The 56077-nt window shown below is 48.8% G+C and carries 65 protein-coding genes (2 of these 65 cut by a window edge); 22 read left to right on the top strand and 43 right to left on the bottom strand.

Annotated elements, in window-relative coordinates; all coding sequences use genetic code 11:
* Both N3Z11_RS10290 and N3Z11_RS10285 read left to right on the top strand, forming a co-directional pair.
* Positions 1 to 1754, top strand: the 3' end of a protein-coding gene (locus tag N3Z11_RS10290; RefSeq protein WP_260657091.1) for a PAS domain-containing hybrid sensor histidine kinase/response regulator. Its footprint begins 1756 nt before the window's first position; only the last 1754 of its 3510 coding nucleotides appear in the window; its start codon lies off the left edge, out of view; the stop codon is at positions 1752 to 1754.
* Positions 1755 to 1830: 76 nt separating this feature from the next.
* Entirely contained in the window at positions 1831 to 2328 is a 498-nt protein-coding gene (locus N3Z11_RS10285) for a tyrosine-protein phosphatase (RefSeq protein ID WP_260657090.1), read from the top strand.
* Positions 2329 to 2461: 133 nt separating this feature from the next.
* Here N3Z11_RS10285 and N3Z11_RS10280 read toward each other — a convergent pair whose 3' ends face one another.
* Positions 2462 to 2932 (bottom strand): DUF1456 family protein, encoded by a 471-nt coding sequence (locus N3Z11_RS10280; RefSeq protein ID WP_260657089.1) that lies wholly within the window; start codon positions 2930 to 2932, stop codon positions 2462 to 2464.
* A gap of 172 nt (positions 2933 to 3104) precedes the next feature.
* On the opposite strand from N3Z11_RS10280, the gene N3Z11_RS10275 reads away from it, so the two are divergent.
* Both N3Z11_RS10275 and N3Z11_RS10270 read left to right on the top strand, forming a co-directional pair.
* Positions 3105 to 3578: an NYN domain-containing protein gene (locus tag N3Z11_RS10275; RefSeq protein ID WP_260657088.1), complete on the top strand. Its 474-nt coding sequence runs from the start codon at positions 3105 to 3107 to the stop codon at positions 3576 to 3578.
* Between the two features lie 332 nt (positions 3579 to 3910).
* Positions 3911 to 4120 (top strand): hypothetical protein, encoded by a 210-nt coding sequence (locus tag N3Z11_RS10270; RefSeq protein WP_260657087.1) that lies wholly within the window; start codon positions 3911 to 3913, stop codon positions 4118 to 4120.
* 104 nt (positions 4121 to 4224) lie between these two features.
* On the opposite strand, the gene N3Z11_RS10265 is transcribed toward N3Z11_RS10270, so the two are convergent.
* The 19 genes from N3Z11_RS10265 to N3Z11_RS10175 form a co-directional block, all read right to left on the bottom strand.
* On the bottom strand, positions 4225 to 4635 hold the full coding sequence (locus N3Z11_RS10265) for a hypothetical protein (protein ID WP_260657086.1): 411 nt from the start codon (positions 4633 to 4635) through the stop codon (positions 4225 to 4227).
* Positions 4636 to 4722: 87 nt separating this feature from the next.
* Complete coding sequence (locus N3Z11_RS10260) at positions 4723 to 5856, bottom strand: RNA polymerase sigma factor (protein WP_260657085.1); 1134 nt, start codon at positions 5854 to 5856, stop codon at positions 4723 to 4725.
* A gap of 6 nt (positions 5857 to 5862) precedes the next feature.
* The gene (locus tag N3Z11_RS10255; protein ID WP_260657084.1) at positions 5863 to 6810 is read right to left on the bottom strand and encodes an alpha/beta fold hydrolase; all 948 of its coding nucleotides are present in this window, start codon (positions 6808 to 6810) and stop codon (positions 5863 to 5865) included.
* 195 nt (positions 6811 to 7005) lie between these two features.
* Positions 7006 to 7191, bottom strand: a complete 186-nt coding sequence (locus N3Z11_RS10250; protein ID WP_260657083.1) for a DUF4177 domain-containing protein — start codon at positions 7189 to 7191, stop codon at positions 7006 to 7008.
* Between the two features lie 155 nt (positions 7192 to 7346).
* Positions 7347 to 7895 carry a DUF805 domain-containing protein gene (locus tag N3Z11_RS10245; protein ID WP_260657082.1) on the bottom strand — a complete coding sequence of 183 codons (549 nt, stop codon included), beginning with the start codon at positions 7893 to 7895 and terminating at the stop codon, positions 7347 to 7349.
* A gap of 336 nt (positions 7896 to 8231) precedes the next feature.
* Positions 8232 to 8675: a hypothetical protein gene (locus N3Z11_RS10240; RefSeq protein WP_260657081.1), complete on the bottom strand. Its 444-nt coding sequence runs from the start codon at positions 8673 to 8675 to the stop codon at positions 8232 to 8234.
* Positions 8676 to 8872: 197 nt separating this feature from the next.
* Positions 8873 to 9283: a hypothetical protein gene (locus N3Z11_RS10235; RefSeq protein ID WP_260657080.1), complete on the bottom strand. Its 411-nt coding sequence runs from the start codon at positions 9281 to 9283 to the stop codon at positions 8873 to 8875.
* Between the two features lie 58 nt (positions 9284 to 9341).
* Positions 9342 to 9665, bottom strand: a complete 324-nt coding sequence (locus N3Z11_RS10230; protein ID WP_260657079.1) for a hypothetical protein — start codon at positions 9663 to 9665, stop codon at positions 9342 to 9344.
* Positions 9666 to 9727: 62 nt separating this feature from the next.
* Positions 9728 to 10033, bottom strand: a complete 306-nt coding sequence (locus N3Z11_RS10225) for a putative quinol monooxygenase (RefSeq protein WP_260657078.1) — start codon at positions 10031 to 10033, stop codon at positions 9728 to 9730.
* A gap of 73 nt (positions 10034 to 10106) precedes the next feature.
* A complete protein-coding gene (locus N3Z11_RS10220; RefSeq protein ID WP_260657077.1) occupies positions 10107 to 10538 on the bottom strand; it encodes a hypothetical protein in 432 nt (143 codons plus the stop codon).
* An 88-nt stretch (positions 10539 to 10626) separates the two neighbouring features.
* Positions 10627 to 10941 (bottom strand): hypothetical protein, encoded by a 315-nt coding sequence (locus tag N3Z11_RS10215; protein WP_260657076.1) that lies wholly within the window; start codon positions 10939 to 10941, stop codon positions 10627 to 10629.
* An 85-nt stretch (positions 10942 to 11026) separates the two neighbouring features.
* Positions 11027 to 11398 (bottom strand): hypothetical protein, encoded by a 372-nt coding sequence (locus N3Z11_RS10210; protein WP_260657075.1) that lies wholly within the window; start codon positions 11396 to 11398, stop codon positions 11027 to 11029.
* 148 nt (positions 11399 to 11546) lie between these two features.
* On the bottom strand, positions 11547 to 12044 hold the full coding sequence (locus tag N3Z11_RS10205) for a hypothetical protein (protein ID WP_260657074.1): 498 nt from the start codon (positions 12042 to 12044) through the stop codon (positions 11547 to 11549).
* 111 nt (positions 12045 to 12155) lie between these two features.
* Positions 12156 to 12803 (bottom strand): hypothetical protein, encoded by a 648-nt coding sequence (locus N3Z11_RS10200; RefSeq protein WP_260657073.1) that lies wholly within the window; start codon positions 12801 to 12803, stop codon positions 12156 to 12158.
* 110 nt (positions 12804 to 12913) lie between these two features.
* The gene (locus N3Z11_RS10195; protein ID WP_260657072.1) at positions 12914 to 13144 is read right to left on the bottom strand and encodes a hypothetical protein; all 231 of its coding nucleotides are present in this window, start codon (positions 13142 to 13144) and stop codon (positions 12914 to 12916) included.
* A gap of 105 nt (positions 13145 to 13249) precedes the next feature.
* A complete protein-coding gene (locus N3Z11_RS10190) occupies positions 13250 to 13537 on the bottom strand; it encodes a hypothetical protein (RefSeq protein WP_260657071.1) in 288 nt (95 codons plus the stop codon).
* 92 nt (positions 13538 to 13629) lie between these two features.
* The gene (locus N3Z11_RS10185; protein WP_260657070.1) at positions 13630 to 13899 is read right to left on the bottom strand and encodes a hypothetical protein; all 270 of its coding nucleotides are present in this window, start codon (positions 13897 to 13899) and stop codon (positions 13630 to 13632) included.
* Positions 13900 to 14028: 129 nt separating this feature from the next.
* Entirely contained in the window at positions 14029 to 14529 is a 501-nt protein-coding gene (locus tag N3Z11_RS10180) for a hypothetical protein (protein WP_260657069.1), read from the bottom strand.
* Positions 14530 to 14682: 153 nt separating this feature from the next.
* Entirely contained in the window at positions 14683 to 15060 is a 378-nt protein-coding gene (locus N3Z11_RS10175) for a hypothetical protein (RefSeq protein WP_260657068.1), read from the bottom strand.
* 245 nt (positions 15061 to 15305) lie between these two features.
* On the opposite strand from N3Z11_RS10175, the gene N3Z11_RS10170 reads away from it, so the two are divergent.
* Positions 15306 to 16277 (top strand): integron integrase, encoded by a 972-nt coding sequence (locus N3Z11_RS10170; RefSeq protein WP_260657067.1) that lies wholly within the window; start codon positions 15306 to 15308, stop codon positions 16275 to 16277.
* Between the two features lie 424 nt (positions 16278 to 16701).
* Here N3Z11_RS10170 and N3Z11_RS10165 read toward each other — a convergent pair whose 3' ends face one another.
* The 3 genes from N3Z11_RS10165 to N3Z11_RS10155 all read right to left on the bottom strand — a co-directional run bounded on the left by N3Z11_RS10165 (position 16702) and on the right by N3Z11_RS10155 (position 21304).
* Positions 16702 to 18192 (bottom strand): sensor domain-containing diguanylate cyclase, encoded by a 1491-nt coding sequence (locus N3Z11_RS10165; protein ID WP_260657066.1) that lies wholly within the window; start codon positions 18190 to 18192, stop codon positions 16702 to 16704.
* Between the two features lie 157 nt (positions 18193 to 18349).
* A complete protein-coding gene (locus N3Z11_RS10160; RefSeq protein ID WP_260657065.1) occupies positions 18350 to 18997 on the bottom strand; it encodes a response regulator transcription factor in 648 nt (215 codons plus the stop codon).
* A 72-nt stretch (positions 18998 to 19069) separates the two neighbouring features.
* Complete coding sequence (locus N3Z11_RS10155; protein ID WP_260657064.1) at positions 19070 to 21304, bottom strand: TonB-dependent receptor; 2235 nt, start codon at positions 21302 to 21304, stop codon at positions 19070 to 19072.
* Positions 21305 to 21454: 150 nt separating this feature from the next.
* On the opposite strand from N3Z11_RS10155, the gene N3Z11_RS10150 reads away from it, so the two are divergent.
* The 3 genes from N3Z11_RS10150 (at position 21455) to N3Z11_RS10140 (ending at position 24932) form a co-directional block, all read left to right on the top strand.
* Entirely contained in the window at positions 21455 to 22780 is a 1326-nt protein-coding gene (locus N3Z11_RS10150) for a GntP family permease (RefSeq protein ID WP_260657063.1), read from the top strand.
* Between the two features lie 40 nt (positions 22781 to 22820).
* Positions 22821 to 24059 carry a homoserine O-acetyltransferase gene (locus N3Z11_RS10145; RefSeq protein WP_260657062.1) on the top strand — a complete coding sequence of 413 codons (1239 nt, stop codon included), beginning with the start codon at positions 22821 to 22823 and terminating at the stop codon, positions 24057 to 24059.
* Between the two features lie 102 nt (positions 24060 to 24161).
* Positions 24162 to 24932, top strand: coding sequence for a substrate-binding periplasmic protein (locus N3Z11_RS10140; protein WP_260657061.1), 771 nt, complete (start codon positions 24162 to 24164; stop codon positions 24930 to 24932).
* Between the two features lie 18 nt (positions 24933 to 24950).
* Here N3Z11_RS10140 and N3Z11_RS10135 read toward each other — a convergent pair whose 3' ends face one another.
* The 3 genes from N3Z11_RS10135 to N3Z11_RS10125 are packed head-to-tail and all read right to left on the bottom strand — an operon-like array spanning position 24951 to position 28687.
* Positions 24951 to 25997 carry an ABC transporter ATP-binding protein gene (locus N3Z11_RS10135; protein WP_260657060.1) on the bottom strand — a complete coding sequence of 349 codons (1047 nt, stop codon included), beginning with the start codon at positions 25995 to 25997 and terminating at the stop codon, positions 24951 to 24953.
* Positions 25997 to 27631: an ABC transporter permease gene (locus N3Z11_RS10130; protein WP_260657059.1), complete on the bottom strand. Its 1635-nt coding sequence runs from the start codon at positions 27629 to 27631 to the stop codon at positions 25997 to 25999. The genes N3Z11_RS10135 and N3Z11_RS10130 overlap by 1 nt, the downstream gene beginning before the upstream one ends.
* 54 nt (positions 27632 to 27685) lie before the next feature.
* Positions 27686 to 28687, bottom strand: coding sequence for a Fe(3+) ABC transporter substrate-binding protein (locus N3Z11_RS10125; RefSeq protein WP_260657058.1), 1002 nt, complete (start codon positions 28685 to 28687; stop codon positions 27686 to 27688).
* A gap of 230 nt (positions 28688 to 28917) precedes the next feature.
* On the opposite strand from N3Z11_RS10125, the gene N3Z11_RS10120 reads away from it, so the two are divergent.
* The 4 genes from N3Z11_RS10120 to N3Z11_RS10105 all read left to right on the top strand — a co-directional run bounded on the left by N3Z11_RS10120 (position 28918) and on the right by N3Z11_RS10105 (position 34377).
* Positions 28918 to 30954 carry a S9 family peptidase gene (locus N3Z11_RS10120; protein WP_260657057.1) on the top strand — a complete coding sequence of 679 codons (2037 nt, stop codon included), beginning with the start codon at positions 28918 to 28920 and terminating at the stop codon, positions 30952 to 30954.
* Positions 30955 to 31055: 101 nt separating this feature from the next.
* On the top strand, positions 31056 to 32168 hold the full coding sequence (gene zapE, locus N3Z11_RS10115; protein WP_260657099.1) for a cell division protein ZapE: 1113 nt from the start codon (positions 31056 to 31058) through the stop codon (positions 32166 to 32168).
* A 113-nt stretch (positions 32169 to 32281) separates the two neighbouring features.
* The gene (locus N3Z11_RS10110) at positions 32282 to 33343 is read left to right on the top strand and encodes a YjgN family protein (protein WP_260657056.1); all 1062 of its coding nucleotides are present in this window, start codon (positions 32282 to 32284) and stop codon (positions 33341 to 33343) included.
* Positions 33343 to 34377 (top strand): M48 family metallopeptidase, encoded by a 1035-nt coding sequence (locus N3Z11_RS10105; RefSeq protein ID WP_260657055.1) that lies wholly within the window; start codon positions 33343 to 33345, stop codon positions 34375 to 34377. The genes N3Z11_RS10110 and N3Z11_RS10105 overlap by 1 nt, the downstream gene beginning before the upstream one ends.
* A 10-nt stretch (positions 34378 to 34387) precedes the next feature.
* Here N3Z11_RS10105 and N3Z11_RS10100 read toward each other — a convergent pair whose 3' ends face one another.
* Together N3Z11_RS10100 and ilvC are read right to left on the bottom strand one after the other, a co-directional pair.
* Positions 34388 to 34819 (bottom strand): methylglyoxal synthase, encoded by a 432-nt coding sequence (locus tag N3Z11_RS10100; RefSeq protein ID WP_260657054.1) that lies wholly within the window; start codon positions 34817 to 34819, stop codon positions 34388 to 34390.
* 161 nt (positions 34820 to 34980) lie between these two features.
* On the bottom strand, positions 34981 to 36462 hold the full coding sequence (ilvC, locus tag N3Z11_RS10095; RefSeq protein WP_260657053.1) for a ketol-acid reductoisomerase: 1482 nt from the start codon (positions 36460 to 36462) through the stop codon (positions 34981 to 34983).
* Between the two features lie 185 nt (positions 36463 to 36647).
* Here ilvC and ilvY point away from each other — a divergent pair, with 185 nt between their 5' ends.
* Positions 36648 to 37532 (top strand): HTH-type transcriptional activator IlvY, encoded by an 885-nt coding sequence (gene ilvY / locus N3Z11_RS10090; protein WP_260657052.1) that lies wholly within the window; start codon positions 36648 to 36650, stop codon positions 37530 to 37532.
* Positions 37533 to 37596: 64 nt separating this feature from the next.
* Here ilvY and N3Z11_RS10085 read toward each other — a convergent pair whose 3' ends face one another.
* The 8 genes from N3Z11_RS10085 to zapE (N3Z11_RS10050) all read right to left on the bottom strand — a co-directional run bounded on the left by N3Z11_RS10085 (position 37597) and on the right by zapE (N3Z11_RS10050) (position 43998).
* The gene (locus N3Z11_RS10085; RefSeq protein ID WP_409566864.1) at positions 37597 to 38040 is read right to left on the bottom strand and encodes a ClpXP protease specificity-enhancing factor; all 444 of its coding nucleotides are present in this window, start codon (positions 38038 to 38040) and stop codon (positions 37597 to 37599) included.
* 19 nt (positions 38041 to 38059) lie between these two features.
* The gene (gene sspA / locus N3Z11_RS10080; protein WP_260657050.1) at positions 38060 to 38698 is read right to left on the bottom strand and encodes a stringent starvation protein SspA; all 639 of its coding nucleotides are present in this window, start codon (positions 38696 to 38698) and stop codon (positions 38060 to 38062) included.
* 67 nt (positions 38699 to 38765) lie between these two features.
* Complete coding sequence (locus tag N3Z11_RS10075; RefSeq protein ID WP_260657049.1) at positions 38766 to 39506, bottom strand: cytochrome c1; 741 nt, start codon at positions 39504 to 39506, stop codon at positions 38766 to 38768.
* A complete protein-coding gene (locus N3Z11_RS10070; RefSeq protein WP_260657048.1) occupies positions 39506 to 40780 on the bottom strand; it encodes a cytochrome b in 1275 nt (424 codons plus the stop codon). The genes N3Z11_RS10075 and N3Z11_RS10070 overlap by 1 nt, the downstream gene beginning before the upstream one ends.
* Positions 40780 to 41370, bottom strand: coding sequence for a ubiquinol-cytochrome c reductase iron-sulfur subunit (gene petA / locus N3Z11_RS10065; RefSeq protein ID WP_260657047.1), 591 nt, complete (start codon positions 41368 to 41370; stop codon positions 40780 to 40782). Before petA ends, N3Z11_RS10070 begins: the two co-directional genes overlap by 1 nt.
* A gap of 491 nt (positions 41371 to 41861) precedes the next feature.
* Complete coding sequence (gene rpsI, locus N3Z11_RS10060) at positions 41862 to 42254, bottom strand: 30S ribosomal protein S9 (protein WP_260657046.1); 393 nt, start codon at positions 42252 to 42254, stop codon at positions 41862 to 41864.
* A gap of 15 nt (positions 42255 to 42269) precedes the next feature.
* Positions 42270 to 42698, bottom strand: a complete 429-nt coding sequence (gene rplM / locus N3Z11_RS10055; RefSeq protein ID WP_260657045.1) for a 50S ribosomal protein L13 — start codon at positions 42696 to 42698, stop codon at positions 42270 to 42272.
* Between the two features lie 208 nt (positions 42699 to 42906).
* Positions 42907 to 43998, bottom strand: coding sequence for a cell division protein ZapE (gene zapE / locus N3Z11_RS10050; RefSeq protein WP_260657098.1), 1092 nt, complete (start codon positions 43996 to 43998; stop codon positions 42907 to 42909).
* Between the two features lie 128 nt (positions 43999 to 44126).
* On the opposite strand from zapE (N3Z11_RS10050), the gene N3Z11_RS10045 reads away from it, so the two are divergent.
* The 3 genes from N3Z11_RS10045 (at position 44127) to N3Z11_RS10035 (ending at position 47228) form a co-directional block, all read left to right on the top strand.
* Positions 44127 to 44582: a YhcB family protein gene (locus N3Z11_RS10045; protein WP_260657044.1), complete on the top strand. Its 456-nt coding sequence runs from the start codon at positions 44127 to 44129 to the stop codon at positions 44580 to 44582.
* Between the two features lie 58 nt (positions 44583 to 44640).
* Positions 44641 to 46002: a Do family serine endopeptidase gene (locus N3Z11_RS10040; protein ID WP_260657043.1), complete on the top strand. Its 1362-nt coding sequence runs from the start codon at positions 44641 to 44643 to the stop codon at positions 46000 to 46002.
* A gap of 137 nt (positions 46003 to 46139) precedes the next feature.
* On the top strand, positions 46140 to 47228 hold the full coding sequence (locus tag N3Z11_RS10035; protein WP_260657042.1) for a trypsin-like peptidase domain-containing protein: 1089 nt from the start codon (positions 46140 to 46142) through the stop codon (positions 47226 to 47228).
* Positions 47229 to 47399: 171 nt separating this feature from the next.
* Here the strand turns inward: N3Z11_RS10035 and murA are convergent, their stop codons facing one another.
* From murA to mlaF, 7 genes are all read right to left on the bottom strand, one after another.
* Complete coding sequence (gene murA, locus N3Z11_RS10030; RefSeq protein ID WP_260657041.1) at positions 47400 to 48662, bottom strand: UDP-N-acetylglucosamine 1-carboxyvinyltransferase; 1263 nt, start codon at positions 48660 to 48662, stop codon at positions 47400 to 47402.
* A 6-nt stretch (positions 48663 to 48668) separates the two neighbouring features.
* A complete protein-coding gene (locus N3Z11_RS10025) occupies positions 48669 to 48926 on the bottom strand; it encodes a BolA family protein (protein WP_260657040.1) in 258 nt (85 codons plus the stop codon).
* Between the two features lie 176 nt (positions 48927 to 49102).
* Positions 49103 to 49390, bottom strand: a complete 288-nt coding sequence (locus N3Z11_RS10020) for a lipid asymmetry maintenance protein MlaB (protein WP_260657039.1) — start codon at positions 49388 to 49390, stop codon at positions 49103 to 49105.
* On the bottom strand, positions 49383 to 50051 hold the full coding sequence (locus N3Z11_RS10015; protein WP_260657038.1) for a phospholipid-binding protein MlaC: 669 nt from the start codon (positions 50049 to 50051) through the stop codon (positions 49383 to 49385). The genes N3Z11_RS10020 and N3Z11_RS10015 overlap by 8 nt, the downstream gene beginning before the upstream one ends.
* On the bottom strand, positions 50051 to 50518 hold the full coding sequence (gene mlaD, locus N3Z11_RS10010; RefSeq protein WP_260657037.1) for an outer membrane lipid asymmetry maintenance protein MlaD: 468 nt from the start codon (positions 50516 to 50518) through the stop codon (positions 50051 to 50053). Before mlaD ends, N3Z11_RS10015 begins: the two co-directional genes overlap by 1 nt.
* A gap of 4 nt (positions 50519 to 50522) precedes the next feature.
* Positions 50523 to 51302, bottom strand: coding sequence for a lipid asymmetry maintenance ABC transporter permease subunit MlaE (gene mlaE, locus N3Z11_RS10005; RefSeq protein WP_260657036.1), 780 nt, complete (start codon positions 51300 to 51302; stop codon positions 50523 to 50525).
* Entirely contained in the window at positions 51302 to 52117 is an 816-nt protein-coding gene (gene mlaF, locus N3Z11_RS10000; protein WP_260657035.1) for a phospholipid ABC transporter ATP-binding protein MlaF, read from the bottom strand. Before mlaF ends, mlaE begins: the two co-directional genes overlap by 1 nt.
* A gap of 409 nt (positions 52118 to 52526) precedes the next feature.
* Between mlaF and N3Z11_RS09995 the strand changes: the two genes are divergently transcribed.
* From N3Z11_RS09995 to N3Z11_RS09970, 6 genes are all read left to right on the top strand, one after another.
* Positions 52527 to 53495, top strand: coding sequence for a KpsF/GutQ family sugar-phosphate isomerase (locus tag N3Z11_RS09995; protein WP_260657034.1), 969 nt, complete (start codon positions 52527 to 52529; stop codon positions 53493 to 53495).
* Positions 53495 to 54052: a 3-deoxy-manno-octulosonate-8-phosphatase KdsC gene (gene kdsC / locus N3Z11_RS09990; protein WP_260657033.1), complete on the top strand. Its 558-nt coding sequence runs from the start codon at positions 53495 to 53497 to the stop codon at positions 54050 to 54052. The genes N3Z11_RS09995 and kdsC overlap by 1 nt, the downstream gene beginning before the upstream one ends.
* On the top strand, positions 54049 to 54603 hold the full coding sequence (gene lptC, locus N3Z11_RS09985; RefSeq protein WP_260657032.1) for an LPS export ABC transporter periplasmic protein LptC: 555 nt from the start codon (positions 54049 to 54051) through the stop codon (positions 54601 to 54603). Before kdsC ends, lptC begins: the two co-directional genes overlap by 4 nt.
* A complete protein-coding gene (lptA, locus tag N3Z11_RS09980) occupies positions 54593 to 55081 on the top strand; it encodes a lipopolysaccharide transport periplasmic protein LptA (protein ID WP_260657031.1) in 489 nt (162 codons plus the stop codon). Before lptC ends, lptA begins: the two co-directional genes overlap by 11 nt.
* A 1-nt stretch (position 55082) precedes the next feature.
* Positions 55083 to 55808: an LPS export ABC transporter ATP-binding protein gene (gene lptB / locus N3Z11_RS09975; protein ID WP_260657030.1), complete on the top strand. Its 726-nt coding sequence runs from the start codon at positions 55083 to 55085 to the stop codon at positions 55806 to 55808.
* Between the two features lie 90 nt (positions 55809 to 55898).
* Positions 55899 to 56077: the beginning of an RNA polymerase factor sigma-54 gene (locus N3Z11_RS09970; RefSeq protein WP_409566863.1), read on the top strand. 1267 nt of this gene lie beyond the right edge of the window; only the first 179 of its 1446 coding nucleotides appear in the window; the start codon lies at positions 55899 to 55901; the stop codon falls past the right edge of the window.

Raw genomic sequence — 56077 nt, 5'->3', positions numbered from 1 at the left:
AAAAAGCGCCACTGAATTTACAACAAGGGGTGGAACGTACTTTGTCGGCCGTGGTCGGCGGCGCTTCGATGCGGCTGCTATTAAACGCCACCAGCAAAAACAGTCAGTTACCGCTGGAATCTGTGGCGCGTTTTGTCGACGAAGCCAGTCAGGTGTATTTATTTAATCAGGCGCTGCTGCGCGCCACTATCGACAATATCAGCATGGGCATCAGTGTGGTGGACGCTGACTTAAGGCTGATTGCCTGGAACCAGCGTTATCTGGAGATGTTTGCCTATCCCACCGGTTTTGTTGAAGTGGGTAAACCCGTGGCAGAGCTGATTCGTTATAACGCCGAACGTGGCTGGTTAAGCGCCAGCCCGGTCAGCCCGGAACTTTTAGAGCAGGAAATTCAAAAACGGCTGAATTATCTGCGTCAGGGCAGCAGTTATAAATTTCAGCGCCGCCAGCAGGATGGGCGGGTGTTTGAAATGCAGGGCAATCCGCTACCGGGCGGCGGTTTTGTCACCACTTACAGCGACGTCAGCTCTTTTATTGAAGTACAACAAGAACTTGAGCAAAGTAACAATACGCTGGAACAAAGGGTGGCCAACCGCACTTTTGAGCTTGAGCAACTAAACCAGCAACTGGCAGAGGCCAAAATGCAGCTGGAAGAACACACCATCAGCAAAAACCGCTTTTTTGCCGCCGCCAGCCACGACTTATTACAACCTTTTAATGCAGCAGCGCTGTTTTGTGGCCTGATCCGCGAAAAAGCACAGGACATTGAGATTAAACAGCTGAGTAAAAACCTGGCGGCTTCACTCAATTCCGCCGAAGAGCTGCTGGCCAGTATTCTGGAGCTGACCAAACTGGACTCTGGCGTCGTGCGCGCCGAACCCAGGCCTTTGGCGCTGCAACAGTTGCTGGAACAAAGTGGCCGCGAAGCTCAGGTGTTGGCGGCCGAAAAAGGCCTGCAATTTCGCTGTAGCTTAAGCTCGCTGACTGTGCAGAGTGATGGCAGATTATTAAAAAGAGTGATTCAAAACTTTATCAGCAACGCCATTCGTTACACACCACAAGGCAAAATTCTGCTTGGGGTACGCCGGGTGAAAAACCAGCAAGGCGAACGTTTTGCCCGCATTGAAGTGTGGGACACAGGCCCAGGCATAGATAAAGAAAACCAACGGCTGATTTTTCAGGAGTTTCAGCAAGGACCGCAGGCCGACCAAAAAGGCCTCGGCATTGGTTTGGCCATCAGCCAGCGCATTAGTCAGCTGTTAAACCATCCGTTGTCTTTGTATTCAAGGCCTGGCAAAGGCAGTTGTTTTGCCGTCACAGTGCCACTGGCCAAAGCTGCTGCAGTGTTGCCTGCAGCTTCTATGCTGCCGGAACTACAGGGTAATTTTGCCGGTAAAAAGATTTTATTGTTAGATAACGAACCCCAGCTATTGGCCGCAGTGACTGAACTTTTACGTAGCTGGCATTGTGAAGTGCAGCCGGTTGCTTCGCCTTTTGCTGCGGTCAGTGCGCTACAACAGGGTTTTCAGCCGGACTTATTGTTGTTTGATTATCATCTGGACCAGGGCGCGACAGGGGTGGAAGTGGCCAGTCAGCTGCAACAACATTTTGCCGTGCAGGCACCTGTGGTGATCCATTCGGCTGACCAGCAACAACAAACCCGCGACGACGCGCAAAATGCCGGTTTTCACTTTATGCTTAAACCACTCAAAGCCGCCAGCCTCAAACGTTTATTGCAGCGGCTGTTAAAATAACAACAGGCAGGGTAGCAACGTCACCAGAAGCGCAGTCGCCGGCCTTTTGCCATCATTCTCAATAGCAGGAGTTTTTATGCAGCATCCATTTGATGAACTGGTGATCAATCCAGGCACCACAGCCACAGCTGCCTTGATTTTTACGCCCTGCCCCGGCAGCAAAGGGGTGGATTTAAAAACCTCGTTACAACAACTAAAAGCCGCCGGTGCCAAAGTGCTGATTAGCCTGACGCCGGATGAAGAAATGATTGAGCTGGGTGTCACCGACCTGCCTTCGTTATGCCGCGAGCTGGATTTAACCTGGTTTCACTGCCCTATTGCCGACGAACAAGCGCCCGGCCTGGCCTTTGCCGAAGGTTGGGAGCAAGCCAATGCGCTGGTGCATCATATTTTGCGCCAGGGCGGTAAAGTGGCGATTCATTGCAAAGGCGGCTCTGGTCGCACAGGTTTAATGGCAGCAAAAATTCTGCTGGAGCTGGGGCTGGATAAAATAGATGTCAAACAGCGGGTGCAGGTGCTGCGCCCTTACGCACTCACGCTTAAAACCCATCTGGATTATTTTAATAAGTTATAGGCTTTGCGTTGGAACTGCCGCTGACGTGCAGCAACAAAAAAGCGGCTCTGAAAAGCCGCTTTTTGTGATTGAAGGCAAGATAAACAGCGCTTTATTCTTCGCTATTTATTCTTTGCTACTTTTTCTTCACTACTTATTCTTCGCTGTGTTGGCGTAGTTTTAACTGCACCCCTTTAATAAAATTGCGCAGCACCTGATCCTGACAAGCGCGGTAATGGTGATGATCCGGCCGGCGGAAAAAAGCGCTGAGTTCATGTTTGCTTAAACGGAAATCAGCCAATAACAAAATAGCCAGAATGTCGTCGTCTTTTAAATCCAGCGCAATTTTTAACTTACGAAACACAATATTGTGGTTCAGTTTGCTCTCAGGCTCTGGTTGTGGCCCTTCTTTACGGCCGCGTTTTTCAATAATTAACCCATTTAAAAACTGCGCCAGCTCCAGATCGCTAATCAGCACAGATGCCGGATCTTCGTCTTTTTTCAGCCAGTCACTGACCTGAGCCCGGGTCACTTCCAGGCCGGCATGGGCAAAAATGCGCATCATGCTGTTGTCATTAAAATCAAAGGCGTAGCGCAAGCGGCGTAAAATCTGGTTATTGGTCACAACAATGGTCCTGATATGAAGAAGGGTGCCGGTTTTTCAGCAGGCACAAAAATTGGCGACACTTTAACAGATTTTAAGCCGAAAATCCGCCGTACCGCCGTGTTATCATCCGGCCAACTTTATTGTTGTACCCAGGCTCGAGCAGTCTGGCACACACCGGGTGGTTAAGCTTTTGAAAACTATTGCTGTATTTGCCGACGTTCAGAATATTTATTACACCTGCCGCGAAGTATATGGCCGCTCTTTTAACTACCGTTTGTTCTGGCAACAGCTGCAAAGCCAATACAACATTCAATACGCCACCGCCTACGCCATAGAGCGCCACGACGACCAGCAACGCAAGTTTCAGGACGCGCTCAGGCATATTGGTTTTGAAGTAAAACTGAAACCTTATATTTTGCGCAGCGACGGCAGCAGCAAAGGCGACTGGGACGTTGGCATCACCATAGACGTGCTGACCCAGGCGCCGCTGGTTGATGAAATTTTATTATTATCAGGCGACGGCGATTTTGCCTTATTACTCAATACCATTCGAGAGCGGTTTAGCAGTCGCTGCATAGTACAAAGTGTGCCGGGCCTCACGGCCCAGGCTTTAATACTAAGCGCCGACGCCCACTGGCCTATTACGGCTGAGATGCTGCTTTAGCAAAACGCAGCCTTTAGGGCTCAGATGCCACCCTAATACTGTCTGTTGCTGCTTTGCCAGAGTTGCCCAAACCATCACCGGCCTCCACCTTTGCCTGTTTTTAACAACACGCCAGAAACTGCGTTTTATAAAACCAATACAGAACAAATGATTTAGCCATTGATTTAAATTTCTGAATTGAACCCACTGGGTAAATCCAGGCATTTCAGCTGCCCATAAAAAAAAGATCACAACAGCTGTAACAGTTGGGCTGCAGCAGACGACTATAAAGATAACTCCGGCAGCACAAAGGCCGGAGCACCACAAAATTGCAGCCAACCGGAGAATAAATAATGGATACAGTACTGACGACAGAGTGGGGATTTTTGCTGTTTTTTATCGCCATGTGGGTGCTCGCCACCCTTGTTGATCTGGCTGGCCGGCGCTGGCTTGGCAAAGACCTGATGAAATATCTGACCGGCGATAGCAGCTGTGGCTGCACTGGCGGTTGCTGTACTGGCAACAGTCGCAGTGCTCATAGCGGCAATCATAGCGGCACTTAATAAGCACAGTGATGGCGCAAACCGCGGCGTTTACTAAGGCCAACCCGCAGCGCGAACCAGCCAATCCGCTGCTTCGCGCCTCCCTCTTACTTTTAAATACCCAACTAAGCGCGCTGCGTCCAGCCTCTGATTTTTGCTGCCATCACAGGCGCCACTGCCACAACAAGCAGCACTAAAGGCCAAATGTTGCCGTCCTTAAAAGTGTAAGCCTCAAGCATCACAGACCATGACATACCCTGCCACCGGCCAATAGCGATCTCAAAAATAAGGGTAAGGGCAAGCCAGCCCAATCCAATGCCCCAAAGACTTGCCACCCGGCGCGTGCCAAGCCAGGGCAAGGTGAGATAAGCGGCGCTGAAAATGATCACCGACAGCAGCGCGCCACTAAGCAGCATGCCCCATGGCACACCAAGCCAGGGCAGCAACACCGCAGCCCGAAAGATGCCATTAAGAATGGCGAGCAGCAAAATAACTACCCAAACCAGCAGCGACCTGAATGCAACTGTAACTGTCACAAAACCCGTCCTTATTCTCTGATAAAAGTGGCTCTGCCCCCGTGCCAGCCCGCAACACTGACTGACATCAGGTGTTTTGCCGGCAGCTTATCCCCAAAACCAGCGGCCGCTGTTGATCAAACCAACAATCATGCCGCCCAAACCGGCACTAAGGCCACCCAAGATGCCAAAACAACACCAGAATAGCTGCGAGCGGTACTGCCGTTTTGCCTCGGCACTGGCAGCTGCTTTTGCCAATAAACGCGGTTTTACGGTTTGCCAGACCCGATATTGCAGATAACCCAGGCCCACGATAAAAAGCGTAAAGGCAAGTAAGGGGGCTACAGCGCCAGCAGTTAATTCGTAAGCCGCTGTCAGCAGCAGGCCACAACCGCCAACCCAAAGCAGCGCCTGATTGCGATAACGAATTAAACGACTACGTTCATCCGCGCTGGTCGCATTTTTGAGCGGAGCCTGCATGCCCAGCACCACCCCCAGCATACCGCCAAGTGCCCCCAATAAAGCGCCACTGAACAGCCAGCCAAATTTTGCTATGCCGCTACTTTGTGCCGCCATGGCGCTGGCCGTTGCTGCAGCAGCAGGTGGGCTGCCAACCAACAATCCGCTCAGCACCAGACTGCTAAAGCCAACACCAGGAGCAGTGGTTAAAATAAGCTTGCCGTATCTGGCCAGCAGCTGTTCTTTCAGCAGCTCACGTACCCGCTGCAGCTTTTTGCGCACATTGGCTTCACTAAGGCCCAGCAGACTGGCAACCTGCTGGCTATTTTGTTCTTCACGGTAAAACAGCAACACAATTTCACGGCTTTCGGCGGGCAATTCATCCAGTAAATTGCGGATAAGCCCGGCCTGTTCGCTGCGTAACAACTCCTCTGCCGGGTTGCTGTCACTGGCAAAACTTTCCAGCAAGGCTTCGGCATCGCTACCACGCTCAGTCTGTCCGTCTTTTTGTTCACGCAAAAAGCTGTAAGCGCGGTAGCGGGTAATTTGTCTGAGCCAGGGTAAAAAACTGGCCGGATTTTGCAGGCTGCTTAATTGTTGCCAGGCGGCAATAAATACCTGCTGGCACACTTCTTCGCTGGCATCCAAATCTTTGACAATTGCCAGCGCAATACTGCTGATGCCATTCTGACAGCGCTGCACCAGGCGGCTAAACGCTTGCAGGTCACCGGCCATGGCAGCCTGCACATCGGGTTGTAGTTGTTGTTCTATTGTCACTGACATGGCTGTTTACTCCTGTAAAGCCTGGCGCAACTGGCTGATAAACCACTCAGGTTCATCCAGCATCATAAAGTGGCGACTGCCAGTATTCATCAGTAAAGTGGCATTCGCAATGCCGGCAATTTGCTGCTGATACAATGCCTTAGCTTGTTCCTGATAAGCCGCCGGCAAGGCACCGCTGGCCCCCAACAACCAGACTTTACTTTGAATGGCGCCCACCTTTGGCCGTAAATCTGTGGTTAAAAGTTCGTACATCGCCTGACCCACACTGGGGCCATCAGAGGCCGCCGCCATCGCCAGTACCAGCTGTTGATGCCCAGCAGCACGGGCCTGAATGTCAATGCCGCGGGTTGCAGCAGCTTTGAGTTGTTCGCCCTTTAACTGCTGATAATAATTCTTCAGCTGTATCGCCTGGCTTTGCATATCGGCCACCTGAGTTGCCGGATCACGGCTGAAGATGGGCGCTAAATAAGGCAGGCCATCCACAGCCACCACAGTGCCGATACGCTCAGGTGCGGCACTGGCCAGTGCAAAAGCCATAAAAGCACCCAGACTATGGCCAACCACAGCAGGTTTTTGCAGTTGTTGTTCGTCCATATAATGCAGTAAATCCTGCTGCAGCCTGGGTAACAGCTCACCTTCGATGGCTGGGGTACCGGCAAAACCGGCCACACTAATCAGATGAAGCTGATAATCCTGTTTTAAAGCCTCCGCAGTGTGCTGCCACACCCGGCTATCAGACATCAGTCCCGGAATCAACAGCACAGGTTTACCTTCGCCAATCACCTCCACCTGAAAACTGGCGGCAGTGTTCAGCTCGGCGGCTTTGAGCTGAGGTGCAATCACCCCCGCCACAATGCTCATGGTAATGGCAAAATAAGTCCAAAAACCTACTTTGGCTTTGGCGTTTTTCGCATCGGCCGGGGTGTTGCTGCTGTGCTCTTTGTTGTTTTGCATAACGGTATCCTTTGTTAAATAGGGGTTACCTTAACAAGTCGCAGCAGCAGCGCAGGGTGTGACAAAAAATTTGAATTATTTTCGCATTATTTAAATTTATCTATAAATAACAGCAGCTTAAATTATAAAATAATTTCTCAAAAACCAAAAGCAAGAACTGGAGCGCAAGAGCTACTCCTGACAGAGCAAAAGCCGCTAAGACGCAGCTAAGCCCTCAAAAACAATGGTAAAACTTTTAATATTGCCAAAAATATCAGCCACAGGCGTAACAGACTTTACCCTAATACCGTCCTTACAATGTTCCGCCAGTTCTTTATTCATCTCTTCAATATTAATTTTGCCCCAGAAGTTTCTCTTTTCATAAACATAAACAAACACCATAAAAAATCTTCCTTGTTTTACTTAACTTGCTATTTAACCAGGGAATAATCAATAGGATAACGCCACGTGCAGCGCTGGCAGCGAAGCAAAAGTACGGCCCGCAAGACGCAAACTGTCGCACTTAATCAGCAGCCCCTGAACTATCAGGCCCAAATTTAATCCTGTATCGGCTCTGCCGATTCTGCTTTTTTGCTTGGGTAAGTCAGCAAATAGAGCAGCACCAGAATACCTGCCACAGGCGCTAAGCTAATCAGTTGCCACCAGGGGCTGAGTCCGGCATCGCGCAAGCGGCGGGTGCTGGCGGCCAGCCAGGGGAGCAACACCACCAATGACGCAATCTGCGTTGGTAAGGGGCCGAGGGCTTCACTAAGCAGCTGAGCAAAGGCCAACACCATGGCCACAGCAAGCGCAAACCACCAAAAATCGGCTCTGGGGGTGGTGCCGGTAAATTCCAGCCCTGACACCACACCGTCCCGCATTGCCTTTAAGGCTACCTCGGTGGGTGTTGGCTCGCTTATCAGCAAACTTGCGGCCGGTACTTCAAGCACAGCGGCAAGTGCCCGCAACGACTCATTCGATATCTTGGCCCCGGATTCAAGCCGCTGAATAGTGCGCAGGTTTAAACCACTGAGGGTGGCCAATTGCTCCTGCGACCATTGACGGGCCAGCCGTAACTCCCGAATCCGGGTGCTATTTACATACATGATTTCTGCTCCTGCAAAAGGTCTCTGCTGCCCGCTATTATCAGGCCCAATGGCACTGCGCCGTGACGAAAAAGAGACGACAAAACCCCGACACGGACCCGACTTGCGCCTGATTTGCCGGTTTTGCCGGTTTTGACTCTGCAAGGCGAAGGGAAAATGGGCTCTTTAACACTCTGCGCTTAACACTCTGCCCTTAACACTACCCTTAACACTGCCCTTAACACTGCCCTTAACACTGCCCTTAACACTGCGCCCATGCGCCCGACCCCTTAAGCACGCCTGAGCCAAAGGCGCCGGATTACGCGGCTTATGATGGCGGAATGAATCGACCAGAGTTTAATAACCAGCGGCGACCAACTTCAAAGCCATACCACCCACTTTGTTGTCTTCACTCAGGCTGATATCAACTAATGCACCACGCTCTTGCGTACCATAATAAATGGAGAAGGAAGCACTATTTATCGTTAATTGCTCATCAAGATTGCTGGCTGGCGACAAACATACAATTGCCTTTTTTACCGCAACGGCTGCGAACTCAGCTGACGCATGTTCCATCAGATAGCTGCATACATTTTTAGCCGCAGGATAATCACCATGCTCGCAACGCTTAGCAAACAACACCGCCCCCGGCGTGTCTTTAAAGTTGGCACCCCAGGACGTGCGAAAGACCAACTGCCTGGTTTCGTCTGGTTTGACTGAACCAACAAATGCCCGAAGCACATCACAAAACTCTGTGGATTGCGCTGCAGCAGCAACCGGATAAATACCGCAGGCCAGCAAAAAACACATTGAAGTTACAGAAACTTTTATTGCCCGGCTCACTATTACCCCGCTATTACCCACCTCGCTATCACCCACCCCAGTTTCATCTCAGTATCAACTCAAGGGCGGGCAACTTGTGACAAGCGCTGCGGCCAAAATCCGGAAGCTGCAGGAGCCGGCTCAGAGCAGATAACCACCTATTGAGACTATGTTGGTCAGGCATTTGCCGCTTGATTGCTGCGAACAATGGCGTAGTAACAAAGAGCCAATAACAAAAAGCGCAGGAGCATTGAAATTATCCCGTTTAATTCTGCTGACGCTGATAAAAGATAATAACCCTGCAATAAAACAAGCGGAGCAAGCAATAACAGATAAAACTTATGGTCGGTGCTTTTGAACACAAACTTAGCTGCATAAGCTAACAACAAAAAAGCCAGTGCCAACGGCAGCGCGATAATAAAAAAATCGACCACAACAAAGGCCAAAAAAGCGGAAACGGGCATAAGCATGTTAAGAAGATCTGCAGACACTGATGCTGCTGCGCCATAACCAAAAATCACAACAGAAGCAACCGCCAGTGCAATACCTAAAATGAGCGCCATTAAATAACTTTTAAACTTCACCATCTACTTATTCCTTGTATGCATAACATCATGCTCAGCGGCATTTTTATATAATTTTGCTTTATGAAACGGCACTATTGTATTTAAACCAGATTTTTAAAGTTGCGTTTATTGCGTATAAAGAAACCTTGTCTGACAACAGAGCCGAAGGTTCTGGCACTTGATTGTTTCCCTTAAAAAACGCCACCGGATTATTTTCTATCACAGCCTCCCAACTATGATTTTTTCCAGCCACAGATGCCAGATATCGTTTTTGCGCCAAATGTTCAAACACATCACCTAAGGTGCTATTGATTGAAACTTTAAAGCTGTATGAATGAGGAGCATCACAATCATCCCCCATACAAACGCTGTCCCTTGCTACTTTTACCAAAACTTCCGTCATAGCGATTCACCTAACGCCTGAATAAAACCAAGCCGCAAATTGGCTTCGGCTTGAATGAATTGTCAGACCCCATCGACCGGCTGCCAAAAGGAAATGTCCGGCGGCCCGGCGAGAAACTTGCCAGCGGCCTGTATAAAGGACTGGATATGTGGCTGTTGCATATGCGGGCCAAGAAAAACCTCCTGGCTTGGCCAGGTTTCAATCAAAGTGAATGCTGTCGGGTCCGAAGAATCCTGCAGCATGGTGATGCCACCGCAATCCGGCTCCGAGGCCTGCACTGTTGCAACCAAGGCAGCAATCTCCCGCCGTGCAGTGTCAACCTGAGCCGGCAATGCACGGTACCTGACGATAACGATTGAGTTATTCATGGGCTCTCCGGACTTATCTTGTGGTGCCTAACTTTGAATTAGCCGCGCTGGAAGCGTCGGCTCAAATGAATTGTTAGCCGCCACTACCAACGAGCGTATTGATCTTGTCGTCCCACACTATGGTATTCACTAGCCAGCTATCTTTAGGCTTGTAGAAAGAGCATGAAAACTTTAGAGCATGCTTCTCATGCTTTATCAGGAATACATGCCTGAGCAGGCTATCACCAGCTCTCATCGTCTGCACATACTCTGCACCAAGCGACTTACCGAAACGCGGACCGAGCATTTCAAGCTGTGCCTTGGATTGATATCCCAAATTCTGGAGCTCTTCCTTCGGCAAGGGCCAGTAAGGCATCATGCTTTCATAAGCGCGATCATACTGTCCAGAGGCGAACAGTGCTGCAGCAGCGCTACAAATTTCCTGAGTCTTCTCAACTGTAGTCACGGACTCCGCCGATGCCGCGCAGCTGATGAGCAGCGCTACAGCGATTGCATTTATTCTCATATAACCACCATTTTGGAGCTAACGCACGCCTAAACGGCGAGCAACTTGTTTCGGGTCAAGCGCCAAAGGCGCGTTGTGCTGGCATTTGTTATATGCCGGTTTCAATTTTTAAGTAGCGATTTTTGCCTAACGAAATGTAATAGAGCGGCAGAAATATAAATTTAAAAAAGTTAGATCCAAAAGAATTCTTCAGCACAATTCTTCCAGAACGAATATCACAAACATTAAATTCCGGGCTTGAACACCAATCGATAACCCCCTTCAGCGTTTTGCTACCTTCAGGCAGCGTTATTGTTTGTGTTGTGCCACGTTTTATAACAGCTATTTCTTTACCGTCCACCAACAAATGATAGTCACGAGCCATATCTGCAAATTGTTTTGGTCTTGTTACTTCGATTTCCATTACAACCTCGTAGGTATATAACTATCGCCTAAACGGCGAGCAACTTGTTGCGAGTCGAGCCGCAGGCGCGATGTGCTGGCGTTTGTTAGGTGTCATCACTACCAAAACAATAATATAAACCTACACATATCCAGACAAATATGCTTATCAAAAACGAGCCGGGCTTTTCCGCCAAATAAATGTCTCCACCTCGCCCAGGAATAACACCAAAATACAAAACAGCAATTATTGATATTGGCCAGATAAGCAAAATTAAAATTCGTGCTTTCTTTAAATCTGACTTTTGTGATTTGAACTGATTAATTTCGTTGTCACTCAAGTAAGGAGATTTTTTAGCATCTAATCGAGTGATCATTTTTTCAAGATTTCTTTTATCTTCAGCACTTAAAGTGCTGTCCGAAATCAGGATGTCTTTCATCTCATAAACAGAGTTTTTTTCAAAACGAGAGAAGATCATCTTAACCACCTAACTACCAAATTTAGCGCGGGAAAACGCGTATGCGTTTTGCCGTCGCAGCCCATGCGCAGCGTGGGCGATTAACATTTGCTTGTTAGGGTTAATAAATATTTAATTTTATCTATCCTGTGAAATGCAAAGTACACTTTCAATCGGCATAGTATTGGAAAACAATACGAGTTACTAAGTCATTGTTATAATGAAAACTAACCTCTTCGGTCTCACCGATATATCTGAGTATATTGTTTTCATCTGCTGTCGGCTTTCCTAACACCATTACTACTTTTGATTTTTTTTGACCAACATTTAAATCATATAATATTGGCCATTTACTTGAAGACACATATACAGAAGTAAATTGAACATGTGGACCAGACACATGGTCTTCAACGACACGGCAATAAACTTCAAGCCCATCTTTGAAAATAAAAATGTAGTTCGGAATTTTGGCGTTATCAATAAAAGGGTTGACCTCATATTCCTTCGATTCTTTTGTAACAACACCTAGATCTCTAATTTGATCAATCGATAGCCCCTTCAAAAATTTCGGACCATACCATGCAAATTTATCTATGTTTTTTTCCGTATTTTCAGCTTCGGCAACAAAAGAGAAGAAAATAATAAATATGAGTGAAAGGATTCTCATGATTCACCTAACGCCCCAAGCGGGGGCAATTTTAAGCTGGCCAAAATTAGGAGCGAAGCGACGGGAGCCAGCTTAAAATTGCCCCATTGACTTGGCTTGTTAGGCTTACTTTTATAACGATAGATAATATTCAGCATAAAAACTTTGCATAAATTCCAAAGCTTCATATTCCGACAAGTTGTATTCATCACTCATTAAATTTTTAAGATTTTCTTGGAATTTTGCAGTCTCTTTGAATATTTGAAATTTTCGTCGTTTATACGTTTCAAACTCAGTCTCCACTAAATCAAGATGTTCTATAATCACCCCTCGATTTATCCGTAAAACAATGTATTTTTCATAGCTTGACCCATACCCCATATGAACATAGTTGGTGATTTTCCCGTGGGGAATAATTAACACTCCAGAATACCAGTAAGCAATAATTTCTTTTTTATTAGGTAAGATACTATTTAAAATACTCAAATCATCATAACTGTGCTCTTTAGTTTTTGAGATAACACTTATTGTGACATCTGTTAAAAGCAAATTACCTGCCTCAATTTTCCAAGATGCTACATAACCTCTCCAGTTTGCTGATGAAATGGAGGCTTCTTTTGGTGGTTCCCATTTAATCTCAGTTAAATACTTTTCTAACGGATTTGTATTTAAACGATATTTAACATGATTAATTTCGATTGCGTCGGGTGTTTGAGCTGTAGCGAAACAGCCAAATGAAATAAAACTTAACAATAAAAATACTGCAATATTGAATTTCACGCTCTCTCCCTGATAAGCCTAACGACGCCCGCAGCGGCGAGCGGAGCGAGTCCAGCAGCCGAAGGCTGCGTGCTGCCGGGCCTTGTTATGTGACGAGTTACAAGCCAATTTTATTCTTGAAATTCCCACGGGATTTCCTTTTTAAACAGTGCAATTGCTTGCTCAACAAGCTCTAGATCGAGTTCCTTTTTGTAAAGAGTTACTTCTCTGGTCTTTTTAGTGTCATCGCGAAAGACTTCCAGAATCATATTGTTGCCAGAATAAATCTCAATTCCGATTCCATCCCGGCTACCAACATCACTCGCTACAACGTACTTTTCGATCTTGGGGTATTTATCCATGTTCGTTACTCAGCGATGCCCACATAACGCCCCGCGCAAGCGCGCGAACTTGTTAGCGTCGCAGCAGCCGAAGGCTGCAATTGACGCGGCTTGTTATACTTGCTCTTACTTTTTGAAAATAGACCAGAATTTATCACGAGCATTATTTATTGATGTAACTTCATTTTGGGAAATTAGATTAAGTAAAATGCCGATAAATATAGATACCGCGGGAAAAGCTAGGCTGATGAGTTTTGCCTCTGGATCTGAGCGCTTAACGTCATTGATGATGACGAAAAAGTCGGGATCGAAAAAGTTTTGAATTGCCCCGTAGCCACTTACAAAACCAAATAAAATACATAAATAGCCGAAAAACTTTAGGTATTTATACTTTGCTATATCACTTAAATGCATCTTAGTTTCCGTACTCTGTATAACTATCGCCTAAACGGCGAGCAACTTGTTGCGAGTCCAGCGGCCGCAGGCCGCGTTGTTTAAGGCGCTTGTTAGGCATTTCTGGTGCCGAGACTTTTTTCAATTTCTATAAGCTTCCTGCCTAGTTCTGGAGAAAGTACTGATGGGTTTTGCTCAACAACCAAGCGCGCTATTACTCCATGTGTTTTATTTGGTTCGGAATTCAACCTTTCAGCAATTTCCGATAATCGATCTTTTATTACAAGTAGGGCCCGCAGCGAATACACATCAAGATCGTTTCGTTCAGTAATTTTCTGAATCTCTGCACGGCATTCTTCTAGTTCAAATATGTCGATGTTCATATGAGAGCCTAACTATAAGCGCACGCGCGCGAACATGGGTGAGCGTCGCCGCGGCAGCAGGCCGCAAAGTGCCGCGCTTTGTTAGCCGAAAGACCGAAACATAATGACTCACAGTAAAAAAACAACTGCTTAATATTCATGGCGTTTATCGTTTTGCTTGCATGAAAGCTCAAACAGATATTTTTTATCATTTACATGACCAAGCTGTTTCATTACTAAATCAGGAATGAATGCTTTTTCTATGTCATTTATTTTGCACGAGTTCTGCTTTGCAAAAGTATCTATCTCATTAGAATTAAAACCATCCACCTTTTTCAACACTACTGCGACACCAGGGTCAACACAGCAGCCTATATATTCAGCGAGATATTCATGATCCAACGCGACTAACTTTGCGCCAAATATTTCTATCTCTTTTTTTGGAAAGTAGAAATGATGATAATCACCTTGAAAATTAGCCTTTTCAGCTATGACACCCTCTTTCTTTAGTATTTTCAGAGAATCAAGATTCTCCATCGATTCTTCGATAGTTTCTGGCGAGGTCTCAAGCAATTTTTTTACTACTAATGCAGGTTCTGCATTTAAAAAGAACGACTGCATCAGAAAGACGAAAACGAACTGGTACTTCATAAGAATCTCTCTGTGCGCCCTCTGGGTAGCTAACGCCTTGCTAACCGGCGGATGTGACTTTGTAAATGTGTGGCAGAGTTTTGCGAAGCAAAACCACACATTTGCAAAGGCGCAGCCGTCCAGTGAACGTAGTGAACGGGGTTGAGCAACTTGTTAAGAGTTTTTCTCTGACTCATATACTACACCGACAAAGTAACCAAAAAGCCAAGATAGCGCACCAATTACTATCGCAAACACAGGGAATACAATAAATATTAAGGCTGAAGTAGACCCCGCTGTTTTTGTGCCGTCTATATCGAAGTACCAAAGTATATGATAGTAGAGACTATAACCAGCGCTGCCCAATAGGTAGAAATAAGCTGCAAAAATCTTTTGTGTTAGTTTTGCTTTAGCGGCTGATTTAAAAATGAAAAATGCCAAATAAATTGGTAAAGCTGTCCATATGATTAAAGGATTGAAAAGAATACCTTCTAGAAAGTAGAGGCATATTATTAATGCCATTGTAAAAAATGTGAATATTTTACTTTGCATCTAGAGCCTCGATAACTCTTAACAATTTCATAGAAGGCGAAGTGCCCGCAAGACGAACATTTTTCGGCCTTCTTTCATGATTTTTACTCATGCCAAACTAGCGCTTATGTAACTCTATTTCAACATTTTTTTCTTAAATCACTAAAATTATGGCCGACAAAATCTATACAGAAGCTATGCAAGTTGGTGGATTTTTTACTCATACCGAACCACTGTTTATTTAAACAGCTATTCGGGTGTAAAAAATGGCCTCACCTTTTTTAGATTACGTTAGGGAGTTTATGGTGTCGCGGCGTTATGCCAAACGCACTGTTGACACCTATGTGTATTGGATCAGGTTTTATATTTTGTTTCACCATAAACGCCACCCGAATCAGTTGTCGGATGCCGAGGTAGAGCAATTTTTGTCTTACCTTGCCAATCAACGGACTGTAGCCGTCAAAACTCAGGCTACCGCTTTGAATGCACTGAGTTTTTTATATCGCCATATTATTTTACGTCCGCTGTCGCTAAACCTTAATTTTAATAAGGCGCGCGTGCCACAAAAACTCCCTGTGGTTCTTACCCGCATTGAGGTTCAGCAGCTGCTGGCTTTAATTGAGCCCAAATACAAACTACTGGCACAGCTAATGTATGGCAGTGGTTTGCGCCTGATGGAGGCGGTAAGGTTGCGGGTGAAAGATATAGATTTTGATTATTTATCTGTGATGGTCTGGCAAGGCAAAGGCAATAAAAACCGTAGGGTTACGCTGGCTCCGGAGCTGGTCCCCACTTTAAAGTTACAGATCGAGCATGTGCAACAATATTTTCAGGTAGATTTGCATAACCCGGCATATGCCGGTGTCTGGTTACCTTTTGCATTAGCGCGCAAATATCCGGCCGCGCCAAAAGAAATCGGTTGGCACTATTTATTTCCGTCTGGTGTTCTTAGCCAGGATCCTGAATCAAAGTTGATACGCCGGCATCATTTAGACGAAACCACAGTACGGCGGGCGATAAAAGTGGCAGCTCAAAGGGCAAAAATTCAGAAGAATGTGACCTGCCATACTTTGCGCCATTCGTTCGCTACACATCTGTTGGAAGCAGGAGTAGACATCCGCACAGTGCAGGAACAACTTGGGCATAATGATGTAAAAACCACCCAAATTTATACCCATGTGCTGCAACGTGGTGGCAATGCAGTAAAAAGCCCTTTGTCGTTATTGTTGCAGTCTTAAACTTTATCTAGCCAAGCTTACAGAGCGCCATCAGCTGCCAAAAAATCCCCCCCGTTTAGCGAGCAGTTGTTTTGGCCGGTTTTGAGGTTTTAAGACGCCAACTGCTTGAGACGGCTGACGCTAGCAGCCGTCGCCCCGTGATTCTAAAAAGCAGGCTGCGTCTCAAAAGCGAGTCAAAACAACGGGCTTTCGAGCGATCCCGGGGGCGTTTTTTGCGTCACTTTTTGTCGATACAAAAAGTGACTCGCCCGCGGAGGCGAGTCTCCGCTGTCACAGCACCATCAGCTGCAAGCTGAAAATAAAAGATGCTGCATCAACTTGAACAGCTGCAATAATGCAGTCGCATGCACGTTACCAAAGCTACAAGTTATTCTTCAGCAACAGAGCTTAGTTGCAGCATTAACAACAGATGCGGAGCTGCCGCTCAAGCAGAAGCGCCTGCCGCCATCACGGCTACCCGATCCCGCCCCTGCAGTTTTGCCTGATATAACGCCTTATCAGCCCGGTGGAATACAGTGGCGTAATCTTCGCCGGCTTGCCATTCAGTCACGCCAAAACTGGCGGTGAGATATTGATCCTGAGTAAAAGCGGCCTGGCGTAATTGCCGGGCAATACGTTCGGCAATCAGCTGACTGAGCGCCAGCGGGGTGTCGGGCAGCACCACCACAAATTCGTCGCCACCATAACGGGCCAGCAAATCAGACGGCCTTAAACATTGTTGTGCGGTTTGACACACCAATAACAGCGCCTGATCGCCCAGCTGATGGCCGTATAAATCGTTGATATTTTTAAAATGGTCCACATCAAACACCATCAGCGACAACGGCTGCTGCACCCTTTGTGCCCGTGCTATGGCAATGCTGGCTTGTTGTTCCAGCCATTCGCGGTTGGCCACCCGGGTTACTTTGTCGGTAAAGGCCATGCGGCGTAATCTGGTGTTGTCTTCAATTAAAGTGGGCAGTGCCATGGCAACTAAGGTGTTGGCGGCAATCACGTTAATCGCAAACTGATACACCATGACAAACTCAAATAAATCAAATACATGCACCCAAAAGGCAATTAAAAAGCTCGAGAGCGCCAGGTTCAGCACATTCAGCCGGGCACTTTCAGTGCAGGCCAGCCACATTTGTGGGATCACCAGAAAAAAGATGGCAAAAGCACTGTTGTCGGTATGGAATAACTGCGCCAGCATCATGGCACAGGTGAGCAGCAACAAATTCAGCAGCATTTTGGCAAATAAGGGCCTGCTCCACTGAATTTTTTGCAGGTCCAGCATGTCGTGCAAACGGCGCAGTGCACTGCGGTGAAACATACTAAGCAGCATAATAAAAAACGGCGCCAGCACTATTACACCGGCCATATCGCCTATCCAGAACGGCAGCCAGGTGCTCAGCACGGCATCGGCCGGCAACATCTGACACCATACCAATTGGGTGATCACAGCCGCAGCTGCAGCTAAAGAACTGAGCGCGGCAATCAGCAGAAAAATAATAATAAGCTTAGGTAAGTGACGTTGCCCCTGCTGTAACAACAGCCGCAGCAGCCAGGCGCCCAGGCCATAAGGCAACAAGTGCGCCACGGCAAATAACATACCGGCGCGGATAGACTCGCCCCCGTCCAGCGGCAATTGATAATGCTGCACAGTCCACAGTGTCATCAGCACAGCACCGATGCTGAGTGCAGGCACAGCGGCCAGACCAAATAACAACAAAGCAGCAAAACTTAAGCCTGAAGCCGGAAACCAGACACTGGCATGTTCGGTATACTCCACCAGCCGGCCAAGCTGCCACACCAATAACCACAGCAACAGTAACAACAATTGCAGGCTGATTTTTGCCAGCCAGTGGTCCTGCCTCAGCCAGTCGAGCCAGGGCGCCGTGCTGCTTTGATGTGATAACAGTGGAAAATTGCTCATGGGGCGGTACTACCTGCAATCCGGGGTTAAATAGCCAGGCTTTAACCCTTATCTGCTGCCTGAAACTGATTTCACCAGCATATCAGCTCAAATGCCGTTGGCGAGTACTTTTTATTGCCTGCAAACAACACAGCAGACAGGCCCGCAAGTGGCAGGCTTAAAGATTATCCGGCAGTTTGAGTTTTTCAAACATAATGCCGGCCAGGGTGCGGTTATTCACCTCCAGCTTGCGCAAAATGGCGGAAACATGTTGTTTGACAGTGGTTTCTTGCACATTCATTTCATAGGCAATTTGTTTATTCAGCAGACCATCGGCAATCATTTTTAACACCCGAAATTGCTGTGGTGTCAGTTGCTCCAGCGCACTGGCAAATTGCTGATCAATTAAATCGGGCGCTTGCGAAACAGATGCACCAAGCTCGGCTGGCAACCAACGCTCACCTGCCAGTACAGCAGTCACAGCTTCGGACAACACTTCCAGCGGTGCAGATTTTGGTAAATAAGCGGCGGCGCCTAATTGCAGCGCCTGTTTAATCACAGCGGGTTCTTCAATGGCCGACACCATCAACACGCTGATATCGGGGTATTCGGTGCGAAGTGCGGTTAAAGCAGCAAAACCTTCGGCGTCTGGCAGCTTTAAATCCAGTAAAATCAGTTGGGTATCGGGGTAAGAACGAAGTAAAGGCCAAAGCTGCGCCATGCTGTGCGCCTGAAACAGCTCCGCCTGCGGGCCTAAAATAGCCTGCAGCGCCTGCGACAGCGCAACACGAAATAACGGGTGGTCATCGGCAATAATGGCAATCATATAAAACCGTAGTTAACACAAGCAGAAGTCGATGATGAACCGGGGCGAACGCCCCGGCAACATCTTTTCGCATCAGAACCGATAACCAACAGTCAGACTGACAGTTCTTGGGTCGTTGTAATAAGCGGTAATGGTTTGCTCACCGGCCAGCAGCGGGAAGTTATAACCGGCAATACGCACTTGTTTATTGCCTAAGTTACGGCCCTGCAGCGACACATCCCAATGACCATCCGGTGCATACCAGGTAGCGCCTGCGTTTAACAGCGTATAACCGCCACTATCGAGCACTGAAGGCAATTCAAAAATCTGCGTTTCACTGCGCTGTGCCAGGTTGGCGTTAAACACCAGCTCACCGCCCATCATAGCGACGGTATATTTTGTACCTAAAGTAGCAGTGAGCTCTGGTGTATTGGCAAAAGACCACAAATTCGACACGTCGGTACTGGTTTTACTGGCCGCATCATAAAAAATGACTTCATTAAATTTGGCGTCGGTATAACCCACAATCAGGTTAAATTGCAGCGCATCGGTGGCAACGGCAGTGGCTTCCAGTTCAATACCGTTAATGTCGGCACTGGCGGCATTTAATACCTGAGAGGCCACGTTATTGCCCACAGCACGTTGTACTGTAACCTGCATATCGTCATAAGCAGCGGCAAATACCGCAGCGTTTAAGCGCAGCCGGCGCTCGAGCCATTCGCTCTTAATACCCAGCTCAAAGGTATCCACAGTTTCCGGCTGATAAGGCTCGTCGGCACTTGGGTTGAGTGACTTCACAGCGCGCATATCAAAACCACCGGATTTAAAACCGTCGGTGTAGCTGCCGTAGACCATCAGATCATCATTGGCCTGATATTCAAAACCAACACGGGGTGAAAAATGGTTAAAGCTGGCGCTTTTCTCAAAGTTGGTTTGTACCTGTAATGGTGGATTCGCGGCTGGCACCCGTGGCAGTTTGTAACCCAGATACATATAACGGTATACCTGAGCGTCTTTGTCATCTTCGGTATAACGGCCACCTAAGGTGAATGACCACTGGTCATCATACTGATAGGTACCCTGGGCATAAGCAGCCATAGAGTCGGTGTCCACACAACCACCGTTTTCCACTGTGACACCGGCGCCCGCCACTATCACAGTGCCAAAAGCACCACAGGCTTCGCCGTTAAACTTATACAAACCAGAGGCAAACTTCAGTTTGTTGCTGTTATACAAAAACTGCAGTTCATGTGAAGTTTGTTCATCTTCATAAAAAGCCGGTACGTCTAAAGAGGGCAAACGGGTGGAGTCGAAGTCGATATTGGTATCGGTGACCCCTTCACGCCGTGCTGATACGGCTTTGATAGTCCAGTCGTTATTGACATCCCAGGCCATAGTCAGCGACTGACCGCTGGTTTCTACCGAGTTATCAACCGGCATACTGGTGTTAGAGTCGTACACATTATCCGGAGGTGTTTCTTTAGTCAGCAGGCTTGGGGTTAAACGATGACCACCTTTACTGTTGGAATCATCCTGGGTTTCATCAGCGGCAAAACTAAAACGCAAGTTGTCAGCCGCCTGATACTGCAGGCTTAAACGGCCAGTGGTGATGTCTTTGTTGTAGTTTTCATCGCCGGTATTAAGGTAAGACCCAAAACCATCTCGGGTGAGCACGGCACCGGCCGCACCAATAAATAACTTGTCAGTGAGTGCCGTTTGGCCCGACAGTTTGACATCTTTTTGGCCATAGTTGCCGACAGTGCCGCGCACGGCAAATTCGTTGTCACCCGACAGCGCTTTGGTGACATATTTTACCGCACCACCTATGGTATTGCGGCCATATAAAGTGCCTTGCGGGCCGCGTAATACTTCAATGCGCTCGACATCATAAATATCTAAAGCTGCGCCCTGCGGCCGCGCCATATACACATCATCAATATAAATACCCACGCCAGGTTCAAAACCCCAGAGCGGGTCTTGCTGGCCAATACCGCGGATATAAGCGGTTAAAGTGCTGTTGGTACCGCGCGACACCTGCATTGTGGTGTTAGGCGAATATTGCTGCACTGTGGTGATATTTTCGATGCCACGTTGTTTTAAATCTTCAGCACCAATAGATGTGACAGCAACAGGCACCGACTGCAGGTTTTCTGCCGTGCGCCGTGCTGTGACCTGAATAACCTCCAGTGCGGCTTCTTCTTTTTTGGCGGCGTCATTGGTTTGTTGTTGGGCTGTGGCGGGTAATACAGCACCAAACAAAACACTACTGACGGCCAGCGCCAGCATATTGGGTTGGAAAAGACGGGTTGTTTTATTGTTATGAGCCATCTGGCTTCTCCTGCTGATCAATCGGTTATTTGTGTTTTAGTTTTTTCTACTCTAGGCCGATTTGACCAAATGTTAATCTGTACCTTAGTACTATAGAGATGTGATAACGGATAGATCAGACTGCAAAAAAAAACCGATAAGGATTTGTTTATGCTAAGTCTCCTGGGCTTGCTGACCGGCTTGCTGCTACTGATAGTGCTGACCATGCGTGGGGTGAACCTTTTTATTCTGGCGCCTTTGTGTGCCTTGCTGGTGGCTGTCACCAACGGCATTCCATTCTGGCAGCTTGCGGCAGCAACACCCGGATTAGCATCAGGCCAAAGCGACTTTGTGCACGGTTATATGAATGGTTTTGCATCTTTTGTCAGCAGCTGGTTCCTGATGTTTTTATTAGGCTCGCTGTTTGGCAAATTAATGGAACACACAGGCGCAGCGGATGCTGTAGCTTTGGCCATTATTAAAAAGCTCGGTAAAGGCCATGCGGTGGCCGCTGTGGTACTGGCCTGCGCTGTGCTGACTTACGGTGGTGTCAGTGTCTTTGTGGTGGCATTTTCCGCTTACCCTATGGCGGTGAGTTTATTTAAAGACGCCAATCTGCCACGGCGTTTTATTCCGGCCGCTTTGGGCCTGGGTTCAGTCACTTTTACCATGACCTCGGCCGGCTCACCGGAAATTCAGAACTGGATCCCAATCCAATATTTAAAAACCTCGCCTTATGCCGGCTGGGAAGTGAGTGTCGTGGTGGCGATTTTTATGGCAGCTTTGGGTTATGGCTTGCTGAAAAAAATGATCAATAAAGCGGTCACTCAGGGCGAATATTTTATTGGCCGCGACAGCGACCCTGTGGTGGGTGAGCGGGCTTTACCCCACCCGCTGCTGGGCATTATTCCGCTGTTGGTGGTGCTGGTGTTGTCGAATCTGCTGCACCACAGCCTGCAACAAGCAGCGCTGATTGTGGCACTGGCAGCCGGTGTACTCTGTTTATATCTGTTAAACCGCCGTTTTGTGCAGAACCTGGATAAAGCCTTAAACGACGGTGTCACCGGCGCTTTATTGGCCATAGGTAACACAGCTGCTGTGGTGGGTTTTGGCAGTGTAGCCAAACTCACTCCGGCCTTTGACCAAATAGTGCATGCCGTGGTGGCGCTGCCTGGGCCTGAGCTATTGGGCGCCGCAGTGGCGGTGAGTGTGATAGCAGGTGTGACAGGTTCGGCTTCGGGTGGCCAGGTGATAGCGCTGCCGGAAATAGCGCCCACTTATTTAGAGCGCGGTGTGGATGCAGAACAGCTGCACAGGGTGGTGGCCATTTCATCAGGTGCACTCGATTCTCTGCCGCATAACGGTTATGTGGTCACCACCATCCGTGCTATCTGTGGCGAAAGCCATCACAACGCTTATTGGCCTGTGGCTGTTGTTACAGTGCTGGTGCCGTTAGTCGGCACTTTACTGGCGATTTTATTGTTTCAGTGGATTTAATTTTTAACGCTGGCATTGGCCTGAGCTAAAGGAGTTGCAGATGCGTCTGTGGTCGGTTGTGGTTGTCTGTTGTTTTTTTGCGCTCCCCTCTTTGGCGCAGGCCGAATTATTAGTGAAAAAACAAAAGTTTGAGTTAAAAGAATTTCAAACCCAAAGTGGCAAAACTATTCAGCAGGTAAAAGTTGGCTGGGAAGCTTATGGCAAGCTCAACGCCGATAAATCCAATGTGATTTTAATTACCCATTATTTTTCCGGCACTTCCCATGCTGCCGGCAAATACCAGAGTACAGACGCAGCACCAGGTTATTGGGATGCCATTATTGGCCCAGGCAAAGCCATAGATACCAACAAGTTTTATGTCGTCAGCATGGATACGCTGGTGAATGCCAATGTAAAAGACCCCAATGTGATCACCACTGGCCCCGCCAGCATTAATCCGGCCACAGCAAAGCCTTATGGCCTGAGTTTTCCGGTAGTCACCATTGCCGATTTTGTTGAAGTACAAAAAGCCTTTTTAGAAAGCCAGGGCATCCACACCCTTTATGCGGTGATTGGCCCTTCGATGGGTTCTTTTCAGGCCATTGAATGGGCCAGCCGTTACCCGAATAAAGTGAAGCGTTTAATAGCCGCTATTGGCACAGCTTATATCGACAGCTGGAGTGCGGTGCGCCTCGAGCGCTGGGCCGAACCTATTAAAGCCGACCCCAACTGGCAACAAGGCAATTATTACGGCAAAGCAGCGCAGCCGACTGAAGGTTTAATTACCGCGCTGGCTTATATCACCCAGGATGCATCTAACCCAGTTGGTTTTAACCAAAAATACCCGGCCCCTGCCCTTGATAAAAATGCCCATCTGGATATTCAAAGTGATTTAACCGCCTGGCAGCAGCTGCGTCAGGCGGCCGCCGCACGCGCCACGCTACAGGATGCCAATCACATTTTGTATCTGGTGCGGGCATCGCAGTTATGGCGGGTGGGTATGGGCGACAACTGGCAACGGGCGATTGGCAAAATCAGCGCTAAAACCTTGTTTTTACCGGCCAGTGGCGATTTTTTATTAACACCAGAGATGTCGAAGAACAGCCAGCAACAGCTGCAACAGGCCGGTAATCCGGCACAACTGACTGAAATTCCGGGGCAGTGGGGGCATTTGGATGGGCTTTTGAATATTGCCAGCGTTGGCGACAAGATCAGTGCTTTTTTAAATGCGCCCACAAGTACTGAACACAAAAGCACTGAGCACAAAAATACTGAGCCCAAAAGCTCCCAGCCAAAGTAAACCGGATCCCTGGTGTTAAAGCGGGGTCAGGCCAATAAAGCTGCGGGATTTTAGTGTGCAGAACGCTATACTGTGCGGATGTGTGTTCACCCGGAACAGGTTATGCGCGGGATCCTGCTGCTCTGCTGTTGTATGTTTGTCTCGTCTGCCCAGGCTGCAGTTCCACTTCGTTTTTGTTTTGAAGACAAAGAGTTAGCTCCCTATTATTACGGCAATAGCGCTGAAGTGCGTCAACAAAACCCGGGCGCGACCATTGAACATGTGCAGCAACTGGTGGCAGCAGTGCCGGCACTTGAGCTGAAACTCATCCGCTTACCGTGGAAACGTTGTCTGGCATCTCTTGCCACAGGGGACGTTGATGCTGTGGTGGGTAGTTACAGTACAGAACGCGCCGAATTTGCCGTATTCCCATACCGTGATGGCCAACCCGATCCAACAAGGGCTTTTAATCTGCATCACACTTGTCTGGTCAGCCGGCAGGACGCCCCCTGGCAATGGACAGGCGAAGGTTTTAGCGGTATTGACCAGCTGGTGGTGGCGCGGCCTTTGGGTTATGCGCCATTAAAAAGCAAATTCCCGCAAAAATTTACCATGCACTACACCAGCTCCAGCGACATGGATTTGGATCTGCTGGAAAAAGGCCGCATCAATGCCATTACCAGGCTTTGTCAGATTGGCGATTTAAAAGTAAGCCCGGCACAAATCAGTTTGCGCGGCCTGAAAATTTTATACCCGCCTTTGTACGACAGCAGAGGTTATCTAATTTTCAGTCAGAAGTTTTATAAACAACATCAAAAGCTGGCAGAACTGCTGTGGCAGCAGCAAATTCAAAACAAAGGCACTGAAATTTACCGGCGTTATCTGGAGGAATAACAAACGTTTAGCGCAAATTTACCCTATTGACGCCCTGGCAAAACAAACCAAATCATCAATTTCCGGCCTGATGCCAATATACTCACCTATAGCGTGCTGGTGGTGACTGGGTGCCAGGCAGCTGATCTTCTCACCGTTTCCCACTTCCAGCTGATACAACATATGAGCGCCGCGAAAGGCGCGGCTGAGCACTTTGGCACGAAGTGGGCTTTGGTCGTCATGCAAAATATCGTCGGGGCGCACCAGTAAATCCACTGTTGTACCTGCAGTCAGATTTGTTGGCTCTGTCTGGCGAAACACCCCGAGGCAGGTTTGTACACTGCAGGAGTCCAGCATCTGGCCTGTCAGTAAATCGCCCTGACCAATAAAATCGGCAACAAATCTGTTGGCCGGCTGATGGTACAGCTGATAAGGCGTACCCCACTGCTGCAACATGCCATGTGCCATGACACCAATCCAGTCGGCCATGGCAAAAGCTTCGTGTTGGTCGTGCGTCACCATCACGGCAGTAATGCCCAGCTGATTTAAAATGGCACGGATATCTTTGGCCAGTGAATCCCGTAAATCGGCGTCCAGCCCGGAAAAAGGCTCATCCAGCAATAACAGCCTTGGCTCTGGTGCCAAAGCACGGGCTAATGCCACGCGCTGCTGCTGACCACCGGATAACTGATGAATAAAACGTTTGCCCATGCCTTCAAGGCCCACCAGCTGCAGCAGCTGCATCACCTTGGCCTGCTGCTGGGCCTTATTCTGCCGGTGCAAACCAAAACTGATGTTTTCCGCCACTGTTAAATGCGGGAACAAGGCATAATCCTGAAATACCACACCAACCTGGCGTTTTTCCGCTGGCAGCATCTGAGTCGCGCTGCTGACCAGTTGCCCATCCAGCAAAATCTCGCCCTGATGCACAGCTTCAAAACCGGCAATGGCTCTTAATAAACTGGTTTTACCTGAACCAGACGGGCCAACCAAACAGCCAATTTCACCGGCCGCCAGCCGAAATGACACATCTTTCACCACGGTAAAAGACTGATAAGCCACAGCAATTTGACTAAGTTCCAGCATCAGTGCCCCACAGAAGATTTTTTATCCAGCGCTCTGGTCAGCAGCAGCACAGGCCCAAGCCCCACCAGCACTATGGTGAGCGCCGGCAAAGCAGCGTCAGCCAGCCGCTCATCGGAAGCCAGTTCGTAACTTTTCACCGCCAGCGTATTAAAGTTAAAAGGCCTTAATAACAAAGTGGCCGGCAGCTCTTTGAGCACATCCACAAACACCAGCAATAAGGCCGTCAGCACCGCAGGACGCAATAAAGGCACATGCACCCGCCACAGCACCTGCAAAGGTGTAAGGCCTAGCGAACGGGCGGCCTGATCCATACTTGGTTTAATTTGCCCGAGGCCTGCTTCAATACCTTGCAAAGCCACCGCCAGAAAACGCACCGCATAAGCCAGCAGCAGCGCCACTACAGTGCCGGAAAACAATAAACCTGTGCGCACGCCAAAATATTGTTCGGCCAATAAATCGAGCTGATTATCAAAAAACGCCAGCGGCAACATCACGCCTATGGCTATCACTGTGCCCGGAATGGCATAACCCATAGCACTTAAGCGGATCAGCAGCTGTACCAGCCAGTGCCGGTTGAGCCTAAGGCCATAACAAAGCCAGGTAGCAAGCGCCACCAATAGCACTGCTGCAGCAAAAGCCAGACTAAAGCTGTGCCACAGCAGTTTGAGATAATCGCTGCTTAAAAGCGCAGCCCAATCCGCCAGCATGGCAAGCTGCAGCGCCGGAACAACAAAACCCAGCAGCAAAGGCAGCAGCGCCAGCAGTAACAACAGATAACCGCGAATGCCCCGCACCTGATGGGTTTTAATGTCACTATGGCTTTGACCTGTATAATAAAAATGCAGCTGACGGCGCGATGCCAGTTCCAGATAAATCAGCGCCAGCACTAAGGTACAAAGTAACGCCGACAACTGCGCCGCGCCTTGTTGTTGGCCCATGCCAAACCAGGTGCGGAAAATACCAGTGGTTAAAGTGGGCACACCAAAATATTGTACTGTGCCGTAGTCGGCAAAAGCTTCCATCATCGCAAGGGCTGTGCCGGTAATCAGCGCTGGCCTTGCCATAGGTAAAGTGACGCGGAAAAAATGCTGCCGTCTGCTAAAACCCAGGCTTAAGCTGGCTTCAGCCAGGCGCTCTGACTGACTGGCAAAAGCACTGCGTGCCAGCAAATAGACATAAGGGTAAAGCACCAGGGATAACAACAAGATAGCGCCGCCTAAAGAGCGCACCTGCGGAAAATAATAATCGCCGTAACGCCAACCAAAGAGATCACGCAGCAGGCTTTGCACAGGCCCGGCAAAATCCAGCAAACCTGTGTAGCTGTAGGCAATAATGTAAGCCGGCATCGCCATTGGCAATAACAACAGCCATTGCAGCAGATTACGGCCAGGGAAACGGAAAAATACAATCAGCCAGGCCAGACTGGTGCCCAGCAGCAAAGCACCTAAACCTACACCGGCCGCCAGCAATAACGAATTTTGCAGATAATCCGGCAGCACTGTGGCCAGCAAATGTTGCCACAAAGAAAGGTCGGGGCTTAACAAACTGCTAAAAACCACCAACAGCGGCATCAGCAGCAGCCCCACCACCAGCAACAACGGCAGCTGCCGCCAATGCAATTTAGTTAATGGCATCTGGGGCAGCCCGAAGATAACAGCAGAAGAAACAACAAGTTATTTCCAAGCTGTTTATTTCCAACCGGCCTGGTCCATCAGCTGTAAAGCTTTGGCGTTCAGTTCACCCAGTTTCACCAGCGGCAACTGTTCAGCTTTAAAGGTGCCAAAACCCTGTAATACCGGGCTCCAGGCCACGCCTTGCAGTACCGGATATTCGTGGTTTTTGCTGGCGTACCAGTTTTGCGCTTCCGGCAACACCATATATTCAATCAGTTGCTGAGCAGCGGCTTTGTTTGGTGCATGTTTGGCTACGCCAGCACCTGAAATATTGACATGGGCACCGCGGTCTTGCTGATTTGGCCATAACACTTTGACTGCTTTAGCAGCTGCGGCGTCTTTGGCATCATCAAACATACCGGCCAGATAATAAGTGTTGGCAATGGCAATATCACAAACACCGGCTGCTGCTGCTTTGATCTGGTCACGGTCACCGCCTGTTGGCGGCTGGGCAAAGTTCGCCACTAAACCTTTGGCAAATTCCACTGTTTTGGCTTCGCCGACACTGGCAATCATCGCCGCCAGCATCGACTGGTTGTAAATATTGTCGGAGGAGCGGATACAAATCCGGCCTTTAAATTCAGGCTTGGTCAGATCTTCAATGGTATGAATGCGGGCCGGATCCACTTTGCCAGGCACGTACATCACCGGACGGGCGCGCAAGGTTAAACCAAACCAGTGTTGCTGTGGGTCGCGCAGATGCGCCGGAATAGCTTTAGTTAACAACTCAGACTGAACCGGCTGTAACAAACCCTGGGTCTGGGCACGGTATAAACGGCCCACATCAGTGCTAATCAGTACATCAGCCGGGCTGTTGCGGCCTTCACTCGCCATCCGGCTGATCAGCTCATCAGGTTTGCCGGTAATGAGGTTCACTTTAATGCCGGTGTCGGCGCTGAATTTATCCAGCACGGGTTTAATCAGCTCTTCTTGTCTGGCTGAATACACATTCACTTCGGCCGCTTGTACAAAAGCTGCGACGCTGGAAAACAATAACACCATGAACTGACGTTTCATCCGTTGTTCCTTCTGCAATTGACTGGTGAAAACACCCGACAGCTGCTGCAGTGGCCCAAAGGCTGCAGCGGCGTGTTAAAAGAGCGCTAGTATAAACAAAAACGAGAACAGTTCTCAAAAACTTCGTCGCAGCAGGCAGGTGATTAAACCCCGCCGCTGAACTGCCCGGTTGCCAGTTGTACAAGCCATGCCCTATGCTTAGGGCCATCTTCAGTACTGGAAGCAATTTTATGAAATTAGCCTTTTCAATCAGTTTGTTAGCACTTTTTTCCGGTTTTGCGCTGGCCGAAGCACAACCTTTGAGTGCCGAAGCTGTCTGGCAGGTGGCCCGGCCGGCCGGTTTAACAGTGTCGCCGGATGGCCGTCGTGCTGTGTTTAGCCTGACGAGGTACAACTTAAAATCTGACAAAGGTAATGCCGACTTACAGCTGATTGAACTGCCTGGCGGCAAAACCACGCCGCTGACCCAGCATCCGGACAGCGACACTCAGCCCGCCTGGAGCCCGGATGGCCGTAGTATTGCCTTTGTGTCAAAACGCGGTCATGCGCAGAATCAACTTTTTGTGCTGCCGGTGTTTGGCGGTGAAGCAAAAAATATCACCCAGCTGCCGGTGGCAGTGTCATCGCCGGTCTGGCTGCCGGATGGCAAAGAGATTTTATTTGTGGCTGAGGTACCAGCCGGTTTTGACGGTGATTTTCAAAAATTAGCGGCCGCCAAAAAAGCAGAAAAAGACAATAAAGTCAGTGCCAAAGTGACAGAAAACCGCGTCTACCGCTTTTGGGATCACTGGCTGACCGATGATACTTACCCGCACTTTTTTGCGGTAGATGTGGAAAGCGGCAAAATCCGCCATTTAACACCGGGCTGGAAACAGCTGATGAATTTAAACGGCGCGCCTGAGTTTGACCTGTCACCCGATGGCAAAACTATTGCTGTCAGTGTCATTACCAGTGCCCCGCCCTACAACGAGCTGAACCACGATATTCTGCTGCTTGCTACCGACGGCAGTGGCAAATTTACCAATATTACCGAAGCCAACAAAGCCAGTGACGGCAATCCGGTGTTCAGCCCGGACGGTAAAACCCTGGTGTATGGCGCACAAAGCCGGCTGGATTTTACCGAAGACAATGTCAAGCTGATGAACTTTAATCTGGCCAGCAAAACCGCCACCGCCATGGCCGCCAATGTCGATTTATCACCGTCCGATTGGTATTTCTCCAAAGACAGCACCATGTTGTATTTTATTGCCGCAGACAAAGCAAAAGCCTCGGTGTTTTCTATTCCGGTGCAGGGCGGCGCGGTGAAACAGGTGTTACGCCAGGCCAGCAATGAACAGTTCCAGGTGGCAGGGCCACAACAGTTTGTGCTGGTGCAACATGGCATCAGTCAGCTGCCGGAAATTTTTTATCTGGACAATAAAAACCGCACCTTAAAACAAATCAGTCAGTTTAATCATCAGCAACAGCAAAACACCCAATTTGGCAAAGTAGAAGAAATGTCTTTTGCAGGCTCAGATGGCAAAGCCATTCAGATGTTTGTGGTGTTTCCTCCTAACTTTGACCCGAAAAAACGCTGGCCACTGTTGAGCCTGTTGCATGGCGGGCCGCACAGTTATTTTGGCGACAACTTTAACTACCGCTGGAACCCACAGATATTTGCCGCTGCAGGTTATGTCACCATCATGCCAAACTTCCATGGCTCAACCAGTTTTGGTCAGGCTTTTGCCGAGGCCATTCATGGTGACCATGCCACTAAGCCATTTTTTGACTCGGAAGCTGCCATTGACCATATGGTGTCGCGCGGTTATATCGACGAAAGCCGCATTGCAGCAGCGGGTGGCAGCTATGGCGGTTATCTGGTGAGCTGGATTGCCGGTCACAGCAGCAAATACAAAGCCTTAGTCAATCACGCCGGTGTCTACGATTTAATGGCGCAGTTTGCCTCCGACAGCACTATTCACAGAGTGCATGCTTATGCCGGCTCGCCCTGGGACAAAAAAGAAAATGTACTCAAAGCCAGCCCGGCCATGTACGCCGAAAACTTTAAAACCCCGATGCTGGTGATCCACGGTGAGCAGGACTACCGCGTACCGGTCAATCAGGGGCTGGAAGTTTATGGTGTACTCAAAGGCAAAGGGGTGGATGCCCGGCTGGTGTATTTCCCCAATGAAAATCACTGGATTTTAAAACCCAATAACTCGGTGTTCTGGTACAGCGAAGTACTGAACTGGCTGGAACGTTATATCGGCAAAGGCCCAAGCGCTTAAGCGCTTGCCGCCCCTGCAAAAGGCCGCTATCGTAGCGGCCTTTTTTATTTGCTGGCGCTAAAAACACTGGTAGAACGCCATCGGAGCCATCGCAGGTGAACATGCTTAAGCAGTATCAACAGCAGGTCGAACAAGGCCAGCTGCAGTTTGATGAAGCGCAGTGGCGCTGCCTGCAACAGTTGCAGCAGCTGGCCGGTCAGCTCAGCACCGGCGCCCCCACAACAGGCCTGTATATTTACGGCCCTGTGGGGCGCGGTAAAACCATGCTGATGGACAGTTTTTTTGCGTATTTGCCGGTTAAGCGCAAAATCCGCCTGCATTTTCATCACTTTATGGCGCGGGTGCATCAGGAATTACATGCACTGAGTGGCAGTGCCAATCCGCTGCAACTGATTGCAAAAAACTGGGCCAGCAACTATCAGCTTTTGTGTTTTGATGAGTTTTTTGTCAGTGACATTGGCGATGCCATGCTACTTGGCACCCTATGGCGGGAGCTGTTTCAGCTCGGTGTGGTGCTGGTCACCACCTCAAATGCTGCGCCGCAGCAACTTTATGCCAATGGCCTGCAACGCAGCAGGTTTTTGCCAACTATTGATTTACTGGAGCAACATTGTCAGCTGCTTGCGCTGGATAACGGTCTGGATTACCGCAGGCTTGGCCAGGCGGATTTTTGTTATTACGGCGTGGGCAAAAACGCTGACTGGCTGAAAAACACTGCAACACAGCTTACAGGACCGCTGCAGCCCTGTGCACAGCTTGAAGTGCTGCAACGGCAGATCCCTACACTTTGGCGTAACCAGCTCGCTATTGGTTTTGATTTTATGGCGTTATGCTCAGGGCCACGCAGTCAGCTGGATTATATGGCGCTGGCAGCACAGTTTCGCCTGATTGCGCTGGCAAACATTCCACAGTTTCATCAGGTGTCGGACACCGCCATTTTGCATGGGGTGGAAGAAAACTATCAGCGTGAGCACAGCAGCGTGTTTGTCAGCAAACTCGACAATGAAGCCCGGCGATTTATTGCATTAGTGGATGAATGTTACGAAAAAGGCTGTTTGTTGCTGCTCACCAGCGAAGTGGCTGTGACTGAGTTATATCAGGCCAGTCAGCTGAAGTTTGCTTTCGAGCGTTGTATTTCAAGGATTTACGAAATGCAAAGCTGGCCTATCAGTCAGGTCTTAACGCCTGACACCACAACAGTGGCTGACTGTTAACCACGTTATTCACAGCCCTTCCCTGCGCCACAATCTGAGGCTCGACAAAAGGACTGTCGCAGCGATACACTATTTTGTTACTTTTGGACATAACCATTAACAAGGAAAGTGCTATGGAAACTTCAGTCTCCTCTCAACCCATGCCGCAACAAGCGGCACGTCGCAGCAGACTCAGCTTTAGCGGTCAGGCCGGTGAATATTTTGGCATCTGGATAGTGAATGTGCTGCTGACCATTGTCACGCTCGGCATCTACAGCGCCTGGGCCAAGGTGCGCAATAAACAATACTTTTATGGCCACACCAAAGTAGACGGCCATAATTTCCGTTACCTCGCCACCCCAATGCAAATTTTAAAAGGCCGTTTACTGGCAGTCGCGGTTTTTATTGCTATTTCGTTTGTCACTACAGTGATTCCATTTCTGGCAGTGCTGTTTAGTTTTGCGTTGTTATTTATTCTGCCCTGGCTGATGGTGCAGGGTATTCGTTTTAACCTGCGTATGACCAGTTACCGCAACGTGCGTTTTGGTTTTCATGGCAGTTATGGCGACGCATTTATCTATTTTTTGTTATTGCCTTTTGTGTCGGTATTTACCTTATATCTGGCCATGCCATGGGCCATTAAAAAGCTTGATCAGTTTGTGTATCAGAACATCAGTTATGGCGGTAAGCAGCTGCAGGTGCAGACCGAAACTTCCGCTTATTACAAAGCCACACTGGGCGCAGTTATTGTTGCTATCAGCCTGCTGCTGGTGGGTGTAGGTGTGATTGCCGCAGTTGGCCCGCTGTTTAACACTGCTGAACCTTCACCTCTATTAATGGCTCCGGTATTTTTTGGTTATTTTGTGGTACTGACTTTGGCAGGTTCCGTATATAAAGCGCTGATCCGTAATCATTTATTCAACAACACCACATTACCGGAGCTGGTAAGTTTTAAATCAGATTTACCAGTGCTCACTTTATTTGGCGTGCAACTGAGCAATATGCTGGCCATTATCTGCAGCCTGGGTTTGGCACTGCCATGGGCCATGGTGCGGATGAGCCGGTTATTGGCAGATCACACCGAAGTGACGGTGCAACCGGGGCTTGAGCTGATGCGCGACAAACTCGCCAAAGAGTCTTCTGCTTTTGCCGAAGATGCCGCCGATTTGTACGACGCTGATTTTTCACTCACCTGATGCAAAGTTACAGCGGCACTTATTATTTTGCCGGGCGCAGCAATTGCTGCGCCGCGCTGTTACAACGGCAACATCAGCAGCTGATTGTTAGCAGTACTGAAGGTGAAGTGCTGTGGCAAGGCATCAACTTTAGCACAGGCCTTGATTTGCCGGGCCTTGCCACTGAGCTGCACTTTGACGATGGCAGTTATTTTGTGCCCGATGATGTGAGCTTACGCTTGAGTGCGAACGGCAAAGCCAGCCTGGCCACCCGGCTGGAGCAACATAAAGTGGCGATTGGCCTGTCGGTGCTGTTGGTGCCTTTATTGTTGTGGTGGCTGGCAACCCGTGGTCTGCCCGGTTTTGCCACAGCAGTTGTGCCTTATTTGCCCAAATCCGTCAGTCACACCATAGACCGGCAAAGTATGCAAATTCTGGATAACACCCTGCTGGATAATTCAGCTTTACCACAGGCGCAGCAACAGCAATGGCGGCAACAATGGCTCTCTGCCATGGCACAGTTACCAGAGCCGCTGCTGTTTCAGCCCGATATCCGGTTTCGCCAGGCCAAAGGCATGGGCGCCAACGCTTTTGCCTTGCCTGGTGGCACTATAGTGGTGACCGATGAGCTGGTGACTTTGCTGGCCGATAAACCAGATGCACTGCTCGCTGTGCTGCTGCACGAAGCAGGGCATGTGCAGCACCAGCATGGTTTAAAGCTGCTGGCACAATCCACTGCCACCACTATGCTGCTGGCGCTGATTTTCAGCGATCTGGAAGTATTAAGCGAAGTGCTGCTCGGCAGTGGCAGTAGTTTAATGCAGGCCGCTTTTTCCCGTGATATGGAATCCGAAGCTGACTTATTTGCCACCAGCGCTTTAGTGGCGCTTGGCAAAAACAGCAGTGCTTTTGCCGATGCAATTGAGGCCATTAGTCAGCAACATGACAGTAAAACACTGGAAAAGTGGAGCCGTTATTTCAGCTCCCACCCGTCCAGCAGCGAACGGATTGAACAAGCAAAAAAACCGCCCGCCCCCACCACAACGCCCAAATAAAACAGGGGTTTCAGCTTTGGCTGAATCTGTTCAGGTAAGCCGAAAAATCCGGTTTTGCCGCCTGGTAGTCCTGACTGAACAAGCTGGAACTGACAATATAATCTGCGGTGGCGCTGTTACAGGCCACCGGGATATTCCAAACCACCGCCAGCCGGATCAGCGCTTTGACATCAGGATCGTGCGGTTGTGAACTGAGCGGATCCCAGAAAAACACCAGCCAGTCGATTTTTTGCTCTGCGATTAACGCGCCTATTTGCTGATCACCACCCAATGGACCACTGGCCAGACAATGCACCGGCAGTTTAAGTGTTGCTTTAAGCTGCTGCCCTGTTGTGCCGGTGGCATACAGCTGTTTATCCTGAAAAAATGCCGCGTGCTGTTGCACCCAGGCCAAAAGTTCGGCTTTTTTACCGTCATGTGCCACCAAAGCAATAGATTTCATGTTGACCTCCATTAATCAAAAGCTGTGTTATCGGGTAAGGCGAAAAAATACCTTGTGTACCATGTTGTTGCTGCAGCCATTATGGAACCAAGCCCGGGATCCAGGCAAAAAAAAGCCCGGCAAAAAGCCGGGCAAACAACCAAGGTCCACGTAAAACTCAGTTATTGGCTCACCACAATGCGTTTCATCGCTGTCATGTAACCACGTAATTTTTTACCTACAATTTCCACCGGATGCTGACGAATGGCTTCGTTCACTTCAATCAGACGGATATTATCTACACCGTTATTGGCCGGGTTCACACCCTTGCCCAGCAATTCAGGGCTGATATTGTTCACCAGCTCACGCAGCATAGGCACAGCGGCGTTTGCAAACAGGTAGTTGCCGTATTCGGCGGTGTCGCTGATCACCACGTTCATTTCATACAAACGTTTACGCGCTATGGTGTTGGCAATCAGCGGCGTTTCATGCAACGACTCGTAATAAGCGGACTCTGCCACAATACCGGCCTCAACCATGGTATCAAAGGCCAGTTCCACACCCGCTTTCACCATAGCCACTAACAAAATGGCGCGGTCGAAATAATCCTGTTCGTTGATATGCTCAGCAGAGACAGGTGCATTTTCAAAACCACTCTGACGGGTTTCTTCACGCCAGCCCAGCAGCTGTTTGTCGTCATTCGCCCAGTCGGCCATCATGGTTTCAGAAAACTTGCCTGAAATAATGTCGTCCATATGTTTGGCAAACAGCGGCTGGAGAATACCTTTTAATTGCTCAGCCAAATCATAAGCTTTGATTTTTGCCGGGTTCGACAACCGGTCCATCATGTTGGTGATACCACCATGCTTCAGCGCTTCGGTAATGGTTTCCCAACCGTACTGGATCAGCTTGGCGGCAAAACCTGCGTCATAACCATCAGCCACCAGCTTGTCGTAGGCCAGAATGGCGCCGGTTTGTAACATGCCACACAGAATCGTCTGCTCACCCATTAAGTCGGACTTCACTTCAGCGACAAAACTGGACTCTAATACGCCGGCACGGTCGCCGCCTGTGGCAGAGGCATAAGCTTTGGCAATGGCAAGGCCGTTACCCTGTGGGTCGTTTTCCGGATGCACTGCAATTAAAGTAGGTACACCAAAACCACGTTTATATTCTTCCCGCACTTCAGTGCCAGGGCATTTTGGCGCCACCATAATCACCGTAATGTCTTTACGGATTTGATTGCCTTCTTCCACGATATTAAAACCGTGTGAATAAGCCAGAGTGGCCCCTTGCTTCATCAGCGGCATTACTGCTTTAACCACTGAAGTATGCTGTTTGTCCGGCGTCAGGTTTAATACTAAATCTGCCGTCGGAATTAATTCTTCGTAAGTACCTACCACAAAACCGTTTTCACTGGCCTGCACAAAAGATTTACGTTTTTGTGCAATGGCATCAGCACGCAGGGCATAAGAAATATCCAGGCCTGAGTCGCGCATGTTTAAACCCTGGTTTAAACCCTGGGCGCCGCAACCGACAATGACAATCTTCCAACCTTTGAGTAAGTTACAACCGTCGGCAAACTCTTCTTTTTGCATAAAACGGCATTTGCCCAGCTGCTTTAACTGCGCTCTTAAGTTCAGCGTATTGAAATAATTAGCCATAATCTTTGTACCTGAATTTGCTGATTTGCCAAAACATGGGCCCAAGGCCCTGCACTTTGTGGCAGAACAGCACAACCCTTTGTTGTGCCGTTTTGATAAAGCCACAATAATGCAGCCAACTCATTGCGTGAAGTGATATATTCTCAATACAATATTTCACTTTTTGCAATAATGGTGATTTTGGCATGGATCTTCGCAGTGCCCAACTTTTTCAGCATCTGGCCAGCAGCCTGAACTTCAGTAAAACCAGTGAACAGCTGTATGTCAGCCCTTCTACCCTGACCCGCATTATTCAACGGCTGGAAGATGATTTAGGCGTGCAATTGTTTAGCCGTGACAACAGGTCGGTGCGACTGACGCCGGCTGGTGTACGTTTTCAACAGTTTGTCAAAAAGTATCTGGAAGACTGGCATCAGCTGCAGGTGGATTTGTCGTTAACCAGCAATGAGTTACAAGGACAACTGCGGTTGTTTTGCACTGTAACGGCAAGCTACAGCCATTTGCCCGATATTCTGGATAAATTCCGGCTGTTATGCCCAAGGGCAGAAATTCAGCTCACCACAGGCGACGCTGCTGTGGCGCTGGATAAAGTAAAAAACGACGAAGCTGATGTGGCGCTGGCAGTCTACCCACCGAATTTACCGCTGAATATGGCTTTTACCAGCATCGCCAAACTGCCTTTGCAGCTGATTGCCCCTGTGGTGCCCTGCAAAGTGAATGATTTACTCAACGAAACGCCTATTCGCTGGCAGGACATTCCGATGATAGTGCCTGAACATGGCCCGGCGCGCAGCCGGCTTGAGCAGTGGTTAAAAGCGGAAAACTTCAGCCCCAATATGGTGGCCAAAGTAGAAGGTCATGAAGCTATGGTCAGTATGGTGGCCCTTGGCACCGGCGTGGCAGTGGTGCCGGAACCTGTGGTGCTGCACAGCCCGGTCAGGGAGCGGGTACGCACTGTGGCGCTGGATTATCAGTTTGAACCATTTGATTTGGGTATTTGTATGCAATCAAAAAGACTACATGAGCCTCTGATGCGGGCTTTCTGGCAAATTGCTGCTGAACGTAAATAATGCCCACGCCTGAATAGCAAAAACCGGCTGATGGCCGGTTTTTCTATAGCTGCAAAACGCTGCTTTATTTAATCACCCTTAAATGGGAAGGGCGTTTTGGTTTATCGTCCGGATCATCGGGCTCCGGCGTCTCACTTTGACTTCCGGCCAAATCAACTTCGTCATCCAGCAACTCTTCGGTCAGTACGTCCTCGTCATCTTCTTCCGGCGTAAACATAGTGCCGGCGCCATTCTCACGGGCATAAATGGCCAGTACCGAGCGCTGCGGAATATAAAGTGCAAAAGGACTACCGCCAAAACGGGCGTTAAAAGTGACAGCATCGTTGCCAAGCAACAAATTACCCACAGCCGACGGATTAATATTCAGCACTATCTGGCCATTTTGCACGTGCTGCAACGGCACTTTCACCCCAGGCACTGTAGCGTCAACCACCAGATAAGGGGTCAGATTGTTGTCCACTATCCACTCGTAAAAAGCACGCAGTAAATAAGGACGGTTTGGGGTCATTTTCATCACTATCGGGTTCTCAATATTGGCTGTTACGGCGGATCTCACGCTCAGCTTCGGTCAGAGACTGCTGGAAAGCGTCACGCTCAAACAAACGGATCATATAGTTTTTTAATGCTTTGGCGCCGTTGCCTGACAACTCAATACCCAACAATGGCAAACGCCACAACAAAGCCGACATATAACAGTCGAGCAAACTGTATTCTTCACTCATAAAATATGGTGTTTCCTGAAACAACGGCGCTATCGACAACAGGCTTTCCCGTAAATCACGTCTTGCTTCAGCTGCATCTTCGCTGTCTTGCAGAATTTTTTCGGCCATACCGTACCAGTCCTGTTTGATCCGATACATCATCAGCCGGGTTTTCCCACGCTCTACCGGATACACCGGCAATAATGGCGGATGTGGAAAACGTTCATCAAGATATTCCATGATGATATCGGCCTGATACAACGCCAAATCACGGTCCAGCAAAGTTGGCAGCGAACCGTAAGGATTCACTTCATACACATCTTCCGGCAGGTTGTCGCGGCTGACCAGCAAAATATCAGCGCTGACGCCTTTTTCGGCCAGTACCATTCTGACCTGATGGCTGTACATGTCGTTGGCCGATGCAAACAACGTCATCGCCGCGCGCCTGTTGGCAGGTATCGCCATGAATTCCTCCGGTAAATTTAAAACGGCAAAGGGGCCACCAGGCCCCTTATTTGTCAGTGTGACTGACTCAGTGAACGTCTTTCCAGTACTCTTTCTTCAGCAGGAACGCCAGCACGAAGAAAATAAGTAAGAAGATCATCACTTTAATACCGAGGCTATGAGATTCCAGCTTGGAAGGTTCACCAGTGTATTCCAGATAGTTCACCAGATCGGCCACAGCACGGTCGTATTCTTCTGTGCTCAGCTCACCGGAACCGTCGGTCACAATACCAACATAAACTTCCTGAGATACACCATCCACCAGACGGGTTTCATGCTTTTTATAAGGCACACCCTGCAGCTCCTGCAGTACGTGCGGCATACCAACCAACGGGAACACGTCATTGTTCACGCCGAATGGACGTGTTGGATCAGCATAAAACGACCGTAAATAGGTGTACAGCCAGTCCGGGCCACGCACACGGGCTACGTTGGTTAAATCCGGCGGTGGAGCACCAAACCATTTGGCCAGATCAGCTTTTGGCGCCGCGTTTTTAATGTAGTCACCTACTTTATTAGCGGTAAAAGCCAGCTCCTTCATACCCACTTCGTCCGGAATACCCAGATCGCGGAAAGTACGGGAGTAACGCTGATATTCCATCTGGTGGCAACCCAGACAGTAGTTCTGGAACATCTTGGCACCACGCTGCAACGACTCTTTGTCATGCAGATCGATAGGTGCTTTATCCAGATGAACAGCAGGACCACCTGCTGCTAATGCAGCAGATGATGCAACCAGTGCCAGTACTGACAATAACTGTTTCAGCATTATGATAACCTCACAGGCAGTGGCTTGGTTTTTTCATTTTTACTGTATAACCACAGCAAACCGAAGAACGCAAAATAAGTAAACGAAGCAATTTGAGCTATCAGCGTATAGGTTGGAGTTGCTGGCAGTACACCTAATACACCTAATACAACAAAACTGACGCAGAAATTCACCAGATTCCATTTATGGAATGTGCTGCGGTAGCGCACTGAACGCACCGGGCAACGGTCTAACCACGGCAGCAGCGCCAGGAAGATAATGGCCAGGAACATAAAAATGGCACCAAACAGCTGATCAGGAACAGCACGCAGGATGGCGTAGAATGGTGTGAAGTACCATACAGGTGCAATGTGATCCGGGGTTTTCATCGGGTTTGCCGGTTCAAAGTTTGGCGGTTCCAGGAAAAAGCCACCACCCTCAGGGGCAAAGAAAATAACCGCACAGAACACTAACAGGAAACCCACCACACCAACGATATCTTTCACCGTGTAATACGGGTGGAAAGGAATAGCGTCAACAATGATTTTTTTGCCACCTTTGGTGAAATATTCGTGGAAAGTAAATTTGTCTGACACGTTGTTATCGATTTTAGTGCCGTCATTTGGACGTTTTACATCGATACCATCAGGGTTGTTTGAGCCCACTTCATGCAGCGCAATAATGTGTAGGAACACCAGAATCACTAATACCAGTGGCAGTGCAATAACATGCAGAGCAAAGAAACGGTTTAAGGTAGCGCCTGAAATCACGTAGTCACCACGGATCCACAGCGTTAAATCATCACCAATGCCTGGGATAACACCGAAGATAGAGATAATTACCTGTGCACCCCAGAACGACATCTGACCCCATGGCAGCAAATAACCCATAAAGGCTTCAGCCATTAACACCAGGAAAATCAGCATACCGAAGATCCACAGCAGTTCCCGTGGTTTCTGATAAGAACCATACATCATGCCGCGCAGCATGTGCAGGTACACCACCACAAAGAATGCCGAAGCACCGGTGGAGTGCATATAACGCAACAACCAACCGTAGTCGACGTCACGCATAATATATTCAACGGACGCAAAAGCACGTTCAGCTGAAGGTTCGAAGTTCATTGTTAACCAGATACCGGTCAGGATCTGGTTTACCAGCACTAACATGGCTAATGAGCCAAAGAAGTACCAAAAGTTAAAGTTTTTTGGCGCCGGATACTGCATTACATGGAGATTCATCTTCTCCATAAATGGCATACGGTATTCGATCCAGTTCATGAAATTTTTAAACATCAGGCAGTCCCCTCGTCAGCACCGATGATCACTGTCGTGTCATCAATGAACATATATGGTGGGATCATCAGGTTTTTTGGTGCCGGAACGCCGGAGAACACCCGACCTGCCATATCGTAGGTAGAACCATGGCAAGGACAGAAGAAACCAGATGCGATACCTTCAACATGAGCGTCGAAGTCACTCATTTTATAAGTTGGAGAACAACCTAAGTGGGTACAGATACCAACAGCCACAAAAATTTCAGGCTTTTTCGAGCGATGCTGGTTTTTGGCATAAGCCGGTTGTTGTTCTTCTTCTGAAGCAGGGTCTCTTAACTGGCCTTCAACCTTAGATAAGGTTTCCAGCATTTCCGGGGTACGTTTTACAACCCAAACCGGTTTACCGCGCCATTCCACCCGAATTAACTGACCTGGCTCGAGTTTGCCGATGTTTGCTGTGACAGCAGCACCAGCTTGTTTGGCTTTTTCACTCGGGTTCCAGGACGCAATAAAGGGAACGGCTGCTCCAACTGCACCAACGCCACCTACAACTGAGGTTGCGATAGTGAGGAAGCGACGGCGACCATGATCGACTGGCGCATTGCTCATCCACTCATCTCCACGTTAACGCTTAAATTTTGCACGATTTAAGCGGCTGAATTTCAGCGATTATTATAAGTTGAAAAATACGGCGGATCATAATGAAAAGCCCTGCCTGATACAAGGATTTAGGCTGAATCTATTGGCTCCACCAGGACTATTTTTTTTGCTTTTGTTTGATCCGGCACAAGGTTGGCAACCAGCATCGGCATTTTTACAAAAAAGTAACGCCCAAACCCCTTGTTACTTCTGGCATAACGTCAAACTATAGCAGCAGCTTGTGAAAAATGAGCAAAGACTTTAGTGGGAAATCAATCAGATGCGGCGAATGTTATTCACAATCAGCAAATGGGCATAGCAAAAGAACCAGCTGCATCAAAACTGAGTGAATTGGTTGATAAAAACAGGGCCGGCAGCAACTGGCTATCCCGCCAGAACTGTGGCAACAAACCATAAAAAAACCCGGCACAGGCCGGGTTTTTTGCAACAGTAAAAACGAATTAACGTTTTGAGTACTGTGGACGTTTACGGGCTTTATGCAGACCGACTTTCTTACGTTCAACCTGACGCGCATCGCGGGTTACGAAACCGGCTTTACGCAGTGCTGGACGCAGAGTTTCGTCGAACTCCATTAATGCACGGGTGATACCGTGACGGATAGCACCGGCCTGACCAGAAATACCACCACCTTTAACAGTGATGTACATGTCAAACTTGCCAACCATTTCAACTAACTCTAATGGTTGCATCACAACCATACGAGCAGTTTCACGACCGAAGTATTCAGTGATAGTGCGTTGGTTGATAACGATGTTACCAGCGCCCGCTTTCAGGAATACACGTGCTGTAGAGGTCTTACGACGACCAGTACCGTAATATTGATTCTGTGCCATATCGATATGCTCCGCTTAGATGTCTAAAACTTGTGGTTGCTGGGCAGCGTGCTGATGCTCGGCGCCTGCATACACTTTCAACTTACGGAACATAGCGCGACCCAGTGGACCCTTTGGCAGCATGCCTTTGATCGCAGTCTCAAGTACCATCTCAGGTTTCTTTTCCAGCAGCTTCTCGAAAGTGATTTCTTTGATGCCACCTGGGAAACCAGAGTGAGAGTAGTACTTTTTGTTTTTCGCTTTGTTGCCAGTTACAGTCACTTTGTCAGCGTTAACTACGATGATGTAGTCGCCGGTGTCAACGTGTGGCGTGTATTCTGGCTTGTGCTTTCCGCGTAAACGAAGAGCGATTTCAGTTGCGATACGACCCAGGGTTTTACCTGCAGCATCAACAACATACCAGTCGCGAGTTACGCTTTCTGGTTTAGCAGTAAAAGTTTTCATCAAACTATCCAAAAATTATCAGTTACACCTCACATAACCTTCGGGCAAAGATTATGTCGTTTATCGAACCCCTTCGAGTTCATCAAACTGCCAGGCTACGGCAGATTCAGGCTGTAACGTGGGCCGGCCGCGGATTATATATTAACCAATGGCAAATAACAGCTTTTTTTCGAAAAAAATCAGCTTGCGGCGCACGTCAGCAAAAGCGTTATGGCAAATGCGCCAACGCCAGATAATCGTGCGACTGCATTTCCTGCAACCGGCTTAAACAGCGTTTAAATTCAAAGGATAAAATACCCTGACTGTACAGTTGCTCCATCGGCACTTCGGCAGAAATAATCAGTTTGACTTTGCGCTCGTAAAACTCATCCACCAGAGCAATAAAGCGCCGCGCTACATCATCGTTGCTTTGCCCCATCACCCGGACATTGGCCAGCAGCACAGTGTGATAAATTTTACTGAGTTCCATATAGTCATACTGACTGCGGGCTGACTCACACAGCTCACTAAATTCAAACCACACTACACCTTCAGCTTCCCAGCAGGTTTGTAATTTACGGTGCGCTATTTCAATCACCGCATGCTGCTGGCGTGGCTCCAGCGATAACGCATTAAAATAACTCAGCAAATTGTCCTGAGCTGCCTGATCAAGCGGTGAATGGTAAATTTCGGCTTGAGTTAAAGTCCGCAGGCGATAGTCGATACCGCTGTCGACATTGACGATTTCCGTGTGCTGTTTAATGAGTGCAATGGCCGGTAAAAAACGCGCCCGTTGCAAACCATTTTTATAAAGACCATCAGGTTCAATATTGGACGTAGCGACCAGCGTGATACCACGGGCAAAAAGCGCCTGCATCAGGGTGCCCAGAATCATCGCATCGGTAATATCGGAGACAAAAAACTCGTCAAAACACAAGATGTCGGTTTGCGCTTTAAAACGGTCGGCCACCAGTTCCAGTGGATTGGGCTGACCGGCCAATTCCGCCAAATCTTCATGCACTTTGTGCATAAAACGGTGAAAGTGAATACGTAATTTTCGCTCCGTTGGCAGGCAATCAAAAAAAGTGTCCACCAGATAAGTTTTGCCGCGGCCAACCCCACCCCAGAAATATAAACCGCGTAGCGGCTGTTGCTGTGGCTGTTTGCCGGTTAGCTTTTGCCAGAATGTGGCTTTGACCGGCTGCAGCTGGCAAAAATCGTCATACAACCTTTGCAACTGAGTTACGGCATCTTGCTGAGCCGCATCAAAATGAAAATCCGGGCGCTGTAAATCAAGCTGATACTTTTGCTGTGGTGTCATGGTATGAACTGCAGACGGCATTGGCCATTCAGACGATTAAAATTAGCTGGTATAGTAACACGCCTTACCACTGTGTTTAACAAGTTAGGTTACACTAGAAAAGATTTGAGCAGTTTTCAGGAGTTTGTATGAGTTTATCTATGGCATTGATCTGGTTTGCCGCAGGTTTGGTGGCAGGTGCAGTAGCCGCCCGTCTTTTCAGTTTACGCCAGTTTAATCAGCATAAATTACAGCTGGAGCTGGATGAAAGCCGCCAGCAATTACAGAAATACCGCAACGACGTTTCGCACCATCTGGATACCACCCATCAGCTTATGGCGCAGTTGCAGGACAATTATGAAAAAATTGCCCGCCACATGGCCAGAACCAAGATGCAGCTGATTCAGCGCCCTGGTTATAGCGAAAACACTGAACTGAACTATTTATCGACAGATACTGCTGAACAGATCCGGTTATCTATTGACCAAATCGACGAGAAACGCCGCAGAAAAGCTGAAGTTCGCACTGAGCAACCGCTTGATTATGCGGGGCATTCCAGCGGTATATTAAAAACTTTCCCGACAGAAAAAAAATCTGAAGTCTGAAACTTTTTTTATTGGGGTGAGTCTCTAGAGGCAGTGTTCCCATGGAGACAAACCCCAAATGAAAATGAAGTTATCTGTTGTCACCGCCAGCGTGCTGGCTGCCTTCCTGTTGACAAATCCTCTGCCGGTCTCTGCTAAATTACCATTTTTTGGCGCCGAATCCGGTGAACAAATGCCAAGCCTGGCACCAATGCTGGAAAAAGTAACACCAGCCGTTGTGAATATTAACGTAGCTGGTAACCGTGAAGTGCGGCAACGTCTGCCGGACGCCTTCCAGCAATTTTTTGGTCAGAATGAACTGCGTCGTGAACAGCCTTTCCGCGGTCTGGGATCGGGCGTGATTATTGACGCTGCCAAAGGTTATGTGGTGACCAACTCTCATGTCATTAATCAGGCCAGTGAAATTCAGGTGACCCTGACTGATGGCCGGACCTTCGAAGCAAAAAAGATCGGCGAAGATCCGGACAGTGATATCGCGCTGTTACAGATTAAAGCTGACAACCTGACTGCCATTAAAATTGCAGATTCAGACAATCTGCGTGTTGGTGACTTTACCGTCGCCATCGGTAACCCCTTTGGTTTAGGCCAGACAGTCACTTCCGGTATTGTCAGCGCTCTGGGTCGTGGCGGTTTAAATATTGAAAAATATGAAGATTTCATTCAAACCGATGCTGCGATCAACAGTGGCAACTCTGGTGGCGCCCTGGTGAACCTCAGAGGCGAGCTGATAGGTATTAACACCGCTATTCTGGGCCCGAATGGCGGCAATATCGGTATAGGTTTTGCCATTCCATCCACCATGATGAATAACCTGGTCAGTCAAATTATTGAATACGGTGAAGTTAAACGGGGTGTGCTGGGCATTGAAGGTAATGATCTGAATGCCGAGCTCGCCAAAGCGATGAAAGTAAAATCATCCAAAGGGGTTTTTGTTGGCCGGGTTACGCCAGACAGTGGTGCCGATAAAGCAGGCATCAAGTCCGGTGACGTCATTGTCAGCCTCAACGGTAAAACCATTTCGTCCATGTCTGAACTGCGCGCCAAAGTGGGTACTTTAGGTGTAGGTAAATCGGTAAAACTTGGCCTTCTGCGTGAAGATAAGCAGCTGGATGTCTCAGTAAAACTGTCAGCGGCCGATCAGGCCAATGTCACTGCGGGTAACTTGCATGAAATGCTGGCCGGTGCCAACTTTGCCAACGGCAAAACTGCTGATGGCACACCGGGTGTGATGATTTCTGAGGTGGCCAATGGCTCGCCTGCTGCACGGCTTGGTCTGCAAAAAGGCGATGTGATTATTGGCGTGGCCCGCACCAAAGTGGACACTGTTGCTGAACTTCGGGAAGTGCTGAGTAAAGCCCAGGGCGTCATTGCCCTGCAGGTACAACGCGAAGACAGCGTTTATTATGTGCTGATCCGCTAAGCCGTTTTATATGCTCTGCAGGCCGCAGTCTTTCCGGACTGCGGCCTTGTTGTTTGTTTTTCGTTACTTTTTTCTGCTACAGCTTGCCCCCGAACAATGTTATGCTGATACCACTTTGGCTGGCATTGATACAAACCGTGGCTAAACAATTGATTTTTATTATAAAAAGCATAGCGTATGGCCTGGCGCTCGCGCTGTTATGGCTGTTGTTTTTCCAACAAAACGGTCAGTTTCAACTCAGCCAGTTATTCAGTAACCATGAAGCAGAACCTGCAGCAATTTCTTATGCCAGAGCCGTCAGGGCTGCAGCCCCTTCAGTGGTGAATGTTTATACCGTCAGCACTCAACAAGACCCCCGCTCTTACCAGCGCCGTATTATTCAGAATCAGTCTTTAGGCTCAGGTGTGATCATGCGTGCCGATGGTTATATTCTAACCAACTACCATGTGGTCAATGGTGCTGACCAAATTGTGGTTGCGCTGCAGGACGGACGCCAGCTTGAAGCCATTCTGATTGGTCAGGATCGCATGACCGACCTCGCCGTGTTATATGTGCAGGCCACCGATCTGCCAGTGATCCCACAACAACCGAATCTGGAACCTCAGGTGGGTGATTTGGTGCTTGCTATAGGTAACCCGCTGAATTTAGGTCAGTCTATTACTCAGGGCATTATCAGTGCCACGGGCCGTGCTGGCCTCAGCACCAACACTTACACCGACTTCATGCAAATGGACGCAGCCATTAACGCCGGTAACTCTGGTGGCGCCCTGGTTAACAGCAATGGCGTGCTGGTTGGCATTAACACCGCTGCTTTCCAGCGTCAGCGCAATCTCGAAGTTCAGGGCATCTTTTTTGCCGTACCTTATAAACTGGCCCATACCGTCATGGAAAAACTGATTAAACATGGCCGGGTGGTGCGCGGTTATCTGGGGTTAAGTGGCGAACCTGTGATCAATTCAGCCGGCGAACGGCAGGTGTCCACAGCCCAGCATTTTTATGGCATGAAAATTACCGAAGTGGACGCTTTTGGCCCTGCTGCTGTTTCAGGTTTACAAGCTGATGATATTTTGCTGGAAATGGCCGGCGTAACCTTAACCAGCGTCGGTCAGGCGCTTGATTTAGTTGCAGAAGCTGCACCTGACACCCAAGTACAAATTCTGATTGAACGCCGCGGCGAACGGATGTTGATCCCAACCCGTATTGGTGTAAGAAGCGATACCGACTAATACAGCTTGTGCAGGCATACTGAAACCGAATTGCACTGCTCCGCTGCGGCACACCTTAGTGTGAATGGATCGACAGCAGCCCGACGCCAAACTTGTAACCGTTAGAAAACCTGACTTCGTTTTATAAAAAATAAACCCGCCAAATGGCGGGTTTATTTTTACACAAGCAGCTTACACAGCTGCGTTAATCCGTTCAATCCGGGCACCTAAGGCCTGCAGTTTATGCTCAATCTGCTCATAACCACGGTCGATATGATAAATCCTGTCTACCACTGTGTTGCCGCTTGCTACTAAACCTGCAATCACCAGACTGGCAGAAGCGCGTAAGTCGGTTGCCATCACCTGAGCTGCGGTCAGCTTTGGTGTGTGCTGGCACATAGCGGTATTGCCTTCGAGCTGAATTTGAGCGCCCATGCGCTGTAGTTCAGGCACATGCATAAAACGGTTTTCGAAAATGGTTTCAGTCACTACACCTACACCTTCGGCCAGCACGTTCAGCACAGTAAACTGCGCCTGCATATCAGTTGGGAAACCAGGATGAGGCGTGGTTTTAACATTCACCGATTTCAGGGTACGGCCTGTCATGTTCAGCCGGATCCAATCATCCCCTGTGGTCACTTCAGCACCTGCTTCACGCAGTTTCTCCAGTACCACTTCAAGTTCTGATGGATCTGTATTACGGCAGGTGACATCGCCGCCGGTGACAGCAGCAGCCACCAGAAAAGTACCGGTTTCAATCCGATCCGGCAGCACACTGTGCGCTGCGCCTGTTAAACGCTCCACACCTTCCACTTTAATAGTGGCACTGCCGGCACCGCTGATTTTGGCGCCCATCGCAACCAGGTATTTTGCTAAATCAACAACTTCTGGCTCACGGGCGGCGTTTTCAATAATAGTCACACCATCGGCCAGCACGGCCGCCATCAGCAGGTTCTCCGTGCCAGTCACGCTGACCATATCCATCACCAGATGCGCGCCTTTAAGGCGTGCCGCTTTGGCTTTGATATAACCGTTTTCGACACTGATCTCAGCGCCCATTTTACGCAGGCCATCGATATGCAGATTGACTGGCCGGGCACCAATGGCACAACCACCAGGTAATGACACTTCGGCATGACCAAAACGGGCCAGCAGTGGCCCCAGCGCCAGAATAGAAGCACGCATGGTACGCACTAATTCATAGGGTGCCATCTGGCTGTGGATATGACTGGCATCCACTGTCACCTGATGGCCATCACGCTGCACCTGGGCGCCGAACATGGTCAACAGCTTAAAAGTGGTATCAATATCTTTCAGTACAGGCACATTGCTGATCACTGAAGGTTGTTCGGCCAGCAAAGTTGCAAACAAAATGGGCAGAGCGGCATTTTTGGCACCGGAAATCACGACATCGCCTTTCAGGGTGGCGCCACCTGTTACTAAAAATTGTTGCATATGTACTTACACCGGAGGATTAAGAAGTTTTTCACGACGCCATTGCGTTGGCGTGAAGGCTTTGATGGATAAGGCATGAATAGAACCATCGGCAATTTCAGCCATCAGCGGTGCGTACACCAGTTGTTGTTGTTTGACCCGGCTTAAGCCGTCAAAACATTCACCCACCGCGGTCACTGCATAATGACTGCCATCAGCACTGACATACACCTCAACCAGATTTAGTTGTTCGGTTAAGCGTTGTTCAATTTGTTTAATGTCCATCAGGCTACCCACCAATCGGCAAAAGTCATCCGGCCATCCGCATTTGCATATCACAACGAGCTGGCCGTATATAGAACAACAACCCGGCAATGCCGGGTTGTCAGAATTTATCAGAGAAGCATATCTTCAGTGACTGCTAAGGGCGGCATTATAGCCTGACTCAGCAGCGATTTCAGCTAGTCTGTTGGCAAAAGTGGTAACACATCACTGACCGCAGCCAGATTACGCAGCTGGGTTGGCATTTGTGTAAAACGCAGCACTATGCCTTTTTTGTTGGCCTGCGCCAGCTGTTGTAACAACCAGGCTAAACCAGCAGTGTCAACATGACGCAGCTGACCGAGATTAAATTCTGCCTGCTTCGGCAAGGTGTCCAGCAGTTTAAAGGGCCAGTGTTTAACCACAGTGTTGCAGTTCAGCTCACCGCTGAACTCGACTGTTGCACCTTGCTGCTTAATCTCAAGCATTGTTTTTCTTCTCTGGCGCTTTGATAGGCGCTTTGGCTTTTTCTTCCAGAAGCGCTGCCACACTTAATAAACCCTGCTGACGAATCAGGCTGCCTAACTCAGAGCGTTTGCTGTCGAGTAAAGAAATACCTTCAGCCACCATGTCATATACCAGCCAGTTGTTGGCATCTTTCACACGGCGCAGCTTAAACTCAATTTTGATATCGGGTTTGCCCGGGTCAATCACGCGCGTTTTGATGGTGATAATTTTGCGTTGTTTATCAACTGGCTGGCCAGGCTCAATAATCACTTTCTGGTCGCGGTATTGGGTAAACACACCAGCGTATGTACCCACCATATAATTCTGGAAGGCACCAACAAAAGTATTAAAGTCCTGTTTTGGAACAGTATTTAACTTCACGCTTTGACCAATGACATAACCTGCTGCATAACGGCTGTCGATATAAGGCACCAGCTCTTCGTTCACAATAGTGCGCAGCACTTCGGCATCCGCTTTGATTTTTGGCTGATCAGCAGCAATACGGCGGAACGTTTTATCTGCCAACACTTCCATCATTTTGTATGGATCATCATAGGTAGGCACAGCAGCAGAATTTGCCTGTGCCGGCACAGTGCTGACAGCCAGCAGCAGCGCTGTGACCAATTTAAAGATTCTGTTCATTATTGATTCCCACGGTTAAATAAGAACTGACCGATCAGCTCTTCCAGTACAATGGCTGCCTTGGTATCTTCGATATAATCACCATCAGCCAGAATTTCTACGTTTTCGTCGACAAAACCTGGTTGCAAACCAATATATTGTTCGCCTAGCAAACCTGAGGTCAGAATGGACAAAGAGCTGGTCTCAGGGAAATTGCTGTAGCTGCTGTTAATTTCCAGCGTAACGACCGGCTGGAAAGCCTCAGGATCCAGCTGAATGCTGGCGACACGGCCAACCACAACCCCACCTACTTTGACCGGTGAACGTACTTTTAAACCACCGATATTGTCGAATTTGGCATATAACTTATAACTTTGATCCGAACCGGTCACACCGGTATTGGCAACTTTCATCGCCAGCAATAACAAAGCGGCAATCGCCAAAGCGACAAAAGCACCGACTAAAATTTCTAACTTACGTGTGGTCATTTTTTTATCCACCAAACATGACAGCTGTTAATACAAAATCAAAACCCAGCACCGCGAGCGAAGCAGTGACAACAGTCTGGGTTGTCGCCTGACTGATCCCTTCCGAAGTAGGTACAGCATCAAATCCCTTGTGCAGCGCAATGACTGTCACCAAAAACGCGAACACCATACTTTTAATCACGCCGTTCAGCACATCTTCCTGCAGATCAACGTTGGCTTGCATAGCCGACCAATAACCACCGGCATCAACGCCCAACCAGTCAACACCAACCAGATGGCCGCCCAAAATACCGACCGCATTAAAAATCAGCGCCAGCAGCGGCATACAAACCACACCAGCCCAGAATCTTGGCGCTATCACCCGGCGCAGCGGATCAACCGCCATCATCTCCATACCGGAGAGTTGTTCTGTCGCTTTCATCAGACCAATCTCAGCGGTCAGGGCACTACCAGCACGGCCGGCAAACAGCAACGCGGTAACAACAGGGCCCAGTTCACGCAGCAAACTCAGCGCCACCAAAGGCCCAAGCATTTGTTCGGCACCAAATTTCGACAACACTGTGTACCCCTGCAGCGCCAGTACCATGCCGATAAATAAGCCCGATACCACAATGATCAGCAGCGATAACACCCCAACCACATAAAACTGCTTGATATACAAAGGCCAGGCTTTAACAAACCTGGGCCGGCCCCACAAAGCCCCGAATACCATCAGAGCTGCCCGGCCAAAGCCTTGCACGGACGCTATAGTGGCAGCGCCAAGTTGTTGTAATTTATCGAGCATTAATCCTTTAACTCCATTAATTCCCCGGCATAATCGGCCGCTTTAAAATGGAAAGGTACAGGACCATCAGCCAGACCTTGTAAAAACTGCTGTACCAAAGGTGAGTCATGCTCACGTAGCTGCTGCGGCGTACCATGACCAATCACCCGGCGCTCTGCCACCACATAGACGTAGTCGGCAATACTCATCACTTCCCCCACGTCGTGTGAAACCACAATAGAGGTCAGCCCGAGCGCATCATTTAAAGAACGGATCAGCCGCACTATCACGCCCATCGAAATAGGATCCTGACCGGCAAAAGGCTCATCATACATAATCAGCTGAGGGTCCAGCGCAATAGCACGCGCCAGCGCCGCACGACGCGCCATACCACCAGACAGCTCGCCCGGCATTAAATCACGGGCACCACGCAAACCAACGGCTTCGAGTTTCATCAGTACCATCATCCGGATAATTTCTTCCGGCAATTTGGTATGTTCGCGGATTGGAAATGCCACGTTGTCAAATACGGACATATCACTGAATAAAGCGCCGCTCTGGAACAACATGCTCATTTTTTTGCGAGCCTGATACAGATCATTGCGACCAAGCGCTGGAATATCAACACCGTCAAACCAGATATGCCCACTGTCCGGCTTCAGCTGACCGCCGATCAAACGCAACAAGGTGGTTTTGCCGATACCGCTCGGCCCCATAATAGCGGTGACCTTACCACGACTGAACTGCATGCTCATGTCGTCATAAATCACCCGCTCACCCCGGCGGAAGATCAGGTTCTGAATGTTCACCAGCGGCTCAGCCACTGTATTTCCCATGCTTTGTTCCAACTTAAATCCCTTGATTGAGCCGGTTATTACAAAAAACCAGCAAAGCCCCAGGCAAAACGCCGCGCAATATAAAGTCAGGGACGTCCGGATGCAAGACTGCTGTTTAATAGTTCGGCGTATTTTACCTGCTTTAACAGCCTGAGTGCGCAGAAAAAATTGTAATATTCGATTGCAAAAATCGAAACTTGCACCAATTCACGGTTTTTTTTGCAATTCCACCAGAGAAGCAGGAAAATGTCGCAGTTTTGCGGGCGCTTCTGCCTTATACGCTGTAAATCTGAGCCAGCTCAGTAGCGAACCGCTTTGTTTTTGATATTTATTCGCATTTTGTCGAAGTTAACTGAATATCAGCTTAATCATCACCGGGAAAAACCAGCCCGGCCGCAGGAGAAACACCGTGACTATAGATTACTGTGCCAAAGCCAGGGCAGTGTTTGCGATTGAAGCCGCCGCTATTGTTGGATTAAACCAGTATCTGGATCACAATTTTGAACGCGCCTGCCAGCAGATGTTTGACTGCAGCGGCCGTATTATTGTCATTGGCATGGGCAAATCCGGTCATATCGGCAATAAAATTGCAGCTACCCTCGCCTCAACCGGCACTCCGGCCTTTTTTGTCCACCCGGGTGAAGCAAGCCATGGTGATCTTGGCATGATCACCAAAGGTGACATCGTATTGGCTTTGTCCAATTCAGGCGAAACTAATGAGTTGTTGCTGATAGTACCGGTGTTAAAACGCCTCGGTATTGGCCTGATTGCCATGACCGGCAATCCACAATCAACCCTGGCCCGGCTGGCCGACGTGCATTTATGTGTCAAAGTGGAACAGGAAGCCTGTCCGCTTGGGCTGGCACCCACAGCCAGCACCACTGCAGCGCTGGTAATGGGTGATGCTTTGGCTGTGGCATTACTGGAAGCCCGGGGCTTTTCCGCTGATGATTTTGCGCTGTCACACCCAGGCGGTAGTCTGGGCAAAAAGTTATTGTTACGGCTGCAGGACGTGATGCACCAGGGCGAGCACATTCCGCAGGTGCCCACTTCAGCCACCATTAAGCAGGCCTTGCTAGAAATATCGCAAAAAGGTCTGGGCATGACGGCCATCGTCGATGAACAAGGCAAGCTGGCTGGTATTTTTACTGACGGTGATTTACGGCGTTTGCTGGATTTAAGAGTGGATATTCATCAGACCCTGATTGCCGACGTGATGATCCGCAACTGTATTACCGCCAAAGCCGATATGCTGGCCGCCGAAGCGCTGAAAATTATGGAACAAAAGAAAATTAATGGCCTGATTGTGTTATCCGACGACAGAACGCCGATAGGCGCGATGAATATGCACGACTTACTGCGGGCCGGAGTGTTGTAATGTCAGATTTATTCAGCCAGTTATATCAACAGGTTAACGACCAACTGTTGCAACAGGCAGCGCAAATCCGCTTGTTGATCTGTGACGTGGACGGAGTGTTCTCCGATGGCCGTATTTATCTGGGTAATGCCGGTGAAGAACTCAAAGCTTTTCACACCCGCGACGGATATGGCATTAAAGCGCTGCGCCATGCCGGCATCGAAGTTGCCGTGATCACAGGCCGGCGCTCGGACATTGTCAGCCAGCGCATGAATTCTTTAACAGTGTCTTACATCTATCAGGGTCAGGAAGATAAAATTCCGGCTTTTACTGAACTGAAACAGCAGTTACAGCTTGAAAATCAGCAGATTGCTTATATCGGCGATGACCTGTCAGACTGGAAAGTGATGCAACATTGTGGCCTTTCTGTGGCCGTCAAAGATGCCCATCCTTATTTACGCCAACATGCTCATTATGTCACCAGTCTGCCAGGTGGTTATGGCGCAGTGCGTGAGCTTTGTGATTTACTGCTGATCAGCCAGCAAAAATTTGCTGGCTTTGACGGAAGCAGCTCATGAAACAACAGATTTTCTGGTTTTTGCTGGTACTGACCTGCGCCAGCCTGTTATATGGCTGGCTGGACAATGAAGGCAAAAGCACTGCCACCAGCGCTGAACAGGAACTGGCGCCCGACTTTATTGCGTATGATTTAGTGCGCAGCAGTTTTGACAGTACCGGCAATATGTCGGGGCTTATCAGAGCCAAACAAATGTCTCATTTTGAGCAGCTGGGGCAAATTCAGTTTGAAGCCCCTGCTTACACCATTTTTGAAGATAACTTACCCAAATGGCAGGTCAGCAGTGACCACGGCGTGTTGTATCCGGACGACAAAGTGGTGCTGGAACAGCAGGTGATTCTGGATAATCTGAAATCAGGTGAACTATTTAATAAACTCGAAACAAACCAGCTGGAGTATTTGTTTGAACAACAAATGCTGCAAAGCCGGCAGCAAGTGCTGATCAGCGGTGACGGTTTTGCCATTAACGGCCAGGGTGTCGAAGTCGATTTAGTCAAACAGAAGCTACAGCTTCATCAACATAAAGGGACGGTTTACCGCCATGAGAAATAAATTGCTGCTGGCCTTGTTGCTTGGCCTCTGTTCGCTGGCATCTCAGGCAAACAATAACGATTTTGCCGAACCTGTGAATGTCAGCTCGGATAATTTTGACGGCAGTGTCAAAGAGAAAAAACTGGTGTACCTTGGCAATGTGCTGGTTACTCAGGGGTCGCTGAAAATCAAAGCTGAACGCCTTGAAGTAGATAGCTCCAAAGGTCAGGGCAAAGAGGTATTTATCGCCAGCGGCACACCGGCTTCTTATTCGCAGGTGCTGGACGGTGACAAACCTATTGAAGCCATGGCTAACGAAATCCGTTATGACGTCGCTACACGCGTGCTGACATTAACCGGCAACGCCGAAATTAATCAAAGCGGCAGTGTAGTGAAAAGTGCAAAAATTCAATACGACCTGGCGCAGCAAAAACTCAATGCTGAAGGTGGTAAAGACACCCAAAGGGTCAGTACCGTTTTTATCCCAGAGAAAAACTAAAGTGAAAACTCTTGTCGCATCGCATCTGGCGAAAAGTTACAAAGGCCGTCAGGTGGTTAAAGACGTCAGCCTTGAAGTAAAAGCAGGCCAGATCGTTGGTTTGCTCGGTCCAAACGGCGCCGGTAAAACCACCACTTTTTATATGATAGTGGGTCTGGTGCCGTCGGATAAAGGCAGCATCACACTGGATGGTCATGATATGACCTTCGACCCTATCCACGCCCGCGCCCGCCAGGGCATTGGTTATCTGCCGCAGGAAAGTTCGATTTTCCGCAAACTGACGGTCTACGATAATCTGATGGCCATTCTGCAAACGCGCAAAGAACTCAAAGATGAACAGCGTGAACAAATTGCTGACGAGCTGCTTGATGAATTTAACATTACCCATATCCGCAGCAGCCTGGGCATGAGTTTGTCTGGTGGTGAAAGGCGCAGGGTGGAAATTGCCAGGGCTTTAGCGGCCAACCCGGCCTTTATTTTGCTGGACGAACCTTTTGCCGGTGTGGACCCTATTTCAGTGCTGGATATTAAAAAAATTATTCAGCATTTGCGCAACAGAGGCATAGGTGTACTCATTACCGATCACAATGTGCGCGAGACCCTTGATGTTTGTGAAATTGCCTATATTGTCAGTCATGGAGAGCTGATAGCTTCGGGTTCGCCGGCTGATGTATTAGCAAATCAGCAGGTCAGAGATGTATACCTCGGCGAACAATTCAGGCTATAGTTAGCAAAAAGCCAGTGGATACTGGCCGTCAGGAGTGACCAGAAGTACATGAAGCCATCTTTACAACTCCGGCTTGGACAGCAACTCACAATGACTCCCCAGCTGCAACAAGCCATTAAGCTGTTGCAACTGTCGACCATTGAATTACAGCAGGAAATTCAGGAAGCTCTGGATGCCAACCCGCTGTTGGAAGCGGAGGATGACTATAACAACTTCAATGAAAGCAGCAATGCACCGGAAGCAAGCGACAAACACGAACAAGCCGAAAT

This window comes from Rheinheimera sp. 4Y26 (assembly GCF_025245835.1).
Classification (GTDB): domain Bacteria; phylum Pseudomonadota; class Gammaproteobacteria; order Enterobacterales; family Alteromonadaceae; genus Pararheinheimera.
The sequence above is the reverse complement of the archived record's forward strand: the minus strand, read 5'-3'. Positions and strand labels throughout refer to the sequence as shown.

Coding starts and splice junctions, on each gene's coding strand:
- N3Z11_RS10085 (WP_409566864.1), bottom strand. CDS start 38,040: ATGACCCCAAACCGTCCTTATTTACTGCGTGCTTTTTACGAGTGGATA.
- N3Z11_RS10070 (WP_260657048.1), bottom strand. CDS start 40,780: ATGTTTAAAAATTTCATGAACTGGATCGAATACCGTATGCCATTTATG.
- N3Z11_RS10120 (WP_260657057.1), top strand. CDS start 28,918: ATGAAATTAGCCTTTTCAATCAGTTTGTTAGCACTTTTTTCCGGTTTT.
- N3Z11_RS10170 (WP_260657067.1), top strand. CDS start 15,306: ATGGCCTCACCTTTTTTAGATTACGTTAGGGAGTTTATGGTGTCGCGG.
- N3Z11_RS10180 (WP_260657069.1), bottom strand. CDS start 14,529: ATGAAGTACCAGTTCGTTTTCGTCTTTCTGATGCAGTCGTTCTTTTTA.
- N3Z11_RS10145 (WP_260657062.1), top strand. CDS start 22,821: ATGCGTCTGTGGTCGGTTGTGGTTGTCTGTTGTTTTTTTGCGCTCCCC.
- N3Z11_RS10210 (WP_260657075.1), bottom strand. CDS start 11,398: ATGATCTTCTCTCGTTTTGAAAAAAACTCTGTTTATGAGATGAAAGAC.
- N3Z11_RS10195 (WP_260657072.1), bottom strand. CDS start 13,144: ATGGATAAATACCCCAAGATCGAAAAGTACGTTGTAGCGAGTGATGTT.
- N3Z11_RS10245 (WP_260657082.1), bottom strand. CDS start 7,895: ATGTATGTAAATAGCACCCGGATTCGGGAGTTACGGCTGGCCCGTCAA.
- N3Z11_RS10130 (WP_260657059.1), bottom strand. CDS start 27,631: ATGCCATTAACTAAATTGCATTGGCGGCAGCTGCCGTTGTTGCTGGTG.
- lptA (WP_260657031.1), top strand. CDS start 54,593: ATGAGAAATAAATTGCTGCTGGCCTTGTTGCTTGGCCTCTGTTCGCTG.
- N3Z11_RS10220 (WP_260657077.1), bottom strand. CDS start 10,538: ATGAGAATAAATGCAATCGCTGTAGCGCTGCTCATCAGCTGCGCGGCA.
- N3Z11_RS10155 (WP_260657064.1), bottom strand. CDS start 21,304: ATGGCTCATAACAATAAAACAACCCGTCTTTTCCAACCCAATATGCTG.
- N3Z11_RS10230 (WP_260657079.1), bottom strand. CDS start 9,665: ATGACGGAAGTTTTGGTAAAAGTAGCAAGGGACAGCGTTTGTATGGGG.
- kdsC (WP_260657033.1), top strand. CDS start 53,495: ATGTCAGATTTATTCAGCCAGTTATATCAACAGGTTAACGACCAACTG.
- N3Z11_RS10255 (WP_260657084.1), bottom strand. CDS start 6,810: ATGCAAAACAACAAAGAGCACAGCAGCAACACCCCGGCCGATGCGAAA.
- N3Z11_RS10225 (WP_260657078.1), bottom strand. CDS start 10,033: ATGAATAACTCAATCGTTATCGTCAGGTACCGTGCATTGCCGGCTCAG.
- N3Z11_RS10125 (WP_260657058.1), bottom strand. CDS start 28,687: ATGAAACGTCAGTTCATGGTGTTATTGTTTTCCAGCGTCGCAGCTTTT.
- N3Z11_RS10235 (WP_260657080.1), bottom strand. CDS start 9,283: ATGGTGAAGTTTAAAAGTTATTTAATGGCGCTCATTTTAGGTATTGCA.
- mlaF (WP_260657035.1), bottom strand. CDS start 52,117: ATGGGAAATACAGTGGCTGAGCCGCTGGTGAACATTCAGAACCTGATC.
- N3Z11_RS10165 (WP_260657066.1), bottom strand. CDS start 18,192: ATGAGCAATTTTCCACTGTTATCACATCAAAGCAGCACGGCGCCCTGG.
- mlaE (WP_260657036.1), bottom strand. CDS start 51,302: ATGCTCGATAAATTACAACAACTTGGCGCTGCCACTATAGCGTCCGTG.
- N3Z11_RS10190 (WP_260657071.1), bottom strand. CDS start 13,537: ATGCATTTAAGTGATATAGCAAAGTATAAATACCTAAAGTTTTTCGGC.
- N3Z11_RS10175 (WP_260657068.1), bottom strand. CDS start 15,060: ATGCAAAGTAAAATATTCACATTTTTTACAATGGCATTAATAATATGC.
- N3Z11_RS10040 (WP_260657043.1), top strand. CDS start 44,641: ATGAAAATGAAGTTATCTGTTGTCACCGCCAGCGTGCTGGCTGCCTTC.
- N3Z11_RS10215 (WP_260657076.1), bottom strand. CDS start 10,941: ATGGAAATCGAAGTAACAAGACCAAAACAATTTGCAGATATGGCTCGT.
- N3Z11_RS10105 (WP_260657055.1), top strand. CDS start 33,343: ATGCAAAGTTACAGCGGCACTTATTATTTTGCCGGGCGCAGCAATTGC.
- zapE (WP_260657099.1), top strand. CDS start 31,056: ATGCTTAAGCAGTATCAACAGCAGGTCGAACAAGGCCAGCTGCAGTTT.
- N3Z11_RS10025 (WP_260657040.1), bottom strand. CDS start 48,926: ATGGACATTAAACAAATTGAACAACGCTTAACCGAACAACTAAATCTG.
- N3Z11_RS10100 (WP_260657054.1), bottom strand. CDS start 34,819: ATGAAATCTATTGCTTTGGTGGCACATGACGGTAAAAAAGCCGAACTT.
- N3Z11_RS10285 (WP_260657090.1), top strand. CDS start 1,831: ATGCAGCATCCATTTGATGAACTGGTGATCAATCCAGGCACCACAGCC.
- N3Z11_RS10110 (WP_260657056.1), top strand. CDS start 32,282: ATGGAAACTTCAGTCTCCTCTCAACCCATGCCGCAACAAGCGGCACGT.
- mlaD (WP_260657037.1), bottom strand. CDS start 50,518: ATGACCACACGTAAGTTAGAAATTTTAGTCGGTGCTTTTGTCGCTTTG.
- N3Z11_RS10270 (WP_260657087.1), top strand. CDS start 3,911: ATGGATACAGTACTGACGACAGAGTGGGGATTTTTGCTGTTTTTTATC.
- rpsI (WP_260657046.1), bottom strand. CDS start 42,254: ATGGCACAGAATCAATATTACGGTACTGGTCGTCGTAAGACCTCTACA.
- N3Z11_RS10020 (WP_260657039.1), bottom strand. CDS start 49,390: ATGCTTGAGATTAAGCAGCAAGGTGCAACAGTCGAGTTCAGCGGTGAG.
- N3Z11_RS10160 (WP_260657065.1), bottom strand. CDS start 18,997: ATGATTGCCATTATTGCCGATGACCACCCGTTATTTCGTGTTGCGCTG.
- N3Z11_RS10260 (WP_260657085.1), bottom strand. CDS start 5,856: ATGTCAGTGACAATAGAACAACAACTACAACCCGATGTGCAGGCTGCC.
- ilvC (WP_260657053.1), bottom strand. CDS start 36,462: ATGGCTAATTATTTCAATACGCTGAACTTAAGAGCGCAGTTAAAGCAG.
- N3Z11_RS10150 (WP_260657063.1), top strand. CDS start 21,455: ATGCTAAGTCTCCTGGGCTTGCTGACCGGCTTGCTGCTACTGATAGTG.
- rplM (WP_260657045.1), bottom strand. CDS start 42,698: ATGAAAACTTTTACTGCTAAACCAGAAAGCGTAACTCGCGACTGGTAT.
- N3Z11_RS10135 (WP_260657060.1), bottom strand. CDS start 25,997: ATGCTGGAACTTAGTCAAATTGCTGTGGCTTATCAGTCTTTTACCGTG.
- lptC (WP_260657032.1), top strand. CDS start 54,049: ATGAAACAACAGATTTTCTGGTTTTTGCTGGTACTGACCTGCGCCAGC.
- murA (WP_260657041.1), bottom strand. CDS start 48,662: ATGCAACAATTTTTAGTAACAGGTGGCGCCACCCTGAAAGGCGATGTC.
- N3Z11_RS10250 (WP_260657083.1), bottom strand. CDS start 7,191: ATGGTGTTTGTTTATGTTTATGAAAAGAGAAACTTCTGGGGCAAAATT.
- N3Z11_RS10045 (WP_260657044.1), top strand. CDS start 44,127: ATGAGTTTATCTATGGCATTGATCTGGTTTGCCGCAGGTTTGGTGGCA.
- zapE (WP_260657098.1), bottom strand. CDS start 43,998: ATGACACCACAGCAAAAGTATCAGCTTGATTTACAGCGCCCGGATTTT.
- N3Z11_RS10140 (WP_260657061.1), top strand. CDS start 24,162: ATGCGCGGGATCCTGCTGCTCTGCTGTTGTATGTTTGTCTCGTCTGCC.
- N3Z11_RS10185 (WP_260657070.1), bottom strand. CDS start 13,899: ATGAACATCGACATATTTGAACTAGAAGAATGCCGTGCAGAGATTCAG.
- N3Z11_RS10075 (WP_260657049.1), bottom strand. CDS start 39,506: ATGCTGAAACAGTTATTGTCAGTACTGGCACTGGTTGCATCATCTGCT.
- sspA (WP_260657050.1), bottom strand. CDS start 38,698: ATGGCGATACCTGCCAACAGGCGCGCGGCGATGACGTTGTTTGCATCG.
- petA (WP_260657047.1), bottom strand. CDS start 41,370: ATGAGCAATGCGCCAGTCGATCATGGTCGCCGTCGCTTCCTCACTATC.
- N3Z11_RS10015 (WP_260657038.1), bottom strand. CDS start 50,051: ATGAACAGAATCTTTAAATTGGTCACAGCGCTGCTGCTGGCTGTCAGC.
- ilvY (WP_260657052.1), top strand. CDS start 36,648: ATGGATCTTCGCAGTGCCCAACTTTTTCAGCATCTGGCCAGCAGCCTG.
- N3Z11_RS10205 (WP_260657074.1), bottom strand. CDS start 12,044: ATGAGAATCCTTTCACTCATATTTATTATTTTCTTCTCTTTTGTTGCC.